Genomic DNA, 54,880 nt, shown 5'->3' with positions numbered 1-54,880 from the left:
CGAACGCTGCGAGGTGAACCGGGAGTGGGTCGCGCCGCCCCGGTCCTCGGGGCGGAAGACGGCGACGCGGTGGCAGTTCATGAAGGCGAGGGTGACGCCGAAGTGCCGCTCCAGGCTGCCGCGGATCGCGTCGCTGGCGAGGGCCCGCAGCAGCTGGCCGCGTTCCTTCTCGGAGGGCGGCGGAGTGTGGTTGTCGGCGAACTCAGCTGTCCCGTCACGGAGTTGATGAGCCAGGTCGGCGATGAGGTCGTACGCGTACGGCAGGGACGTACGGACGGTGTCCACGAAGTCCGCTTCGCGGACCGGACCGCGTTCGGCTTCGGCGAGCAGCTTCGGGGAGACGTCGAGTGACATGAGAGTGGCAGTCCTGTCGGTAGGTGGTTCGTGGTGCGCGGGTCGCCATCGGGTCGTACGTGGGGGATCAGTCGGAGGACGACTCGAGGGCGGTGGGGCCGTGCCGGAAGTCGGGGTCGATCTGTGCGGAGAGGTCGGTGCCGGTGGCCCGGTCGGCCCAGGCGGCGGCGTTGCGGAGGTGGAAGGCGACGGCGTGTTCCTGGAAGGCCGTCCAGTCCTTGGTACGGGCGTCCAGGGCCGTCCGCATGCGGCGCAGCGCGTGGATGTTGTGCGGTTCGAGGTCGCCGTGGGGTCGGCCCTGCTCCTGGGCGCGCACCCAGGAGGAGTGCCGGACGTACGTCAGGAGGTCGTCGCCGACGTGTTCCTTGAGGAAGAGCAGGTCGTCCTCGCCTGTGACCTTGTTGCCGATCACCGCGATCGGGATGCCGAACTCCTCGGCGTGGTCGCGGTACTGGCGGTAGACGGAGACGCCCTTGCGGGTGGGTTCGGCGACCAGGAAGGTCATGTCGAAGCGGGTGAACAGTCCGGAGGCGAAGGCGTCGGCACCGGCGGTCATGTCGACGACGACGTACTCGCCGGGCCCGTCGACGAGATGGTTGAGGTACAGCTCCACCGCTCCGAGTTTGGAGTGGTAGCAGGCCACGCCGAGATCGCTCTCGTCGAACTCACCGGTGACCATCAGCGGTACGCCGCCCACCCGTTGGAGGTGCGGGGTGTGCACCGGGTCGTCGCCGAGGAGGCGCAGCAGGCGTGAGCCGCGGCCCGGCGGGGTGGTCTTGATCATGGCCTCGGGCGCGGTGATGCGCGGGTTGCTGCCGCGCAGGTGGGCCTTGATCTCGCCGAGTCGCGTACTGAGGGGCGGGGCGGCGAAGGTCTCGTCGTCGCCGAGGCCGAGGGCGTGTGCCAGGTGCTGGTTGATGTCGCCGTCGATGGCGACGACGGGCGCGCCGGAGTGCGCCAGCTCGCGGGAGAAGAGGGCCGACAGCGTGGTCTTGCCGCTGCCGCCCTTTCCGACGAAGGCCGCGCGCATGTCAGCCCTCCGGGCGCAGCAGGCCGCGCTCGTACGCCTTGGCCAGTCGCTGGGGTACGAGGTGGGAGGCGCCGTCGACGGTGATCGGGACGAGTCGCGCCGTGGCGGCCTTCCACTGGGCGCGGCGGTGGCGGGTGTTGCTGCGGGACATCTTGCGTTTGGGCACGGCCATGTCGGTCTCCAAGGTAGGTGGACACGACTGACGCTATCTGAAAATGGATCTCATTTCCAAGCTGGCGCGCGGGACGCGCGGGATGCGCACGGAGCATGCGCGAGACACAGAGGGCGCGCCGACAGCCGTGCGACCAAGCGAAGTTGACAGATTGTTGACCAATTCCTAGGCGAGTGGTGACCGACGCCGCCACTATGGTCGGCCGCATGTCCTCACACCCCCCACGGACTCCGGCTCTCCCTGTCCTCCCGTATCGGAAACCGACCCGTGACCGGGACTACTGGGTCTTCGACGATGTGCTGCCCGACGTGGACGCCGTCCGGGCGCGCTGTCTCGCCAAGGACGAGTGGGCCAAGGGCTACCCGTACACCTCGGAGAGCTGGCCGGGCCTGCGGACGATGCCGGGGCTCGAACCGGGTGAACTGGCCCGTGTGGAACGGCTGGTGAAGAAGGCCACCGGCGCGAAGGAGCTGTGGGTGCAGAGCACGCCCTCCGGGGGCACGCTCAATCACAACTGCGTCCAGGTGGTAGGCAAGGACGAGGGCCAACCGCGCCCGCACACCGACTCCCGCGCGCTGTGCCGGTACGCCGCCGTGCTCTATCTCAACCCGGTCGTACCCAAGAGCTGCGGAACGAGCTTCTACCGGCAGAGCCTGCCCGGCGGCCGACTCGGCGGGAACGTGGTGGCGGCTCCGCACAACAACCTGGTCGACGCGCTCGGTACGCGCTTCGTGGCGCCGGACTCCTTCGTCGAGGACCTCGAGGTCCCGCACCGCTACAACCGGCTGCTCCTCTACCACGCCAACCTGATGCACAGCGCCACCGGCTACTGGGGCAGCACGATGGAGGACAAGCGGATGACCGCGGCCTTCTTCTGGTTGGCGTGAGCCCGCACCCCGACGCCGAGCGGCCCCGGACCTTGGGGCCCGGGGCCGCTCGGCTGTGCGGGGCGGTGGTGCTCAGTTGCCCATGAGTTCGCGTTCGATGGAGGCCAGCTCGTCGGCGCTGCCCTGGACCTTGGGGCCGGTGAACCACTTGCGGGCCGACAGCATCCACCAGGCGCCGGCGAAGCCGAGGACGGCGACGACCGCGATCGGCGCGTAGTTGAAGGACTTGGCGGTGACCGGGCTGACCTGCGGGAGCATGAAGAGAACGGTCACGCAGGCGACCCAGCCCACGGCGACGACCGCGACGGGCTTGCTCCAGCGGCCGAGGTTCCAGGGTCCGGCCGCGAAGTCGTCGCCCTGGCGCAGCCGCAGATAGATCGGGATGACGTAGGCGATGAACAGTCCGATGACCGCGATCGAGGTGACGGCGGCGTACGCGGTGGGGTTGATCAGGTAGGGCAGGCCGAGGAGGAAGGCGCCGCCCGAGGCGAGCCACACCGCGTTGGACGGCGTCCGGGTGCGGTCACTGATCCGGTGCCAGAACGCCGAGCCCGGCAGCGCGCCGTCCCGCGAGAAGGCGTAGATCATCCGGGAGTTGGCCGTCACCGAGGACATGCCGCAGAAGAACTGGGCGCCTATGACGATGAGGAGCAGCAGCTTGCCGCCGGTGTCGCCCAGGGCGTCGAGGAAGATCTGCACCGGGGGCACACCGGTGGAGCTGCCGAGCGCGCCGTCGTAGCTCTGGATCGCGAAGGTGACGCCGATCAGCAGGATCCAGCCCGCCACCAGCGAGACGAGGATGGAGTTGACGATGCCGCGCGGTCCGGAGCGGGCCGCGTCGTGGGTCTCCTCGGTCATGTGGGCCGAGGCGTCGAAGCCGGTCAGGGTGTACTGGGCGAGCAGCAGGCCCAGCAGGGAGACGTACAGGCCGGATCCCCAGCCGGTGTTGTTGACGAAGTGGCCGAAGACGAAGCCCGCCGACTGGTGGTGGGAGGGGAAGACGACCAGCGCGAGGACGACGACCGCCACCCCGATGACCTGCCACCACACGCTGATGTTGTTGAGCAGGGCGACGAGCTTGACGCCACGCACGTTGAGGAGCGCGTGGACGAGCAGGGTGATGCCGAAGAGGAGCACGGTGTGGCCGGGGGTGGCGGTGAAGCCGAACTGGAGGTCCAGGAAGGCGTTGAGGAACTGGGCCAGACCGAAGTCGATGCCCGCGGTGACGGCGACCTGGCCGAGGAAGTTGAACCAGCCCGTGAACCAGGCCCAGGCCGGGCCTCTGCTCTTGGCGAGCTTGGCCGCCCAGTAGTAGAGGCCGCCCGCGGTCGGGTAGCTGGAGCACACCTCGGCCATGCCCAGGCCGACGGTGAGGGTGAGGACACCGACGATCGGCCAGCCCCACACCATGACGGCGGGGCCGCCGGTGTTCATGCCGAAGCCGTAGAGCGTCATACAGCCGGAGAGGATGCAGATGATCGTGAACGAGACGGCGAAGTTCGAGAACGGCGACATGCTGCGCTCGAGTTCCTGCGCGTAGCCGAGCTGGTGCAGCCGGGCCTCGTCGTCGGTCATCGTGGGTGCCGCGCTGTCGTTCGGTCCGGGTGAGCCGGTCTTGTCCAGGGTGTTGTCCGAAGCCACGGGTGATCCCCTTTGTGTGCTGGGCCGGTTGGGAGGGTGTACGGCGCGGACGGCGCACCTCGCGCGAAGGGCGCGAGCGGCGCGGTGGCGGGGGTGGCGGGTGGGTGACGGTTACTGCGACGTCATGCCGCCGTCGACCGCGACGACGCTTCCGGTCATGAAGCTCGCCTCGTCGGAGGCGAGGAAGAGGGCCACGTTCGCAATCTCGCGGGGCTGCCCCGGACGCCCGATGGGCTGGAAGGAATCGATGGTGTCGTAGACGTGCTCAAGGCCGCCGAGGAGCTTGGCGTGCGCGTGGTTGATCGGCGTGTCGACCCATCCCGGGCAGATCACGTTGCAGCGGATGCCCTGCTTGACGTAGTCCAGTGCCACGCCCTTCGTGAGCATCACGCTGGCACCCTTGGAGGCAGAGTAAACAGTGAGGAAGGGCTCGCTGACCAGCCCGTTGACGCTGGAGATGTTCACAATCGAGCCGCCGCCCGCGGTGAGCATGTGCGGGATGACCGCACGGCAGCCGTAGAGCTGGCCCTTGACGTTCACATCAAGGGTCTTGTCGATGATGTCGTCGGGGACCTCGTGCAGCAGCCCCGGCAGGTTGACGCCCGCGTTGTTGACCAGGACGTCCACGCGGCCCCAGCGGGCCACGACGGCCTCGACCATCGCGTCGACCTCGGCGCTGGAGGACACGTCCACCGCGCGGCCCTCGGCCACTCCGCCGGCCGCGGTGATCTCCGCGGCCGTCTCCCGCGCGGTCTGCTCGGACAGGTCGGCGCACAGCACCTTGCCGCCCTCCTCCGCCAGCCGGTGGGCGATCGCCCGGCCGATGCCGGAGCCGGCACCGGTCACGACGCAGACCTTGTCCGCGACCCGGCCCGTGGGCGGCGCGGAGGGGGTGGTGGTCGGAGTGGCCATGGGCTCTCTTTCCGGTCGCGTGACGGGTTTTGATGCTTGGAACATTCGCCAACGACCCGTCCGGTCGAGCTGCGGGGAGCAGGCGATCACGGACCAGAGAGCGCTTCTGGTCTGTGCTTTCGCCGTGGGGGTGCCCTAATGTTGGGGCGTCCGGGCCCATAAGTCATTGGACGATCTCCCAACAATCGAGCGTTCGATCCGTGGGACCTTCCGAACGCCCGCACGATCACCGGGGGCACGAATTGATCGATCTCGACGGCAAGGTGGCCGTGGTCACCGGCGCGGCCAGCGGTATCGGACGGGCCATCACGCGCGGGTTCGTGGCGGCCGGGGCGAAGGTGCTCGCCGCCGACATCGACGAGGCGGGGGTGTGGCGTACGGCCGAACTGTGCGACGACCCCACCGCGGTCGAGCCGCTGCGCGCCGACGTCTCCGACCCCGACGACGTCGCCGCGGCCGTGGAGACGGCCGAGCGGACCTGGGGCCGCGTCACCACGATGGTCAACAACGCGGCCATCTCGATTCCCGGCAATGTGCTGGAGACCTCCGTCGAGGACTTCGACCGCATGCTCGCGGTCAACCTGCGCGGGGTCTTCCTCGGCTGCAAGTACGCGGTACCCGCGCTGCTGCGCGCGGGCGGCGGCTCGATCATCAACATGGGCTCGGTCAACAGCCTCGTCGCGGAACCCGTACTGGCCGGATACACCGCGAGCAAGGGCGGTGTCCTGATGCTGACCAAGGCGGTGGCCCGCGACTTCGCCACCTCCGGCGTGCGCTGCAACTGCATCTGCCCCGGCTGGGTCGACACGCCCATCAACCTCGCCCACGCCGAGCGGATGGGCGGAATCGAGTCGGTCCGGGACGCGCTGCCGTCCTGGCAGCCGATCGGGCGCGAAGGGCGCCCTGACGAGATCGCGGCGGTCGCGCTGTTCCTGGCCTCGGACCTGTCCGCGTTCATGACCGGGTCGGCCGTCGTCGCCGACGGCGGCATGACGGCGATCTGAGGACGGAGCGCGATGACCACCCACACGGCCGGCGGTGCGAGCGGCACGCTGGAGACACTGACCGCCGCACTCGGCAACGACGTGCTGCGCGCGGTACTGCTGCCCGAACCGTCCTTGCCCGTGGGCGGCGTACGGGTGCACGAGCCGGGCACGGCGCAGAGTCCCGGGCGCGGTGACATCGTCCTCGCCATCGGCATGGACGACGTGACGGCGGTGACCGCGCTGCTGCGCCGGCTCGGCGGAGTGGCCGCGGCGGTGGCCACGAAGTGCCGTGTCCAGGACGACGCGGACGTCCTGCGGGCCGCCGCGGACTCCGGGTGCGGCGTGCTCGTACTGGACGAGGGCATCGACTGGCTGCAGGCGGTGGCCCTGCTGCAGGGTGAGATCGCCCGGCACGCCGCCGACTCCGGTCCGGAGCCGTCTGGGGGCGTCGACCTGTTCGAACTCGCCGACATGGCGGCCGACGCGGTCGGCGGCCCCGTGACGATCGAGGACCCGCGGGGCTGGCTGCTCGCCTACTCCAGTGACCAGACCGGAGGCGATCCGGTGCGGGCGGAGACGCTGCTGAGCCGCCGTGCGCCGACCGGGTTCTCGCAGGCGCTCGCGGCGCGCGGGGTCCCACAGGAGATCGCTCGCAGCGAGGGCCCGGTCGTGGTGCGCGGGGTGGCGGAGGGCGCCGCCGACCGGCTCGCCGTGGGACTGCGCGCCGGGAGCTTCGGCCTCGGGTCGATGTGGGCGGTGGTGTCCGGGGCCGAGCGGCGGCAGGTGACGGCGTTCGCGCGGATCGCCCACCGGGTCGCGGTGCATCTGATGCGGCGCAGGACCGAGGACTACCGCACCCACCGGGTCGAGATGGAACAGCTGGCCGTCCTGCTGCACGGCGGTCCCACCGTCACCGGCTCCGGCGACTCCATCGAACTCCCGCGCGGCACCCACTGGGTCGCCGCGCTGGCCGTCGCCCCCAACGACCCCTCCGAGCGCGCCATCGCCCGCTCCCGGCTGGAACACGGGCTCGCGCTGATGCAGCGGTCCCGGGATCTGACCGTGCACGCCGGGCAGTTGTCCAACCTCTGGTACCTCGTCCTGACGGTCGGCCGTCTCCAGGAGAACTCCGCGGCGACGGTACGGGACTGGCTGCGGGACCTGCTCGACGACGGGACCGGGGACCGTATGCCCATCTACGCGGGCGTCGGTTCGGCGGCCGACGACCGCGGCGGACTGCCCAGGTCACGCAAGGAGGCCGAGCGGGCGCTGGCCGTGGCCCGCCTCGCGCCCGCGCCCGGCGCCCCGCTCGTCTTCGAGGACTGCTGGGCGCGCGCCGCCCTCATCCGGGTGCTCGACCCGACCGTGGTCGCCGACCTGGAGACGGTGACACCCCTGTGGCGTCTGCGCGAGCAGGACACGGCCCACGGCACGGACTACCTCCCCACGCTGCACGCCTGGCTGGAGCACCAGGGCAACATCCGCACCGCCGCGCAGCGGTTGCACATCCATGCGAACACCCTGCGCTACCGACTGACGAAGATCGAACAGACCGTCGGTATCAATCTCGCCGATCCCGACATCAGGCTCGTCCTCGCCCTCCAGCTCAAGGCACTCGACCCCGCCTGACCCACCCGTCCCGTACGACCTCGCCCTCCACCTCGGAGAACGCTGCCCGCTCGGGGAGAAACGCCCCCGACTTCCACCCACTATTTCCGGACATGCGTGGGCCACAGCTCAGTTACAGCTTGCTCAAGTCCTGGTGGCCGGACGGTGAGCTGGTCATGATGAGCGCATGACGTTGGCCTCGCGTGCCATGACACAACTGGCGGGCTGGCCGGACCTCGCGGAGGCCCGGCCGAGCTGCGGCACAGGGCGGGCGCTGAGTTCGGCGCAGGGCGAGATCGTGCACTTCCATTCGGATCACGATGTCGACCTGCACCTCACAGCGCGTGCCATTCACCGTTTCCAGGATCATCTCAGGGGCGCCAGCGCGGTCCGGATGGTGCCCGAATCGCGGTGGGTGACCATACGCCTCGAAGTGGACGCCGACATCGGTCTGCTCCTCACTCTGGTGAGCCTCGCTCTTCAGTCCCACCAGACATGGCCGGTTCCGGGCGACTCTCCGTCGGCGGGCTGCAACGACCTGCGCAGCATGGTGCTTCCACGCGACAGCGTCGGCTGAGACGTCACCGACGCAGGGCGGGGGCGGGCGGTGGGGCTGACCAGTCGATCAGCATCACGTCGGCACTGGCGCCGCCGGCCAGGCCGAACAGCGCCACTGTGTCACCCGGCCACAGGCGGCCTTGTTCCGCGGCGAGGGAGAGCGGGAGGGTGGCGGCTCCCATGTTCCCCGTGCGGTGGAAGGTGGGTACCACGAGGTCTGCCCGGACGCCGAGACATGCGCGGACTTCGTGGACGAAGGGGACCGATGGCTGGTGGACCCACAGGAGTCCGAGCGCGTTCGGATCGGTGTCCTGTTCCGGGCGTGGCTGAGGCTTCCACGGGCACGGCTGCGCCCATGTCCCCGCCGGTCAGGGAGCCTAGCCCGGTACGCAGCTCGTCGTGGCCGGTCAGTGACCAGCGGCTGAGCGGGCTCAAGGTCTCTCCGCATGCCACGAGAACGCGGTTGTACCGGCCGCAGCGGATGCCCGTCGCCCCGGACGATGCTGATCAACTGGGTGATCGGGGCGCTCGCCGCGTTCAGTTCAGTTTGTACTGGCGTGCGTCGTGCTGGGCCCGCCACGCCTTTTCGGCCTCCTGGTAGGCCGCCATCGCGCTCTGGTCGTGCGAGGTTCGCCAGATGGATACGGGGACGCACGGTGAAGTGCTGGGAGTAGTAGACGAACACCGGGATCCGTGATCCAAGGGCGTCCCAGGCCTGCTTGTACATGGTGTGGCGGCGGACCGCGGCACGGAGCCGGTCGAGCCAGTCATCCAGCTTCGTGGCAGTGGGCAGCGGGCAGCGGTGCGCCGGGGAGATCCACCGTCTGCTCTGGGCGGCTGTGGAGCCGCCTGTCGACCCGTTCAACCGGCCTGGGCACCGGGGGACTTCGGACTGCGAGTGCCGCTGTCGCAGCGGCGATGCGGAAGTTGTTCGCCGCGTGGCGCGATGCGATGCCGCCGGCGCACAACTGGCCAAGACGCACCTTCCGTGCGCGTCCGGGGCGCGAGTTCGTGGATTCCCACGTCACAGAGCGTATGCGCCTCCGCTTCGGGGGCACACGGCGGTGCATCGGGTGCGAAAGCCACCCAGCCGAAGACCGCCGCGAGGCGCCGACCCGTGGGAGTCCCGATGCCGACCGCCGTGCCGGAGAGAGCCGCAGGAGCGACTGGGGAAGGACCCGAAGCGGTCCGGCCGGGCCGCTCGTCCGTCGTGCCCCGCGGTACCGGCAGGACCGCCGCGCGCATCGGCGTACTGACCGTCTGCCAGGCCGCCCTGGTGGTGGGCTTCGGGCTGCTGATCACGGGCCCCGCCCGGAACGTGTGGCCGCTGACGGTCGAGGACAACGTCAACGAGGGATTCGAGCGGATCCGTACGGGCCCGCTCACCACCCTGTCGTACCTCGGCTCGGAGGCGGGCAACACCCTCACGGTGATCGCCATCACCCTGCTGAGCTGCGTTGCCCTGCTGCTCGTACCCCGGCTGCCGATGTGGCGCCAGGCGGTCTTCCTCGCCGTCGCCGTCTCGCTCCAGTCACTGGTGTTCGTGGCCGTCACCGAGTCGGTGGACCGCACCCGCCCGGACGTGCACCGCCTCGACGCCTCCCCGCCCACGTCCAGTTACCCCTCCGGCCACACCGGCGCGGCCACCGCGCTGTATGCCGGACTCGCGGTGCTCGTGCTGTCCCGGGTCCGCAGGCCGTGGCGGTGGCCGCTGGCCGGGCTGCTGTTCCTCGTACCGCTGGCCGTCGGCGTCGCCCGCCTCTACCGAGGCATGCACCACCCCACGGACGTGATCGGCGGAATGGCCAACGGCGCCCTGTCCCTGCTGATCGTCGGCCGTGCCCTGTTCACCGACAGGTCCGTGGCCGTTGTCCCCTCGCCACGGACCGGGCACACCGACGCGACCGCCGAGGTCGAGGAGCGCGAGCCCGGCAGCACCGCCGTGATCTTCAACCCCACGGTGACCGGCGAAGCGACCCGCGAGAAACTGCGGCGGATCCTCGAACAACACGGCCACCGCGCACCGGCGTTCATCGAGACCACCGCCGACGACCCCGGCACCGGCCAGGCGGCCGGTGCGGTCCGTGACGGAGCGACGCTGGTCGTGGTCTGCGGCGGCGACGGAACCGTCAGGGCGACCGCGGACGCACTGGCCGACAGCGGGGTACCGCTCGTCGTGGTGCCCTGCGGCACCGGAAACCTGCTGGCCCGCAACCTCGGCCTGCCGCTCACCCCCGCCACCGCGCTCGACGCCGCGCTGTCCGGTGCCCCGCACCGCCTCGACCTCGGCCGCATCGAGGGCGACGGCCTCGCCCCCACCCACTTCGCCGCGATGTCCGGGGCCGGGCTCGACGCCGCGATGCTGGAACACACCGACGACCGCGCCAAGTCCGCCGTCGGCTGGCCCGCCTACCTACTCGCCATCATCGGCTCGCTGAGCACGCCCCGGATGCGGCTGACAATCCGGCTCGACGACGCGCCCGTCCTGCACCGTACGGCCCGGATGGTGCTCGTCGCCAACGTCGGCACCGTACAAGGCGGTCTCACGCTCCTCCCGGCGGCCCGGCCCGACGACGGACTGCTGGATCTGCTGATCCTCGACCCGCGAGGCCCCGGTGGCTGGATGCGTGCCCTGGGCGTGCTGGTGCGCGGCCGCAGGCGGAACGCGCGGCCCACGACCGTGGACACGCTCGTCCCCGAGGGCACCGGCACGAAGGGCGTGCCGGTGGAGTTCCGCACCTTCCGGCGGGCCGAACTCACCTTCGCCGCCCCGCAGTCGCGTGAACTCGACGGCGACCCGGTGTCCCACGGCCGACGTCTCACCGCCGAGGTCAGGCCCGGCGCGCTGACCGTCCTGCTGCCCACCCGGGAGAAGTGAATGGGCACCGCCACCAAGGTCCCCGAGACCCGCGACATGACCGGCGACGAACTCTCGGCCGACGAGGCACTGGCGTCGCTGCGCCGCTACGGCCGCTGGCCCCTGCTGCGCGACTCCTTCGTCCGGTTCCGCTACGCCGACGGCTTCAGCCACTCCCGCGCGCTCGCCCTCCAGACGGTACTGGCGGTGATCCCGCTGGCCATCGCCTTCGTCGGGCTCTCCACCGCGCTGCACACGGAGAACATCGGCAGGCTCGCCGAACTGACCATCCACCGGATCGTGCAGGGGCCCAGCGCCGACGTCGTCGACGACGCACTGGACCGCAGCCGCCACAGCGCGGGCGACGGTGACCAGATCGCCCTCTGGTTCGGCCTGGTCTTCTCACTGGTCAACGTCACCACCGCGATGTGCCAGATCGAACGCGGCGCCAACCGGATCTACGGGAACGAACGGGACCGCCCCTTCCACCAGAAGTACCTGCGCGGGCTCGTGATGTCCCTCAGCGCCGGGATCCCGCTCGGCCTCGGGTTCATCGTGATGGTGGCCGGCGGCGACCTGGCCGCCGCGGCGGTGACGGTGTATCACCTCGACGGCGACGCCAGGACCGTCTGTGAGATCCTGCGCCGGCCCTTCGGCCTGCTGCTCGCCCTCCTTTCGGCCAGCGCGATCTTCCGCCGGTCCCCCCGGCGCCGACAGCCCGGCTACACCTGGCTGGCCTTCGGCGCCGCCGTGTATCTCGTGCTGTGGACGGCCCTGACCTGGCTGCTGAGCCTGTACCTGGGCATCAGCGGGTCCTTCGACACGATCTACGGCCCGCTCAGCGCCTTCATGTCACTGCTGCTCTGGGCCTACCTGACCTCCATCGCCCTCTTTCTGGGGCTCTCCTTCGCCGCACAGTTGGAGGCCGCGCGGGCGCTGCGGCCCGGTCCGATCACAGCCGACCCGGGAGTCTGAAGGGTGGTCCGCGCCACGGCCCAGCGCCTTCGTGACCGTCGCCGCCGGGCGGCCGACCGGAGATTCGGCATCCATCTGCTCGGTTCGGCCGCCGTCGCCGCCGTCGCCGCCGTCCCCTTCGGTCTGCTGCTCGTCCTGGTCGAGGGGCACTGGCAGCCGCTGCGCCGTCTCGACGTGGGCGCGGCACGGCGGTTGAACGAGACCGCCCTCGAACACCCGGCGTGGACGGACACCCTTCGTTTCCTGTCCGACCGGGTGTGGGACCCGTTCACCCTGCGGACGGTCCTCGCGCTGCTGACTGTGTGGCTGTTGTACCGCCGGGCCTGGCGACTCGCCGCCTGGTCCGCCGTGACGGCCGTGGCCGGGGGACTCGTCGGGTTGCTGGTCAAAACGGTGGTCGAGCGGGCCAGACCGGCCCTGGAGGACCCGGTCGCGCACGCACCGGGATTCTCCTTCCCCTCGGGGCACGCGATGACCGCGACCACCTCGTTCGCGGTCCTGCTGCTGGTCCTGCTGCCCATGGTGCCGCGCGCTCTGCGGGCGCTGTGCTGGTGCGCCGCGGTCGTGTCCGTGCTCGGCGTCGGCTTCACCCGGATCGCTCTCGGCGTGCACTGGTTCAGCGATGTCGTGGGCGGCTGGCTCCTGGGCCTCACCGTCGTCGCCCTCACCACCTGGGCCTTCGAGGCCTGGCGCACCGACGCGGGCCGCGGACATGCCGGGTTGAGGGAGGGACTGGAGCCCGAACTCACCGGTGCCAGGCTCCGGACACAGGGTGGTACGCAACACCCTTAGAGAGTGGGCACGTTCTGCGCACTCCGGGTCCGTGAGCGGCGTACCGAGGAAGGTGTCGAGGGCGTGGTCGTACGCCGCAGCCGCCACGTCGAGCAACTGGTGTTTCCTCGGCGGCGAGTTCGACCGGACTGGAGCCGCGGTCCGCCGGATCGCTGCGGCGTACGCACAGGCGGGTCGTGCGCGGACTTCGCCCCACCCCGCCGGTCGAACCTGCTGCGTCGCACACCTGCGCCGCGGCGGAACCGGTGCCGCCCGGCGCAACTCCTCCAGTCCCGACCGAAGTTGGAGCTGCCCTGTGTCCAGGAAGTCCCTGCCGACGCGGCTTGCCGCCACCGCCGCGCTCCTGCTCGCCGCAGGCGCGCTGTCCGCGCCCGCCGCCTCAGCCAAGCCCTCGGACGCCTCCCCCGGCGACGCCTCGTGCTGACCGTGACCACCAACCCGACCAGCACCGCCTACGACAACCGCCACGTAGACGTCACCGGCTCCGTCACCAAGGCCGACGGCACCCCGGCGCCCAACATCCCCGTCACCATTCAGGAGGTCGTCCGATTCACCACCTGGAACCCGTGGGGCGACCCGATCGACCCCAACTACTACGAGCCGAGCCGCGTGACTTGGGCAAGCCGGTCACCGACGCAAGCGGGAAGTTCACCGTCCCCGACGTCGGCATCGACCACGTGACCGGCAGCAGCCTGCTCAACGTCCAGCACGGGGTACAGATCACGGCTCTCTACGACGAGGACGGCGACCTCAACACCCCGCAGGACGGCTACTTCGCGGACACCACCGTGGCCGCCAACACCAAGTCCAGCTCCGTCAGTTACAGGTCAACAAGAAGAAGGTGAAGGCGGGCGACATCCTCACCGTCCAAGGCAAGGTCACCCTCCCCAAGGGGGTCGAGCCCGGGGGCACCGAGGTCTTCCTCCAGACCTACTGGGAGAACGAGTACCACGTGAAGACGACCACCGAGGACGACGGTTTCTTCGTGCTGTCCGTGCGCGTCTCGCGCGACGACGACACGTTCGAGCTGCGCACGGCTCCGACGGACCTCTACGTGGCGGGCGCGAACGAGCCGCTCCCGATCACCAACACCTCGCTCCCCCGCACGTAGCCCTCCACAGGAAGCGAAGTTCTTGGGTTCAGTCGATTGATCCCTCGAACGTGATCATCCGAGAAGGAAACTGACTGACGCAGATGCGGCCTTCGTCTGATCCCGTGCTCGGTCACAGAGGCACAGGAACAGCGCGAAGGCCGTGGGCGTGAGTTTCCCACTTCCGGTCGGAGTTGTACGCGTGCATGACCGGCGCCGGGCTCTGACCGGGCGTTGGGGTCCCCGAAGACGAACCCGCCCCCGTGCCACGACGGCCCGCCGCACATCATCGAAGGCACCGTCGTCCGCCTGCCGCTGCCGACGCGGAATACCGGCGAGAGCTAAGTAAGTGGCGGAACAAGGCGCCTTTTAGGACTTCGTGGGCATGCGCAGCAGGTCGGCCAGCTCGGCGTCGTAGAAGCGCTCGGGGTCGAACCCCATCCCGGTGAAGTGGCCGGCGAGTTCGAGGGACAGGACACCGTGCAGGCGGGTCCAGAAGGTCAGGGCCCGGTGGAGCGTGGCGGGCGGGGCGGGGTGGCCACCCGCCCAGTCCCGGTGGTCGGCGAGGTGGGCATCAAACGGGGTCGCCGGGTCGTCCGCGGGCAGTTCGGCGCACGCGTCGAGCAGGCCCGCCATGATCTCGGAGGCGATCGCGGTGATGTCGTCGGGCGCGTGGTAGCCGGGGACAGGGGTGCCGTAGACGAGGAAGTACCGATGGGGGTCGGCCAGGGCCCAGCCGCGCAGCGCGTACGCGAGGCCGGCCGGGTCGGCACCCTCGGTGCGGGCCGCACGGAAGGTGTCGGCGAGGCTGCGGTACGCGTCCCTGACCAACTCGGTGATCAGCTCGTCACGGCTGGCGAAGTACCGGTACAGCGCGGGCCCGCTCATACCCATGCGCTTGGCGATCGCGTTGAGGGAGAGCGCGGACGCCCCCGCCGTGGCGATCTGCTCCCAGGCATGCTCCTTGATCTCCGCACGCACCTGGGCGCGGTAGCGCTCGCGTGGCGTCGTCGCCTCTGCTCCGTCCATGACCTGCCCTCCCTCGCCGTTAGTTAGAGGTTATCACGATGGTTATTGACACTCCTCCCGAGACGAGTTACAACTTCTAACGAACCCGATAGTGAGTAACTCACGAAGGCCTCGCGGGGCACTGCGCCGGCTCCGCCGTGCATCCGGCTGTCTCACGCCACTTCCACCGTAAGAACGCAAAGGAGAACGCTCGTGTTTGAACGCTTGGCCGAACTCGCGATTCGCCGGTCCCGGCTGGTCCTCGTCATCGCCGTCGTGGCCGTGGCCCTCATGGGCGTGTTGGGAGCCGGCGCATTCGAAAAGCTCCGCGGAGGCGGCTTCGACGACCCCGCCTCCCAGTCCACCCGGGCCGCGAAGGTCATCGACGAGAAGTTCGGCGGAGAGACGAACCTGGTCCTGCTCGTCCAAGCCCCCGACGGCCGCGTCGACACCCCCGCCGCCACACAGAGCGGACAGACCCTGGTGGCCGACCTCAAGGAGGAGAAGGAGCTCACCAACGTCGTCTCGTACTGGGACACGGGCAGCCCCGACCTGCGCTCCCGGGACGGCCACGAAGCCATGGTGCTCGCCCATGTGACAGGCGACGAGACACAGCAGCGGGAAAACGCCCGGAAGATCCTCGATGCCTACACCGGAACCCACAAGGGCGCACTCACGGTCCAGGCCGGAGGCGGCGCCGCGGTGGGCAACGACCTGTCGAAACAGGTGGTCGACGATCTGGTCCTGGCCGAGGCCATCGCCATACCGCTCACCCTCGTGCTGCTCCTGTTCGTCTTCGGCAGCGTGGTCGCGGCCCTGCTGCCGTTGGCCATCGCCGTCATCGCCGTCATCGGCTCGTTCGCCCAGCTCTCCCTTCTCGGTAGCGTCACCGACGTCGCCGACACCGCGACCAACCTCACCACCGCCCTGGGCCTCGGACTGGGCATCGACTACGCCCTGCTGATGACCAGCCGCTTCCGGGAGCAGCTCGCGGCAGGGGCGAGTGTGGACGACGCCGTACGGCGCACGGTGCACACGGCCGGACGCACCGTCGCGTTCTCCGCCGCGACCGTGGCGGCGGCGCTCGCGGCGCTCCTGGTGTTCCCGCAGTACTTCCTGCGTTCGTTCGGCTTCGCCGGAGTCGGTGTCGTCGCCATCGCCGCCCTCGGCACCCTGTTCGTGATGCCGGCCCTGCTGACCGTCCTGGGTCACCGGGTCAACAGCGGGCGGCTGCCGTGGGCGAAGCCGGGGCACACCGGCGCCCGGGCACCGATGTGGGGACGGCTGGCCCGCACCGTCATGCGGCGGCCCGCGCTCACCGCGCTTCCCGTACTCGCCGTACTGCTGGCGGCGGCGAGCCCACTGCTGGGCATCACCTTCGGCACACCGGACGAGCGCGTCCTGCCCAAGGAGGCCGCCAGCCGCCAGGTCTCCACAGCACTGCGGGCGAACTTCGACGGCAGCGAGGACTCGGCCGTCAACATCGTCATCGACCAGCCCGTGAACAAGGCCCCGCTGGAGTCGTACGCGGTCGAACTGTCCGGGCTCAAGGGCGTCGTACGCGTCGAGACCAGCACGGGAACCTACGCCGAGGGACAGTCCACGGTGACGGCACCCGGCAACACCACCCTCGGCCGGCCCGACGCGCAGCGCATCAGTTTGGTGAGCGCCCTGACACCGAAGTCGGACGCGGCCCAGAACCTGGTCAAAGAGGTGAGGGCACTCGCCCCGCCCGCCGGGACACACCCCCTGGTGGGCGGAACCGACGCCGTACTGGTCGACTCCAAGGACTCCATCGGCGGCCGGCTCCCGATCGCCGTGGCCCTGGTCGCCCTCACCACCTTCGTCCTGCTCTTCCTGTTCACCGGCAGCGTCGTGCAGCCGCTGCGCGCACTGGTCCTCAACGTGATCAGCCTGGCGGCGACCCTCGGCGTCATGACCTGGATCTTCCAGGACGGCAACCTCTCCTCCCTCCTCGGCTTCACGGCGCAGCCGATGGAAATGTCGATGACGGTGCTGATGTTCTGCATCGCCTTCGGCCTTTCGATGGACTACGAGGTGTTCGTCACCAGCCGGATCAAGGAACTCCACGATCTGGGCAAGGACAACGAGACCGCCGTGGCCGACGGCCTCGGCCACACCGGACGCATCGTCAGCGCGGCGGCCTTCCTCCTCGCGGTGAGCTTCTTCGCCTTCGGCACCGCCAAGATCAGCTTCATGCAGATGTTCGGCCTGGGCAGCGGACTGGCCGTCCTCATCGACGCGCTCGCCGTACGCGGCGTACTCGTCCCCGCCGCCATGCGCCTGCTCGGCCGCTCGGCCTGGTACGCACCCGGCTTCCTTCGCAAGCTCCACGACCGGTTCGGCCTCAGCGAAGGCGGCCCCGAACCCACGGCCGCCACGGAACCCGCAACAGCAACATCGCCGTACGTGAAGGACGCGACGGGAGCCTGACCACCCAACACCGCGCCGCATTGTGCGACGGTCTCTTCCGGAACACCCCATTGCAGGGCGGTTCAGTGCCAGTCGCGTGCTCAGTCACAAGCACTCATGTGACTGAGTGTCCTGGTTGGCCGCGGTGGCCAACCAGGACACTCAGCCGGCAAGCGCTCGCCCGGTCTCGCGATGGCTGCCGGTAGGGGCTCCGACCGCTTCGGTGCCGGACGGTGACGATGACCTTGCCGACCTGGCCGTTGGCCTCCATGTGACGGTGGGCGTCAGCGATGGCGGACAGGTCGAAGGTGCGGTCGATCACGGGTGCGAGGGCGCCGGTGCGCAGGCCAGCCGTACAGGATCAGCGTGCCGTCGCGGGCCACGAGTTGGGCGAGTTGAGTCAGGCCCGGGCCGCCGATCGAGTCGAACACGATGCGGGCGCCCTCTCCGCCGGTGATGTCCTTGACGCGGTCGGCCAGGTCGTCGTGGTCGGTCGCAGGCTTCCGGCTGATCTACGGCGATCCTGTGCCCGGCTACCAGACACCCGAGGGCGGTCCCGCGCCTGAAGCCGCCAAGCGCGCATGCCTCGGCCTCACCGGACTGGCCGCCGCGGCCTGGCCGTACGCACAGACCACCCAGGGCGGCGACCACGCCTGGGAGGACTTCGCCCCAGAACTTGTGGACACCATCCGCCGGGACAACCCCCCCCCTGCCGCCCGCCGGCCTCGCCCTGGCGCTGCGCCTGTGGGGACGCATGCACGGCTTGGTCGCCCTGGAGGTCTACGGGCACCTCGGCCCGCGGAGTCTCCGACCGGATGGGCTGTATCACGCTGAAATCCGTGGCCTGATCAGGTCACTCAGGCTCCTGGCTTCACCGGGCGACTCGACGCTGAGCACGCAACTGGCCGGCTGAAGCACTCAATAGCCATCTGAGGGGCTGTGGCCGCTCCTCCCGCCAGTTGGCGGATGAGGGCTCTACTCACGCGGACACAACAACTCCCCGACCCGACCAGCAGCATGACCGCACGCTGCTGAAGATCGCCGGTGCTGCCCTGACCGCGCGCACCATGACGGTGACACCGAAGTGGTGGGGCCGGTCTACTCGACCTTGACCCAGTTGAGCGTGCGTTCCACTGCCTGCTTCCAGCCCGCGTAGCCCTCCGCTCGTTGGTCCTCGGACCACTGGGGCTCCCAGCGTTTCGACTCCTGCCAGTGGGTGCGCAGTTCGTCGGTGTCCTGCCAGAAGCCGGTGGCCAGCCCTGCCGCGTAGGCGGCGCCGAGCGCGGTGGTCTCGGCGACGACCGGGCGGCTGACCGGTACGCCGAGGACGTCGGCCTGGATCTGCATGCACAGGTCGTTGGCGGTGACACCGCCGTCGACCTTGAGCACGTCGAGGTGGACTCCGGAGTCCTGCTCCATGGCCTCGACGACGTCGCGGCTCTGGTAGCAGATGGCTTCCAGGGTCGCCCGGGCGAGGTGGCCGTTGTCGTTGTACCGGGCGAGGCCGACGATCGCGCCCCGGGCGTCGGAACGCCAGTACGGGGCGAACAGGCCCGAGAACGCCGGGACGAAGTACATGCCGCCGTTGTCCTCGACGGTGCGGGCCAGGGTCTCGCTCTCGGGCGCGCTACTGATGATCTTCATCTGGTCGCGCAGCCATTGCACCGCGGACCCGGTGACCGCGATGGAGCCCTCCAGGGCGTAGACCGCCGGGCTGTCGCCGAACTGGTACGCCACGGTGGTGAGAAGGCCGTGCTGTGAGCGGACCGGTTCCGTGCCGGTGTTGAGCACCAGGAAGTTGCCGGTGCCGTAGGTGTTCTTGGCCTCGCCGGGCGCGTAGCAGACCTGTCCGACGGTGGCCGCCTGTTGGTCGCCGAGCACCCCGCTGATGGGGATGGCGGCGCTCAGTGGCCGGGATGTGCGCGTCATGCCGAACGCCTCGCGATGGGAGGAGGGGTTGATGGTGGGCAGCATCTCCCGGGGGATGTGGAAGAAGCCCAGCAGTTCGTCGTCCCAGTCGAGGGTTTCCAGGTCCATCAGCATGGTGCGGCTGGCGTTGGTCACGTCGGTCGCGTGGATGCCGCCGTCGGGGCCGCCGGTCAGGTTCCACAGGACCCAGCAGTCCGTGTTGCCGAAGAGAGCGTGTCCCAGCTCGGCCGCCTCGCGGACGCCGTCGACGTTCTCCAGGATCCACTGGATCTTGCCGCCGGAGAAGTAGGTCGCCGGCGGCAAGCCCGCCTTGTGGCGGATGACGTCTCCCTGGCCCGAGCGTTCCAGGGCCGCGGCGATGGAGTCGGTGCGGGTGTCCTGCCAGACGATGGCGTTGTAGTAGGGGCGGCCGTTGCGCGGGTCCCATACAACCGTGGTCTCCCGCTGGTTGGTGATCCCGATCGCGGCCAGGTCGGTCGGGGACAGGTTCCCGTGCCGCAGGGCGTTCTGCATCACGGAGTTGGTGCGCTCCCAGATCTCCACCGGGTCGTGCTCGACCCACCCGGAGCGCGGAAGGATCTGGGCGTGCTCCAGCTGGTGCTTCGCCACCTCGTTGCCCGCATGATCGAAGATCATGAATCGGGTGCTGGTGGTCCCCTGGTCCACCGCGCCGACGAAGTCAGCCATGGGTGCCACCTTTTCGTAGGTGTCAGTCCTTGGGAGCGGGGATGCGGCCCGGGGGCTCCGGCTCCGCTGTCGGCAGGAACCGGCCGACGAAGAACTTGTACAGGGCCGCGCCGACCAGACCGCCGACCAGGGGACCGAGGATCGGCACCCAGAAGTAGAAGTTCCCGTACTGATCTCGCCATGCTCCGCCGTACCCCGTGAGGAAGCTGGCCAGACGGGGACCGAAGTCACGTGCCGGATTGATCGCGTAGCCGGCGTTGGTACCCCAGGCCATGCCGATGCCCACGACGACCAGGCCGATGATGAACGGGCCCAGGTTGGCGCCGGGAGGTGTGTTGAGCAGGTCCGTGATGGCCAGGATCAACAGCAGCAGGATGGCGGTGCCCATGACCTGGTCGCGAAACGCGCCCCACTCGTAGACCGGCAGGTTCGTGTTGCCGTTAGCGGGGAGCGTGGAGAACACGATCTGCGTCTTGAAGGTGTGACCGGGGTCGGCCTTCGCCAGCGCCTCGGTGTAGTTCCACCGCACGAGGAGGGCCGCAACGAAGGCGCCGGCCGTCTGCGCCAGCGCGTAGGGCGCCACCTTGCTCCACGGGAAGCCCTTGAACGCGGCCAGGGCGACGGTCACCGCAGGGTTGAGATGCGCGCCGCTCAGCCGTGCCGCGACGTAGACACCCATGGTGACGCCGATGCCCCACGCCCAGGAGATGCTGTCGTGGTTTCCGAGGCCACCCGGTGGAGTCGTGAGCGCTCCGCCGGCTACCACCTGGGCCACCACGCCGCAACCGAAGAGGATGAGAATCATGGTGCCCGCGAATTCGGCCGACATCTCGCCTATCAACCCCGACCTGCTAAACCGCTCACTCATGGAAGCCCGCTTCCCGCCGGCTCAGGACCGGCCGTCGACTGCCCGAGTCCGCACGGCATCAGCATAGGGCGATCAAGAAATAACCGCACAAACAGTGAAATGTCATGCACTCCGACCTGGTCACACATGGGGACACCCCTTCAGGGCCGGCCGTCCCGGCACGCTCTCGTTCCCGAACATCACACACGGGCTGTACGACAAGGGCGCTCACAGCCACGCAATGAGTCATAACTCTACGTAGTGATGATAACAGGACAAATCGATATCGCCAGTGGAATGCTTTCCCGCGGACTGCGATCCTCTGTGACTGCGCCGGACGGTCCGCCGTCGACACAACTGGCCTTCCCTGGCCTGGTCCTGCCCTCGCCCTCGCCCTCGTCCTCGTCCTCGTCCTCGTCCTCGTCCTGCATGATTGCGCTGCCCGTGCCAGGCACCGTCAGACACCCCGGTCCGGTGGCGGCTCGGTGTCGTCCCCAGGAGGTTTCACGCTCGTCACGCCAGTTGTTGACGGTCGGCCAGGAGCGGCCGGACGGCTGTCGGACGATCGGTGAGGCCCTGGCGAGGGTCCGCAGCGGCGCCGTCATCAGCGTGCTTCCCGGGACGTACGCGGAGAACCTGACCATCACCATCCCGGTCACCATCGTGGCGCAACAGGCCCGCGGCACCGTCGGGACAGCCCCCCGCCGGGGCAGCGCGGTCGTCCTCAAGGCGGACGCCGTGATGCTCGACGACCTCGTGCTGCGCGGCCGGGACGACGAGCTGTCGGTCGTCGACGCCCCGCGCGGGGAGGTCGCCATGGACGGCTGCGAGGTCACGGGCGCGGCCTGGGCCGGGCTGCTCGCCCGCGGCAGCGGCTCGTCGGCCATGCGGGACTGCCGGATCAGCAATCCGGGCGGCGCCGGGGTCGTCGTCACCTCCGCGGTGGACAGCTCCATCGAGTCCTGCGCCCTCGAACATCTCGGTACCTCCGGGGTGGTGATCGGCGAGGGCGGCCGGGTCACGGTACGCGGCTGCACCATCCGCGACGCCCGCGGCAAGTGGAGCAGCCGCTGAACGAGTTGTCGGCATGGGCGTCTCCCACGGTGACGGGGCTCCCCGTCAGGTGACCGCACCGAGCATGGCGCTGACGCCGGCGATGATCGCTCCGCCGATCGCGATGGAGACGAACGAGCGGAGGAAGCCAGTGCCGAAGAAGCGCCACCGGATCCAGGCCAGGCTCACCAGTTCGAGAGTGATCGTGGCCAGCTCCACGGCGAGGGCTGCGTGGTACTGCGGTATCAGGAAGGGCAGGGTGTGCAGCACTCCGCCGAGAAAGGTGCCTGCCCCGGTGATGGCTCCGCGCAGATAGGGATTGCCGCGGCCGGTCAGGTCTCCGGTGTCGGACAGGCCTTCGGAGAAGGCCATGCTGACACCGGCGCCGATGGCGGTGGCCAGCCCGGCGAAGAACGCGTAGCGCGGCTGGTGCGTGGCGAACGCGACGGCGAAGATCGGTGCCAGCGTGGACAGCGAACCGTCGATCAGTCCGGTCATGGCGGGTTGCGCACGCTGTAGGAGAAACGAACGCCGGTCTTGGTGCTCGGACGGCCGCAACAGCGTCGTGGTCATGGAATGGGTCTCCTTGCCGATCATGGCTCTTGAGGGCGCCGGAGCAGGGAGGAACGTCGGGGCGACGCAGCCGTTCGGCGGACCGTGAGGCCTGCCGGGCCTGGCAGACAGGGCCCGCCCCCGACGTCCCGCCAACGGGTCGCTCCCCGCCGTGGCGCGGTCGTGTTTCGACGGTGGCAGACGCTGAGGGCCCCTGGTAGCGGCCGTAAACTTGAGGGGATACAACCCCGGCTTGCAGCTGGGAGGACGGTGCCATGGCGCTCAGCACGCATGTCCCCGACCTGGCCGCGCTGGAGTTGCTGCTCGGCGTCGCCCAGGAGGGCAGCCTCAACAGCGCGGCCAGGGCGGCGGGGGTGAGCCAGCAGGCGGTTTCGGCGCGGATCAGGGCGATGGAGGCCCAGACCGGCGTGACGCTGGTGCACCGTAGTCCGCGCGGGTCCAGGCTGACCACGGAAGGCGTCATGATCGCCGAGTGGGCCGCCCGGCTGCTGGAGGCCGCGGCCGAGGTGGACGCCGGGATCGCCGCCCTGCGGGCGGACCGGCGCGCCCGGCTGCGGGTCAGCGCCAGCCTGACCATCGCCGAGCAGCTCCTGCCGGGCTGGCTGGCCTCCTTCCGCGCGGCAGGACGAGTGGGCGATGCCGCCCCGGAGATCGTCCTGACAGCGATCAATACGGCCACGGTCATCACCCACGTCACCGAGGGCACCGCTGACATCGGATTCACCGAGGGCCCACAGCGGCCGGCCGGGCTCCACGGCAGGGTCGTCGGACACGACCGGCTCGCGGTGGTCGTCGCTCCGGACCACCCCTGGGCCGGCCGCCGCCGACCCGTCGGCGCCGCCGAGCTGGCCGCCACTCCGCTGGTGAGCCGCGAGGCAGGTTCCGGCACCTGGGAGACCCTGGCCGCCGCGCTGGCCGCCGCGCTCGGCCCCGGCTCCTCCCGAGCCGGCCCGGCGCAATGGCTGCCCACCACCTCGGCGGTCCGTGCGGCCGCGCTGGTCGGCTCGGCACCGGCGGTCATCAGCGAACTGGCCGTCGAGGACGACCTGACCACGGGTCGGCTCGTCAGGGTTCAGACGCCTGAACTCGACCTGAGCAGGACCTTGCGCGTCATCTGGGACGGTGCCACCAGCCCGCCCAGCGGTGTGGCACGGGATCTGATCACCCACATCCTCACCCACCGCGATCAACGACGCGGCAGCAGGCAGACGCGCCGTCCAGCCCAGTGACCGCGCGGGTCCACCCACTGATGGCGTCGGCCCGGCGCATGTGACGACGGAGTGCGCGTACGGGTCCCTGCCCCGCCTGCTCGGCCTCCCAGGCCGGCCCCAGCGGACGTCACGGGGCCCGCTGCGCCCCGCACCGGCCTCCACCAGCCACAACGCCAGGTTGTATCCCGGCAAGCAGACGGCCCCTACCGGCCGGTCCCCGCGGATGTGAACGTCGACAAGGAAGGCCCCAGCCATCAAGGGCTCCGGCCATCCGAGGAGGACGACATGAAGACGGTGACACTGGGAGCGACCGGCCTGAAGGTGACCCCCTTGGCCTACGGCACCTGGCAGTTCGGCGGGGACTGGGGGCCCGTGGACGAGGGCGCGGCGCGCGAGGCGATCGGCTCCGCCAGGTCGATGGGCATCAACTTCTTCGACACCGCACAGGCCTACGGGTTCGGCCGGTCCGAGCGACTGCTCGGGGCGGCTCTGGCCCACGACCTGCGCTCGGCGCGTGATTCGGTGGTGATCGCCACCAAGGGCGGACTGCGCATGGACGGCGATCGGCTGGTCCGCGACGCCGGCCCGGCATGGCTGCGCAAGGGTGTCGAGGCCAGCCTGGAAGCACTGGGCACCGACCACATCGACCTGTATCAGGTGCACTGGCCCGACCCGGGCACCCCCATCCCGGACACGGCCGCCGCGCTCGCCGAACTGGTACGGGAAGGCCTGATCCGCCACGTGGGTGTCTCCAACTACAGCCCCGCGCAGATCGCCGAGTTCGCCACGGTGCTGCCGGTGGCGACCGTCCAGCCGCCCTACCACCTCTTCCGCCGCGACATCGAAGCCGACCTGCTGCCCTATGCCGTCGCGCACCGCATCGGGGTGCTGGCCTACGGGCCGCTGGCCCACGGGCTGCTCGGTGGAGCCCTCACCGAGGGCACCAGGTTCGATCCCGGTGACTGGCGCGCCGACCATCCGGCCTTCACCGGTCCCGGCTTCGCCCGCAATCTCGACGTCGTCGCGGCCCTGCGCGCCTTCGCCGCCAATCGCGGCGTATCGGTCGCGACGCTGGCGGTGGCCTGGGTGCTGGCCCACCCTGCCGTCCAGGTCGCCATCGTCGGCGCCCGCACCCCGGCCCACCTGACGCAGAACCTCGGCGCCCTGGACCTGACCCTCACCCGGTCCGACCTGGCCGAGATCGATCGCATCATGACCGCCGCGGTACCGGTCGGCGGTCCCACCCCGGAAGGCATGGCATGACCACCCCCCAGACCCCCGCACAGCACAGCACCCCGGTCCGCCAGAGCGGCGGCCACCGCCCGAAGACACCAGTGATCGCGTTCCTGGGCACCGGGCGGATGGGCGGCCCGATGGCCGCCAACCTGGCCCACGGCGGCTTCGAGCTGCGGGTGTGGAACCGGACCACCAGCCGCACCGCAGACCTCGCCCGGCATGGAGTGTTCGTCGCGCGCAGCCCGGCCGAAGCCGTCGAGGGCGCCGGAATCGTCATCAGCATGATGGCCGACGGGCCCGCCACCGAGCGGGCCGCGACCGGCCCGGACGGGTTCCTGGCCCGGGTTCCCGGGCTGATCTGGGTGCAGATGGCCACCATTGGAGCCAGCTGGTCGGCGAGACTCGCGGTCATGGCCGCCCGGCAGGGAGTGACGTTCGTGGACGCTCCGGTTTCCGGCAGTCAAGGGCCGGCCCAGGAGGGGCAACTGGTCATCCTGGCCAGCGGGCCCGATCGGGTACAGGACGTCCTCGCGCCCGTGTTCGGCGCGCTGGGCCGGGCCACCCTCTGGCTGGGGCCGGCCGGCGACGGCACCAAGGCGAAACTGGTGTTGAACAGCTGGCTCGTCAACCTCGTGGAAGCGACCGCGGAAACCCTGTCCTTCGCCGGCCACCTGGGCTTGGACCCCGCCTCGATCGTGGAACTGCTGCGGTCGACCCCGCTCGGAAGCCCGTACGCGGTGCAAAAGGCCACCACCATGCTGGCCGGCAACTTCACCCCCACGTTCGCGCTCAAACACGCCCTCAAGGACGCCGAACTCGCGGTGCAGGCCGCGCACTCCAGTGGCACTCGACTCGCGCTCACAGAAGCGCTACTCCCCCGCTGGCGGCAGACCGCCCTCCTGCACGCCGACAACGACCTGTCCGCGGTCTACATCACAGCCTGATCGAGCCGGCGCAGCGAAAGGACGCACGGCGATGAAGACGCACGCCTGTCCCACGGGCCCAACCACGCGGTACGCGGCACCGAGGCAGCCCCCTGACACCGTCACCACGGTGGCGGACCAGGAGCACCCCGGCACCGCCGCTGCCCCGACGGCCGAGCACGGACGGCTGGGGCTGGCGCTCATCCTGGTCGCCGCCTTCATGGTGGTGCTGGACTTCAGCATCGTGAACGTCGCGCTGTCGTCGATCCAGCGTGAGCTCGGCGTTTCGGCCGCCACGGTGCAGTGGGTGGTCACGGGCTACGCCATCGCCTTCGGCGGCCTGCTGATCCTCGGCGGCCGGGCGGGTGATCTCTACGGTCGCCGACGCCTGTTCCTCGCCGGGATCGCCGTGTTCACCGCCGCGTCACTGGCCGGCGGACTCGCCCGCGACCCGGTACTGCTGATCGCCTCCCGCGTGGTGCAGGGGAGCGGGGCCGCGATGGTCGCGCCCGCCGCACTGTCACTCATCACCACGGGCTTCCCCGAAGGCCCGCGTCGGACCAGGGCGCTGGGCCTGTACGGCGCCACGGCGTCGGTCGGCTTCGTCGCCGGCCAAGTGCTCGGCGGCGTACTGGTGGAGTTCCTCAGCTGGCGCTCGGTGTTCCTGGTGAACGTTCCTGTGGGGCTTGCCGCCCTGCTGCTCGCCCCCCGTACCCTGCGGGAGTCGCGATCGCCGCGTACGGGGCGGCATCTGGACACTTCGGGTGCGCTGCTCATCACCCTCGCTGTGGGCGCCCTGGTCTTCGCCGTCTCCCGCGGCGGCGGCGCCGGCATCGGCTCGGCCGACGTGCTGGTCCCGCTCGCACTGTCCGCCCTGGCCGCGGCAGCCTTCGCAGCGAACGAACACCACCGTGCCGACCCGCTCATGCAGCCGGCTCTGCTGCGTCTTCACGGGCTGCGCAACGCCGGTGCCCTCATGCTGCTGCTCGGCCTGTGGAACGGCGGCGAGATGCTCGTACTTTCCGTGTACCTCCAGCAAGTCCTGCACATGTCCCCGCTAGCGGCCGGGCTGACCATCGCCCCACAGGGAATCGTCGGGCTCGCGACCGGCCTGCTCGGCGCCCGGTTGGCACGGCACCTCGGCATACAAAAGGTGCTGGTGGTGACCGGAGCCGCCGCCACCATCGGCTTCGCGGCCCTGACCCGGCTCCCGGGGAGCGGTGGATCCCACCTGCCGCTCGCGGCGGTGACGCTGGTCGGCTGCGGCACGGCCGGCATGGCGTTCGGCAGCATGGTCACCGCCAGCGCCGGTGTCGCCGACCGCGACCAGGGCCTGGTCGGCGGAGTGATCAACACGAGCCGGCAGCTGGGCGCCGCGATCGGAGCGGCGCTGCTTCCCGCGGTCGCCGACGCGGTCGACCGCACGCGGCACGCCTCCACGGCGGTCGGTGACCGAGCGGCCATGCTCGCCGGGCTGGCGGCGGCCGGCCTTGCCACGCTGGTGGCGACGAACGCCTGGCGTCGATCGCGCCACGACGGCGTCGCGCGATGCGCACCACGAGCTTGATCCGCTCCCGGCCGGGGACGGGACCGGGCGCGGGCAAGAGGCCCCGGATCAGGTCTTCTTGACCTGGTCGTAGCGGCCGAGGAAGCAGGGGGTGCCGTTCTGCAGACGGTAGAGGAAGAGGCTGTTGACCCAGTGGAACTCGTCGGTCAACGCGTCGAACGCGATGGTCTTGGCGAACCCCTTGTAGGTGGACGCGCGGAGCCTGCGCACCATGGCACCCCGCTCGACCTCGACGTTGCCCAGCTCGCGCAGACCCTGGGCGACAAAGAGCAGCGCGTCGTACGCCTCCAGCGCGAAGCGCTCGACGGCGCGCACCCCGAAGCGCTTCTTGTACGCCGCCACAAAACGCGCCGCGGCGGGCAGCGCGGCCGGGTCGACGTAGGTCGCGCTGATCACCCAGCCCTCGGCCGCCGGGCCCGCCTCCGTGAGGAACGCGGTCTCCAGGACCGGTTCCGGAGCCATGCGCGTGCCCTGGAATCGGGCCTGTTCCAACGCGCGGGCCAATCGGGCGGCCCGGTGCGGTGAGACCCCGCCGTACACCACGGCCTCCGCGTCGGCGGCGAGCACGGCGGCGGCGACCGGGCCGAAGTCCTCGCTGTCCGCGGGGACGACATGGGTGGTGGTCGTGCCGTTGGAGGGCGGGAACATGGTCAGGTCCTTGACGATCTGCCAGCTGATGCGGCCCGCCGCCCTGTCGTCGATGAGGGCGGTCCTGCGGCTCTTCTCGGTGTGGGTGAGGTAGTGGATGAACGGCGTCGACAGAGCGTACTCGTCAGGCCTGAGCTGGAAGAACGCGCGGGTGGAGATCTTGGAGTACACATCGGTGGCGGAGGAGACGCTCACGATGGGCAGCAGCGCCTTCTCGTAGCGGGCGACGGCGGCCTCGGCCGTGGCGGTGCCGGTCGGGCCGATGACCGCGTACACGTCGTGGTCCGCGACGAACCTTCCGGCCACCTCCTCGGCCCGCTTCGCCTCCCCGGCGTCGTCGAGGACCTTCAGCGCCACATCGAAGGTCCGTCCCTCACGGGAGCGGGGGTTGAAGTCCTCCACGGCCAGATCTGCTCGGCCGTCGGGCGGTCCGCCGGGTCCTTCGCCAGGCACAAGTGCAGCAGCGTCAGCAGCTCGGTGCCCGCTGTGTCTTCCTCGGCTTCCTCGTTGTCCTCGGCGTTCTCCTCGGCTTCGATGCCGGCCAGGTCGGGTTCGTCGTGGACCGTTCGGTAGAGCAGGGCGTCCGCCGTGCCGGTGCCGAACGGTGGTCGGCCGCTCGCCGCGTACGCCAGCAGGCAGCCCAGCGAGAAGATGTCGCCGGCCGGGCCCAGTGCCGCGCCGCGGGCCTCGGCCTGCTCGGGTGAGAGGAAACCGGGGGTTCCGACGACCAGGTCGGTGGAGGTGATCGCGGTCTCGTCGGTCGCGCGGGCGATCCCGAAGTCGATGAAGCGCGGGCCGTCCACGGCGAGCAGGACGTTGGCGGGCTTGACGTCGCGGTGGACAAGACCGGCCGCGTGCACCTCGCGCAGTGCGGCGGCGAGCATCCGGGCCAGCACGCGCATGCTCCGGACAGGCAGCGGACCGTGGCGGGCGGCCGCCTCCTCCAGCGAGGGGCCGGGCACGAAGGCGGTGGCCAGCCAGGGTGCCGCCGCGTCCGGGTCGGCGCCGGTGACCGGCACCGCCCAGGGGCTGGTCACCCGGCGGGCCGCCTCGACCTCGCGGCGGAACCGGGCGCGGAAGTCCGGCTCGTCCGCGTACTCGGCCTGGATGACCTTGACGGCGGCCAGTGTCCCCGCCTCCGTACGGCCGAGGTAGACCACGCCCATGCCGCCCGCGCCGAGGCGGGCCAGCAGCCGGTGTCCGCCGATCGTGGCGGGGTCGGTGGGGAGCAGACGCCCGCTCATCCCGGCCCCTCCAGTTCGCTCTCGGTGAGACTCAGCATCTGCCCCACTCCCTGCTGCAGCGCGGCATCGACCTCTTTCCCCGACCGGCCCTTGGAACCCCTGCCTAGACGGCCACGGTGACCTGGCCCAGACGGCTCTGCATCCAGTAGTAGTAATAGGGGCCGCCGAGTTCGTCGCTGTAGTACTGGCCGCCCTCGGTGAGTGTGTCCTCGGCGGTGGAATTGCCCAGCAGACCGAAGGCCGACCCCTGGGAGAGCAGTCCGGTGATCCGCTCGCCCTGGCGGAGCTGCTGGTCGGGGCAGCGCAGCGCCTCTTCGAGGTTCTCGGCCATCTCCCGGTCGGCGTCCTTCGCGGAGCGGTGCACGGTGACGACGGCGGCGACGCGGATCGGGCCCTTGCCGTCCTGCGTGGGCAGTTCGCTGTAGCGGGTGAGGGTGGTGAGTACCGTCGCGGGCAGTGGATCGCGCTGCCAGACGCAGTTCGCGTCGAGCACGGGCCAGAAGCCGGGGTCGCTCTCGTACGGATCGCGCTTCACGAAGCCGGGGCCCCAGTTGACGGGGGCCGCCGCGACGGCGCGGGCCAGGCGTTCGGCCTCTGCGCGGGTCTTCGGCGCGCGGCCGGGATCGGGGGTGAGTCCAGGCCTGTGGCGCTGGGGCTCGGAGCCGGGCTGGAGCGTGTGCCGCTGCTCGCGGTCGCGTTCTTGGAACCGGGGGGCTCGGCGGCCTCGCCACCGCCCGCTCCCGAACAGCCCGCCAATATCAGCCCGGTTAACAGCCCGGTGGTCAAGGTGCCGCAGCGCAGGCGCACCCGTCTCCGGTACTCCATCGCCGTCCCCCATCCGCACACCCGTTCCCTGCAGGGAGCGTAGCGACTAGGCCGCGAGGGGACTACGACTGTGTCCGTGCGCTCGAATTACGGAGTCCTTTTCGGTCAGCCGCCGGCGTCGGCCGGTTCGGGCCCGCCCCGAACACTGCGCGTACGAAGATTTTGCGATCGCGCGAGGATCGCATGAACCGCTTCCCACCTGCATGAAGTCCCCTTTGTCCGTATGCACGGCCGGCCGGTAACTCCGCGTTCACCGAGCTTCCCTTCCTCACCGTTCTACGCGCGTGCTGTCATGCACGTGCCCACCGACCCCCGGGTGGGCATCAACTCGACTAGGAGCCACGCATGTTGTGGAAGGTCCTCGGCCGCGCGGGTGTCACGCTGGCCGCCGGCGCCGCCGTGCTCGCCACCGCCGTCCCCGCGAACGCCGCAAGCTACTCCGCGTTCGCCTTCTCGCAGAGCAGCAGCCAGCCGACCATCTACGACTTCATCGACTCGGCCACCAGCTCCCTCGACATGACCATGTACGAGCTGGAGGACACCACCGCCGTCAACGACCTCATAGCCCTGGAGAACAAGGGCGTCACGGTACGGGTGATCCTGGACGGCGCGCACAAGTCCGCCAACCAGTCGGCGTACAACGCCCTGACGAGCGCGGGCGCGGGCGTGGTCTGGTCCTCGTCCACCTTCGTCTACACCCACCAGAAGACCGTCACGGTGGACGGCGCCAAGTCGCTGATCCTCACCGGCAACCTCACCTCCCAGTACTACCCGACCGGCCGTGACTACGGCGTGTTCGACGACGACAGCCGCGATGTCGCCTCGATCGAGAAGGTCTTCAACGCGGACTACACGGGCAGCGCGATCACCCCGACCGACGGCGATCATCTGCTCTGGTCCCCCACCGACTCCCGCAACCGCCTGCTGTCCCTGATCAACGGCGCCACCACGACGCTCGACGTCGAGGAACTGGAACTCAGCGACAGCTCGGTGGTCAACGCCATCGTGGCCAGGGCGCAGGCGGGCGTCGCCGTACGGCTGGTCCTGGAGAGCCCCTCCAGCTACTCCAGCGAGGTGTCCGCGATCAAGGCGGCCGGTGGCACCGTCGTCGGATACTCCGACCCCAACGGCTTCTACATCCACGCCAAGGCGATGGTCGCCGACTACGGCCTGTCCACCCAGAAGGTGGAAGCGGGTTCCATGAACATCAGCAGCAACTCGCTGAGCAACAACCGGGAACTGGGCATCATCCTCACGGGCACCGGCGTGGCCCAAGCCGTTGCCACCACCATCGAGACCACCTTCAACAGCGACTACTCGGGCGGCACCACCGCCTAGAACCCGCCGGGAGAGCGCTGGTCGCAGCGACGCGTCGCGTACTGCGACCAGCAGGGCCGCAGCTCGCCGTCGTATGCGGCGCAGACGCCCACGGCCGCCGCGATGACGCCGAGCTGCACCGGTGGCTGCTGTACAGCCAGACGTAGCGCCGAAGGCCACCGCGGCCACGTACTCTCGACCGATGGACAAGATCGATGTACGGCTGGAGGCGGACGCCACACCGTCAGCCCCCGCTCTCATACTGCGTCCCTGGAGCCCGACAGACGCTGCCGACCTGGCTGAGCTGGATCAGGATGACGCCCTGCGCCGATGGGCGAGCTCAAACGTGAACGACGAGGCGAGCGCGGCACGGTGGATTCAGGACCAGCAGCGGGGATGGGAGGCGGGAGACCGCTTCGGATTTGCCATCATGGAATCCCAAGCCGCGGGCGTAGAGGGACAGTTGGCGGGTCACGTGATCCTCAAGAACGTCACCCCGGGCGCTTCGTCCGCCGAGGTCGGCTACTGGACCGCTGCGCATGCGCGCGGCCGGGGAGTGGCGCCCCGAGCACTGCGGGCGCTGACGTACTGGGCCTTCACCGCCTTCCCCGATGGCGGACCGAAGCGCCTTGAACTCTTGCACCAAGTGGACAACACGGCGTCATGCCGCGTCGCGCAGAAGAGCGGGTACGAACTGATCACGCACCTGCCCGCGGCACCGCCCGCCTACCCCCTCGCCGGTCACCTGCACGTACGGGAGCGCGATCGCTGACCCAGCAGGGCAGCCACCCTCGCACTGCTGATGACGGCTCCCCCATGGGGAGAACAGCCGGTCAAAGACGTGTCGCTACGCGGATCAGGTCGGCGACCGCGCGAAGTCGGCTCTGCGACGGCCAGGCGATCACCGTTGTCACGGGCGGAGCATCCAGGACCGGCACGGCGGCGAGATCCCGGCGCAGGTCGGTGCCGGCGGACTCGGGCGTGATCACGGTGGTACGGCCGAGCGCGATCAGCTGGAAGAGCTGTGTCAGGTTCCATACCTCTGCCCCTGGTCCCTCCGGGTAGTTGCCGCCAGGACCGGGCCAGCGTGCCATCGGGAGTTCCGGCAGTGCGGTGACCTCGGCCATCCGGATCTGAGAGCGGCCGGCAAGTGAGTGCGAGCTGGGCAGGATCGCCACCTGTCCCTCGGTGTAGAGGGTTTCGGTGTCGAGTCCGACCGTCGAATCGAAGGGCAAGTGCAGCAGAGCCACGTCGGCCTGCCCGTCCTGCAGCAGTTTCTGATGCTGATGCGCCTCACAGAGCAGCAGATCGACGGTGGCCGCGCCGGGCTCCGTACGGTAGGCATCGAGCAGTTTGGCCAACAACTCGCCGGCGGTGCCGGACTTGACGGCGAGGACGAGGCGGGGACGCCTTTGCGCAGCCTGCTGGGTACGCCGCTCAGCCGCGGCTACCGCGCTGAGGATCGCACGCCCCTCGGACAGCAGCACGGCCCCGGCTTCGGTGAGCGTGACCTTGCGGCTGGTGCGCTCCAGCAGCGTGACCCCGAGCTGTCGTTCGAGCCGGGAGATCGTGCGGGACAGGGGCGGTTGAGCCATCTCCAGACGCTGAGCGGCCTTCCCGAAGTGCAGTTCCTCGGCGATGGCGACGAAGTACCGCAACTCGCGTATCTCCATCCGTTCACACTAACTCCGGCGCACGGTCGATCGATGTCGCTCAGGTATCGCTGCATGACCGAGATGGTGTTGGTGCCTGGTCGAAGCGCAGCCATGCTCGCTGTCATGAGTGAGAAGACGATCGCGCTGGTCACCGGCGCGAACAAGGGAATCGGGTACGAGATCGCGGCCGGGCTGGGCGCATTGGGCTGGAGCGTCGGTGTCGGCGCTCGGGACGGGCAGCGCGGGAAGGACGCCGTGGCGAAACTGCGCGCGACGGGTGCCGACGCGTTCGGCGTTCCCCTGGACGTGACGGACGACGAAAGCGTGACCGCCGCGGCGCAGTTGATCGAGGAGCGCGCGGGACGCCTTGACGTGCTGGTCAACAACGCAGGCGTTGCGGGCGGTTGGCCGGAGGAGCCCACAACGATCGACCTCGAGACCGCGCGGCGGCTGGTGGAGACCAACGTCATCGGAGTCATCCGGGTCACCAACGCGATGCTGCCGTTGCTGCGCCACTCGGCGCACCCGCGGATCGTCAACCAGTCCAGCCATGTCGGCTCTCTGGCTCTGCAGACCACGCCCGGTGTCGACCTCGGAGGCATCAGCGGGGCGTACGCGCCGACGAAGACCTACCTCAACGCCGTCACCATCCAGTACGCCAAGGAGTTGAGCGACACCAACATCTTGATCAACAACGCCTGCCCCGGGTACGTGGCCACCGACCTCAATGGGTTCAGCGGTACTCAGACCCCTGGGCAGGGCGCGGTGATCGCCATCCGGTTGGCGGCTCTGCCCGACGACGGCCCTACCGGCCAGCTGTTCGACGACAAGGGAGTCGTACCGTGGTGATCCTCTGATGTGTTGTCCACGGCCTCCGGATCACCAGCGTGGAAGTCGCAGCGCGTACTCGGGATGGAATCGCCGCATGTAGCCGGTGTCGTCGCGGCCGCGCAGGCCCGAGTCGAGGTAGCGGCGGTGGAGGCGCTCCAGGGCGTCGTGGTCCAGTTCGACGCCGAGGCCGGGACCGGTGGGGACCTGGACCGCACCGTCCCGCAGCTCCAGCGGGCCGGGGACGATCACGTCGTCCGCGGAGTTCCACGGGTAGTGGGTGTCGCAGGAGTGGTCGAGGTTCGGGAGGGCCGCGGCCACGTGGGTCATCACGGCGAGGCTGATGCCGAGGTGGGAGTTGGAGTGCATCGAGAGTCCGATGCCGAACGCCTCGCAGACGGCGGCGAGTTCACGGGTGCGGCGCAACCCGCCCCAGTAGTGGTGATCGGTGAGGAGGACCGTGATCGCGTTCTGTTCCACGGCCGGGCGCAGGTGTTCCCAGGCGATCACGCACATGTTGGTGGCGGGGGTGGAGGTGGGGTCCTCCAAGTACTCGACCACGCCCTCCAGTTCGCGTGCCACGTACCGCGAGGTCTCCACGGTCCAGGCCGTGTTGGGGTCCAGGCGGAGCGGGCTGCCGGGGAAGGCCTCGGCGAGGGCCGAGGGCCTCGCCCCAGCCGTCGCCGATCGCCGGGCGGCCGTCGAGTGCCGGGTGTTCGGCCCATTTGTAGAAGAGGTACGCGGCGAAGGGCACGGAGTCGCGGACCCTGCCGCCCCAGCAGATCGCTGACGGGGCGTCCGGTGAGCCTGCCCTGCGCGTCGAGACAGGCCACCTCCACGGCGGAGGTGATCCTGCCACGCGCGTGGGAGCCGGGCACGGTGGGCAGCAGGGTGGCGTCGATGGCGGCGACGGCCGTGGTGTCGAAGACGTCCATGCCGACGATCACCTTCCCGGCGGCCGGCAGACGTTCGAGCCGGTCAGCGCCGCCGGGGGTCTCGCCCAGGCCCACGGTGCCGTCCTCCGGGACGAGTCGCAGGACACAGCACAGCGCGAGGGGCTCGTGCACTCCGCTGGAGTTGAGGAGCGGCGGATCGCTGAAGGCGATTTCATGTCCGTGAGCTCGCTTCATCAATCTGAATCACGCAACAGGCCCCGGCGCTCACGTACTCGGTGAGTGCCGGGGCCCGTCGAAGAGTCGTCGCGATCCGATGCTTCAGATGTCAGACGACAGATTTCAGATTTCAGATTTCAAAAACACCCGTCAGACGCCCGACGACAGACGTCACGAGCTGGTGCGCGTCGAGCGTCGACGCCGGGTGACGACGGTGATCGCTCCACCGGCCACGACCAGGGCCGCGGCGCCGGCGGCGATCGGCAGGGTGTTGCCACCGCCCGTCTCCGCGAGGTCGCCGGGCGGCGTCGACTGGCCGCCGTTCGGCGAGGGAGCCGGCGGCGTGGTCGAGTCGGAGGCCGACGGGGTGGCCGGCGTCGTCTCCGGGGTCGACGGCTCGTCGGGCGTCGTCGGGGTCGGGCTGCCGGGGGTCTCCGCGGGCGGCGTGGAGGCCGGCGGAGTCGAGGCCGGAGGCGTGGTCTCGGGCGTGCTCGGCGGCTGCGCCGTGCAGTCCTTCTTGCCGCCGTTCCACGCCATGATCAGCTTGTCCTTGATGACCGCCCGGTCCGGCCCCTTGGGCAGGTCGCCGTGCTCGAAGCCGTCGTTGGCGTCGAACTTGCCGTCGAACTTCACGGCGCCGCGGTAGAGGTCGATCTGCGCGTAACAGCCGGCGTCGGGCACCGCGATGTCGAGGGAGTCGGTCTCGCCCGGCTTGACCTTGACGCTGTCGAAGTCGTGGAAGACCTGCTCACCGGAGGTCTTGAAGGTGGCCCCGTGGGTGCGGTACGCCGCGAGGGAAGCGGTGCAGGACCCGGCGTCGCCCGCCGCGCGCACCTTGATGTGCACCTTGCCGTCTTCGGTGGGCTTCAGGTTCTGGTCGTCGACGCGGACCCAGTCGTAGAAGTTCGTCCCGTCCAGGGAGAACTCGCAGCGATCCGCCGCGGTCACCGTACCGGCGCCCTGGCCGGGCTTGTAGGCGCTGTTGCCGCTGTCCCAGCCGTCTCCGCCGGGGGTGCCCGTGGCCCAGGCGCTGGTGGTGGCCGCGGAGAGGGCGAGGGCCGCCGCGCCCGTCCCCAGCAGGCAGCGAAGGGTGACACGTCTCGCTATGGACATGCAGATCCCATCTTGATGATCCAAGACCCGGTCGTCGGCGGCAGGGCAGCACAAAGCAGCCGGGGGCCGCACCGGGGATGAGTGGTCGAAGAAACACTGGGCCCATTGGTCACATGGGCCACAGCTCGACCACATAGTCGATCACCCTGCAGGGGCTGTCAACCTCCTTGAAAACACAATGAGTTCACGTGCCGCCACATTTCCGACGCACAGGGAATCAGCGATTCCGCGACGGCTCGACGGCGGCCGGTCCGCAGTCGCCCGCGTCAGGCCGAGCGCCGACGCCGACGCCGACGGGGCATGCGATCGACCAGCACCTTCACCGGGGGGCACTCAGTTCCCTCGATCATGTGCACTGAGTGCCACACGTTCCGCGCGATGCTAGGTTCCGTCCATGAGCGAGGAACCCCGTGGCGGCGACACCGCGGACACGACGACGGCGAAGCCGCCCATGCGGGACGCGCTGGTCGCGGCGGCCTTCCAGCTGTTCCTGGAGCGCGGGTACGAGCAGACCACGGTCGACGACATCGTCACGCTCGCCGGTGTCGGCCGGCGGTCCTTCTTCCGCTACTTCCCCTCCAAGGAGGACGTGGTCTTCCCGGACCACGAGCGCTGCCTGACCGACATGACGGCGTTCCTGGGCGCCGGCACCGGCGAGGAGGAGCCGGTACGCAGGGTGTGTGACGCCGCCCGGCTGGTGCTGCGCATGTACGCCGAGAACCCGACCTTCTCCGTGCAGCGCTACCGCCTCACCAAGAAGGTCCCCGGCCTGCGCGCGTACGAGCTGTCGGTCGTCTGGCGTTACGAGCGCGCGCTCGCGGAGTATCTGCGCGGCCGCTTCGCCGGCCGCCCCGACGGCACCCTGCAGGCCGACGTCATCGCCGCGGCGGTGGTCGCCGCGCACAACAACGCCCTGCGCTCCTGGCTGCGTTCGGACGGACAGAGCGATCCCGACACGGCCGTGGACCACGCGCTGGGATACGTACAGGCCTCGTTCGGCGGCTCCCCCGGAGACGGTGGCGCGCCGCGCGAGGAGCAGGAGGACGTGGTCGTCGTGATCTCCCGGCGCGGGGCACCGATGTGGCGCGTCGTACGAGAGATCGAGTCCGCGCTCGGCCGGGAGTGAACGGCGAATCACACCCGCTTCCTCATATGAGGGTACCGAGTGCCTTTACGAGTGGCACTCAGTGCCATACTCTGTGGCTCGTGCGCGGCGTTCCGGGCACCTCAGACTCCGGCCCAGTGCAGGGACAGGGAGATGACATCGTGTACCCCTCAGGAATCGCCCTTCATCCGGGCGTCGGACCCGCGACGGACATACTCGGCAGCGACTCCGCGCCGAACGGGACGTCGACCTCGGATGCTCTCCTCTTCCAGCGGTGCCGCTGGTGCGGGACGGCGATGTACCACCGACTTCTCTGCCCGGTCTGCGCGGGCAGCGACCTGCGAACGGAGACGAGCGCGGGGGCCGGCGTCGTACGCCACTCCACCATCGTCCACCGCAACACCCCGGCGGCTCGGAACGTCTCCCTCATCGAGATGGCGGAGGGGTTCACCGTGCGTGGCCGGGTGATGGGCGCGCCCGCCGACGTCCACAGCGGCGACCGGGTCCAACTCTCCACCGCCCAGGACCCGGTGCGCAGCCAACCGGTGTTCCAACTCATCGACGGTCCCTATCGCGGCTGGAGTTGACATGGGGTGGCTGGGCGAATCGGCGCGCGCCGCCGGTTCGCCCAGCCACCGGGAGAGAACCCTCAGCCGTACGTGATGTCGGACGTCGCGTACTTGCAGTAGGTGCTGTCGGGGCCGGTCCCGTTCGTGGTCGGTTCGGCCCCCGTGTTGTTGCCGATGTACTTCTGGCAGGGAATGATCTTCTTGCTGGAATCCCCGACGATCTTGATGGCCTTGAGGGTCGCGCTGTCGCCGTAGTTGGTGTTGATGCCGACGAGCTTGCTTCCCTTGTAGGTGGCCTCGATCCCGTTGAGGTTGACGGCCCGCTTGTACTGCGTCTTGCAGTTGCCGCACGAGCGGACGAACGTGCCGAAGGTCTGCACCGCGAAGTTCGAGACGTTCAGCGTTCCGGCGCCGTTGAACTGGAACACCTTGTCGCTGGCTTCCTTCGCGCCGCCGCCCGAGACGGTGTAGACGTTGGACGACGAGGAGCCCAGGAACGTCGCCGCGTCCTCGCCGACGTCCTCCCACCAGACGTTCTGCAGCGTGCAGCTGCCCAGGCAGTGGATGCCGTCCGCGGCGGGGGCGCCGATGATGACGTTCTTCAGAACGGTGCCGGCGGCCAGCTCCAGGATCGGCCCCTGGTCCTCGTCCTGGCTGCCGGAGCCCAGGTCACCGGTGCCGTAGAGCCGCTTCATCCCGTAGTCCTTGGTACCGGAGACCGAGATGGTGGCGGAGACGGCCTGACTGCCGTTCGCGGTGGGCCAGGTGGCGGCACTCGCCGGAGACAGGCCACCCTCTGCCATGATCATGACAGCGGACAGGCCGACTGCGGCCAGGGAGCCGGTGAGGGCGCGCCGTCGGGCGCGCGGGCGTGCTGATGAGGTCATGTCCGTTTCCTCCTTCTGAACGAACGGGGGGGCGGTCAGAGCTTTCCGGCGCCCGCGCCGGACGTCACCGAGGCGACGACACTCGAGGCGGGCTCGGCGGTGTAGGTGTAGGGCGGGGTGGTGAAGGTGCCCACCTGCGAGATCTCGGTGGCGGCTCCCCCGAGGTCGTTGCCGCGCAGGTTGGCGTATCCGTCGACGTCGCTGTCACGGTTGGTCGTGACGGCGACCGTCGTGGTGCGGAAGACGTTGTTCTCGACGAGCATCTCGGCGCCCATGCGGGAGTGCACGGCGGTGTCGGCCCCGACGACGTAGTTGTCGTAGAAGTGGCCGGTGCCGAAGCGCAGGCTGGGGATGCGGGAGTTGACGTTGTCGAACCAGTTGTGGTGGTACGTCACCCTCAGATGCCCGGTGTCCTCGCTCGCGTTGTTGTCGCTGTGGCCGACGAGCGAGCCCTTGTAGTGGTCCTTGAAGGTGTTCCAGGACACGGTGACGTGGTCGGAGCCGTGATTGATGTCGAGCAGACCGTCGTAGTAGTCCTTCCCGTGGTCACGGTCGGACGAGAAGGCGTTGTGGTCGATCCACACCTTCGTCGACGCCTGCACGGTGATGCCGTCGGCCGGCTTGAGCGGCTTGCTGATGTTCAGGTTGCGGACGACGACGTTGGTCACCTTCTTCAGCCGCAGTCCGCCGCCGGTGAAGCCGGACGCCGAACCCACGCCGAGAACGGTGGTGTTGGAGCCGATGTCGACCTGGCCACCGAGCGTGATCAGACCGTTCACGCGCACCACCTTGGCCATGTCGCCGGTGACGGCCGCCTTGAACGCGTCGAGGGTCGAGACCGTGACGGCGACTACTCCCCCGCCGCCGGTGGTCCCGGCACCGAAGCCGACCGGCGAGGTGTCGGCGGCCGAGGCGGACGACGGGAGGACGAGAGCGGTGGTGACGGCCAGTGCGGCAGCGGCAGCCGTGGCCAGGGCCAGTCTGCGCGTGCGTGTCCGTGGGGGGCGAGTACGCATGCGGGTGCGTCCCTTCGGGAGTGCCGTTTGTCATATACGCAAACGATGTGCACCATGGCGAACAACATGAGGCACCCATGGCACCTACAGCGAGAATCATCAGTGCCAGGGAGTGCGCACATTCCCAGGTGATGCGGCTCGGAGATCTGATGTCTCGCATTTGAGATGCCAGGCGCGGGTCAGGCTGCTGAACGGGAAACGTAAGGGGCAAGCGCTTTCTAGTCAACGCTTCGCGCAGAACACATCCGGTCAACTCCCTTGCCCCGCCAGGTCGGTGGACACAAGGAAGCCGGGCCCGATCCGCGGAGGGATCGGGCCCGGCGAGGTTGTTCGGCCGCGTCGCGACGGATGGCGCGTCAGCTGAGGCCGAGGTCGGAGAGGGCGGTGGTCCAGTCGTTGATGATGGCGTCCTGGGCGTCGGAGAGCGAGACCGTACCCGCACAGACGGCCTTCTTGAGCTTGTTCTCGACGGTGTCCTTGTTGGCCGCGGTCTTGGTGCCGTACTGCGGCTCGGGCCAGAGGTTGAGCTCACTCTTCGGGGCGCCGCCGAGCTCCAGGGGCACGAAGTGGTCTTCCTCGTAGTCCGAGGTGCTCGTGTCGGTGTAGCCGTACTCGACGATCTGCTTCTTCTTCAGGGCGGTGGTGTACGAGCTGGAGGGCCGTACGGTCGCGGTCCAACCGGAGACACAGATCGTGGAGTCGATGGTGGACTGGGTGACGTCCGGGTTGAGGTCGCCGGGCTGGCAGCTGGGGTCCGGCAGGGGGAGGTACGCCTGGCTGCACGTCGCGGCGTGGGCGCTGCCGGTGGCGACGGTGAGGCCGGCGGCGGCGAGGGCGAGGGCGGACAGGGAGGTGACGAGGGGGCGGGATATGCGCGACATCGTGGGGGTCTCCCGATGTGGTGCCCGGCAGGAGTTTCCGGGCGGTCGTGCGCATGACAGCACCAGGAGCGTCTATGCGGGTAGACCCTTTGACCGGACCGGGAGACGCTTGATTGAAGGTTTGTCCGTGGCCTGACAGCATCGGACGAAGTCATGGCCTCGGCTTGGTTGTTCAACGCGGAACGACCGAACGGCGGGCCCCGCCACTCCGGACGCCTCCCGACCGAGGAGGCGTGTGGCGGCAGGCGTCGAAGTTCGGCACCGTGCGGATGGCGGGACCATGGCCTGGGCGGTCGGCACCGGCCGGCCTCACACGGTCGGGGCAACCCGCCTCACATTCGAGGAGGCTGTCTCGTCATAGAGGTATGAACTCGAAAATCAGGTACGCCAGTCTCGGCCTCCTGGCCGTGACCGGGCTGTACACAGGCGCCTGGGCCTACTGCTCCCCGACGAGCTGGTACGCGAATTTCCCCGGCCTCGGACTGAGCTGGCTGCCCCAGCTGGGCCCCTACAACGAACACCTCGCCAAGGACGCCGGAGCCATGTTCCTGGCCCTGGCCGTCCTGACCGTCATCGCCCTGCGCTCCGTACACAACACCCGGCTGGTCCAGACGACAGGTGCCGTGTGGTTGCTCTTCAACGTGCTGCACTTCAGCTACCACGTCCAGCACCTCGACATGTACAACACACGTGACCAGATCCTCAACGTAGTCTTCCTCGCCGCACTCATCCTGCTCGCGGCCCTGTTGCTGCTCCCCGCCCTCCCCGCACGACAGGACCGCACACGATGACCCACAACGGCGACAACGGCGACACAGGCAGCGTGAGCGCGAAGGAGGAGCCCGGCATGCGGGTGGCGGTGGCAGGCGGAACCGGACTGGTGGGACGGCATGTGGTCGAGGAGCTGACGGCGGCCGGGCACCACCCGGTGGTACTGGCCCGATCCACGGGCGTGGACCTCGTGACCGGCACCGGACTCGACGGGGCCCTGGCCGGCGTGGACGCGGTCGTCGACGTCACCAACGTGACGACCACGAGCGGCAAGAAAGCCATCGCGTTCTTCGACCGCGTCGCCCACACCCTCCAGGACGCCGGTGAACAGGCTGGGGTTCGCCACCACGTCCTGCTGTCGATCGTCGGGATCGACCGGGTCGGCCTCGGCTACTACCAGGGAAAACTGCGCCAGGAAAGCGTGCTCAAGAGCGGGCGGACGCCGTGGACGGTGCTGCGCGCCACCCAGTTCCACGAGTTCGCCCGGCAGACCCTCGACCGCGTCCCTGGACCACTCGCGGTGGTACCCCGGATGCGGACCCAGCCCGTCGCCGCCCGTGAGGTCGCCCACCACCTCGTACAGCTCACCTCCGCCCCGGCGCAGGGCATGGCGCCCGAACTGGCCGGCCCCCGTGTCGAACAGCTCGTCGACATGACGGGCCGGCTGCTGCGGGCCCGCCACCAGCACCGGCTGCTGCTGCCCGTGAAAATGCCCGGTGCCACCGGCACGGCCATGACCGGCGGCGGCCTGCTTCCCGCCGGCCCCGGCCCCCGCGGCAGCCAGACCTTCGACGAATGGCTCACCCTCCGCACCCCTCACCACGCCCGCCAGGGAGGATGACGACCCCGTGTCCACACCCCCGGGACCCGCCCAGGACCCCACCCTCGGCACGCTCATGGCCGAACGCCGCCGCCTGCTCAACATCGGCTACCGCATGCTCGGGTCCCTGCAGGACGCTGAGGACGTGGTCCAGGAGACCTACGCCCGCTGGTACAGCCTGCCCGAGGAGGAACAGCAGGCGATCGGCGCACCGTTGGCCTGGCTGACGCGGGTCGCCTCCCGGATCTGCCTCGACCACCTCACCTCGGCCCGCGTCCGCCGCGAGCACTACACCGGTGAGTGGCTGCCCGAGCCCGTCCGGCACAGTGCCACGTGGACCAGCACCGGCGATGAGGGCGGGGCCGATCCGGCCGACCGGATCACCCTCGACGAGTCGGTCAGCATGGGCATGCTGGTGGTCCTGGACTCGTTCACTCCCGCGGAGCGCGTGGCCTTCGTCCTCCACGACATCTTCGGCATGCCGTTCACCGAGATCGCCGACACCGTGGGCCGCACCCCCGCCGCCTGCCGCCAGCTCGCCTCCTCCGCCCGCCGGCGCATCGCCGACCGACGTCCCGGCAGCAGCACCGCACAAGAGCACCGGGAGATCGTCACCGCGTTCCGCCACGCCTGCCAGACCGGCGACCTCGACACGCTTGTCGCGCTCCTCGACCCCGCCGTCGAGTCACGCAGCGACGGAGGCGGCAGGGTCCGCGCCGCCCTGCGCCCGGTCATCGGCCGGGACAAGGTCGCCCGCCTCTTCCTCGGCCTCATGCGCAACGAACCCGGAGTCGAACTCGTCGAGGAGGACGTCAACGGCACCCCCGGCGTCAGCGTCCGCATCGCCGGTACCACGATCGCCGTCGTGGCCCTGGACATCCACGACGGTCTGGTCACCGACGTGTGGATGGTCATCAACCCCGACAAGCTCCATGCCTGGACCGGCTACGAAACCCCCTGAGGAGTGGAGCCGTGCGGCCGGATGGTCCCCCTCGCGTGGGTCTACCGCGGCTCGAAACTCGGCTCGACGCCTGTCAGGTCGCGGCTGATGTCCCACAGCCGAGCCGCGACCCGGGCGTCGGCGAAGTGGTCCCGGACAGGTTCGAGCCGCGGCTCGCCGCGCAGGCCGAAGACCGTCGGCCCCCACAACTGCCCTCCTCCCACCCCGGGGTCGAGGACGGCCCGCACCGCAGGCCACGCACCGGCCTCCTTGCCCTGAACGAGGAGGCCGGCAGGCAGGCCGCGCAGCCGTTCACCGGCACCGCGCACGTGCACCGGCGGTCGGGAAGGGGTCAGGGAGTCCAGTGCGCCGCCGGGATGAGCCACCACACTCAGCACCGGGCTGCCGGCCGCCCGCAGACGGCGGTCGAGCTCGAATCCGAAGGTCATCTGCGCCAGCTTCGAACGCCCGTAGGTGCGCTTCGGCCGGTAGTCCCTGCCGGACTGCGGATCGTCCAGGTCCAGCCGCTCGGACCGCGCCGCGAAACTGCCGACCGTCACGACGCGGGCCGCCGGTGCGGCCGACAGCAGCGGCGCCAGCCACCGGGTCAGCGCGAAGTGCCCGAGGTGATTGGTCCCGAACATCAGCTCGTTGCCGTCCCCGGTCCACCGTCGCGGCGGCTCGTCCAGCGCCACGCCGGCGTTGCAGACCACCGCGTCGAGGCACTCCGTCTCCAGCGAGTCCACCGAGCTCCTGAGCGATGCCAGATCGGCGAGGTCCAACCGGAGACTGCGCAGCCGCGCACCGCGGACGCGGGACCGGATCGACCCCATGGCGGCTTCGGCCTTCGCCGGATCCCGGCTGCCCAGGACGACGGTGGCCCCGGTCCCGGCGAGCTGCTCGGCGACGAAGTACCCGATGCCCGCGTTGCCGCCGGTGATCAGGAAGGTGCTGCCGTCGGCGCGCGGCAGTCGACGGACGTCCCATGGCCGGGTACGAGACATGGACGACATGAGGCAGGCTCCTGGTGCTGGGTACGACGGGACGGCTCCAAGGTCGCAACAGCGGCTGACAGATCACCTACAGGTCACCGACAACCCCGACAGGCCCCCGACAACCCCACCCACCGGACAACCAGGCATGCGTTCCGCTTGCGAGCGTGGGTGGCGGATTCGCCGCGTACGCCGACACCGCGCGCGCCTTCGGCTGTCTGCGCCCGGACGGCACCTTCGACCAGGGGCCGAAGTTCTACATGAACTTCCCGCCCGTACAGGTGAGTTGTCCGGACACGGACAGGAGCACGGACAGGAGGGGGTGAGGGCCCGGCGGTGGCCGGGCCCTCACCCGCTCCTCACGTGGTCAGGGAGATGCGAATCCCGACCGTGCCGTCCGTGCCCCGCCGCAGACGGCTGCCGAAGAGGGTGAGACGGCCGAGGATGCCGTACTTGCCGGCGATCAGCCGGCGGTAGCGCGCGGTGGCGGCCGGGTCGAGGATCTCCGCCGTGGCGGGGACCTGCTCGCCGGTCGGATTGCCGCGCACGTCGCACGGACCCACCAGGACGTCGGCCCGGTTGCGGATCCGCTTCACCTTCCAGGAGTCCGCGCTGGTCCAGGCGCCGAGCGCCGCACCGTCCCGGACCACCCACACGGGCGTCGCCACCCCCGTACCGTTCTTGCGGTAGCTCGTGATCAGCAGGAACTTGCTTGAAGCGAGCGCGTCCAGTTTCGTCTCGTCCATGCGGGGAGTCTAAGCAGTCACGGCCGGGAGTCCACGCCGCCCGTTCAGGACAGCTGGCCGTTGTAGTCCGGCAGCTTGAACGTGCGCTCGGCGTGGCCGCCGACGAGGTCGGAGTCGTTGTTGCCGACGTTGGCGATGATCGTGTAGCCCCGCGACTCGATCTCCGCGCGCTTGCTGGTCTTGTAGGCGCTGACCTCGTCGAACAGATCGGGCAGGTCGCGCGTGTAGAGACCGGAGACGGGGTAGCCGACGGTCGTCAGGTTCCACTGCGTCAAGGAGGAGATGATGCCCGGACGTGCGCTGATGAAGAAGATGTCGACGCCGCGGGAGCGCGCGTAGCGGGCGAGGTCGAGCGAGGGCTTGACCGCCGGGGTCGGCAGTTCGTACCACGGGTGGAAGTCCGTCTCCAGCGTGGTGTTGTCGATGTCGAAGACGAGGGCCAGCTTCTGCCCGGCGGCGTTCGCGGTGCGCTGCTCGACGTAGGGCCGTGCCTGGTCGATGACCGCCTTGACGTCGCTCTGCCAAGTGGCGTAGTCGACCGCGGCCGTCGTCGCCGTCGCGCTCACCGCCGTCTGGGCCGGAGCCGCGGCGGCGGTCCCCGCGGCGGTGACCGTCCCCCCGATGCCCAGCGCCACGACCGCCGAGACCGCGCCGATCCGGCGCCCCACACCGCGTCCTGTCATGCTCGTCCCCTTTTCATGTCGGAGCGGCGAGGTGCCTCGACCGTCGCCGCTGGACAGATGATCGTGCCTAAGGATGTACAAGAAGGGAAGACGAAGTTACTGATCGGTAGAAGAACTCGTGGCCGCCGCCCTCCCCTCCGACGCGGGGTGGCACTTGGTGTCATCCCGTGTGAGCCTGGGCTCGCGGGTGGCGGGCCGCGATGTCTGGCACACGGAGAGAGGTAGCTGGGATGGACGCACCGAACATCGTGATCGTCGGCGGCGGGTTCGCCGGCGTCGAGTGCGCACGCGGACTCGAGCACGCCCTTCAGCCGGGTGACGCCCGGATCACCCTGGTCAGCCCCACCGACTACCAGCTCTATCTGCCGCTGCTGCCGCACGTCGCCGCCGGTGTCGTCACCCCGCAGTCCGTGGCCCCCTCGCTCCGCCGGATCCTGCGCCGTACGACGTTCCTGCCGGGCGGGGTGATCGGCGTGGATCCCGCGTCCAAGAGGTGCGTCGTACGCAAGATCACGGGGGAGTTCGTCGATCTGTCGTACGACTACTTGCTGCTCACTCCGGGCAGCGTGACCCGCACCTTCGACATCCCCGGTCTCCTCGACGAGGCGCGCGGGATGAAGACGCTCGCCCAGGCGGTGTATCTGCGTGACCATGTGATCGCCCAACTCGACCTGGCCGCGGCCACGTCGGACGAGGACGAGCGGGCGGCGCGACTGCAGTTCGTCGTGGTCGGCGGCGGATACGCGGGCGCCGAGACCGCGGCCTGCCTGCAGCGCCTGACCACCGCCGCGTCGAAGCGCTACCACCCGCGCCTGGATCCCGGGCTCATCAAGTGGCACCTGGTGGACGTCGCCCCCAAGCTGCTCCCGGAGCTCGGTGACAAGCTCGGGGCGAGTGCGCTGCGTCTGCTGAGCGAGCGCGGTGTGGAGATCTCCCTCAAAACGACCGTCGCCTCGGCCACGGAGGGCAAGATCACCCTCACGGACGGCCGGGTGCTGCCGTCACGGACACTGGTGTGGACGGCCGGTGTCGCGGCGAGTCCGCTGGTCGACTCGCTGGGCGCGGAGACCGTACGCGGCCGGGTCCTCACCGAGGCGGACTTCAAGGTGCCGGGCCTGGACGGGGTGTTCGCGCTGGGCGACGCGGCCGCCGTGCCCGACCTGGCCAGGGCCGACGGTTCCTACTGTCCGCCGACCGCCCAGCACGCCGCCCGGCAGGGCCGGCACGCGGCGAAGAATCTGGCGGCGCTGCTGCGGGGGCAGCCCATGACGCCGTACAAGCACAAGGACCTCGGCCTGGTCGTCGACCTCGGCGGCCACGACGCGGTGTCCAAGCCGCTCGGTATCGCTCTCAAGGGCGTGCCCGCACAGGTCGTGGCCCGCGGATACCACCTGTACGCGCTGCGCACGGGCTCGGCCCGGTTCCGTACGGCCGCCAACTGGTTCCTCAACGCGGTCGCGGGCGACGACTTCGTGCGCACCGGGTTCCTCGCCGACCGGAAGGGGACCCTGCGGGAATTCGAGCACACCGACAGGTACCTGACGCCGGAGGAGGTCGCCGCCCGCCTGAGCCGTTAGGGCCTGTCCGGCGGATCACGCCGCGGACGCGGGGCTGTTCAGGAGGGCGAGGTAACGGCGGGCGAAGAGGTAGGCGTCACCCGGCCAGCGAGCCGAGAGATAGCGGCCGTCCTCGACGACGAACGCGTCCGTGTCGTCGGTGGCGGTGCCACGCCGGGTCAGGGTGCGGGGGCCGCGTACGAACTGCGTTCCCGGGTCGGCGAGGGCCGCCCTGACCTCGTCCTCGACGTACGCGGGATAGGTGCGGTAGTAGCGGCCGAGGCGCCAGGCGGTGGTGAAGTAGGCCGTGCGTTCCATGTATCTGGGCAGGCAGGTCGTGCGCCGTTCGGCCAGGACGCTCCGGCCGGTGGTGAGGTCGCGGGCGCGGGCGAGCACCAGGACGCCGTGGCAGATCGCGCCGACGGGCCGCCCGAGCGCCCAGAAGCGGGCGATCTGCTGGTGAAGCGCCGTCGAGCCGAGGTACTGCCGCATGCCGGGTGCGTGTCCGCCGGGCAGCAACAGGCCGTCGTACTCCTCGATGTCGACCTCGGCCCAGGAGACGGTGGTGGTGAACTCCGGTGACTTCGTGAGCTGCTCGTAGAACCGCCGGGGTTCCTCGGCGGCACCCAGTTGTCCGAAGAGCACCCCCGTCAGCAGCCGTGGGTCCGCCTCCGGCCGGGTGCTCGCGCGTTCGGTGGCGAGCACCACCTCGTGCCCCGCATCGGTGAGGATCCGCCAGGGAACGGCCACTTCGGTGACGTCGAAGTCGCGGTCGGGGACCGGCATCAGCACACGCATGCGCCCATCATGGCAGGCCCCGGGGTTGCCGCCGGTACGGCTGACAGGAGAGTGGCAACTTCCCTTTTCCGATGGCTTGTTGACGCCTACATTGCCGGTCGACACGTCATCGCAGGAAATGCCAGGAGCTGATTCCGTGCCCGAGAACCCGGCCGCCTCGGAACTCCCCGCCGAGGGGGTGCTCAGCCGGATCATCACGACCCGCCCGCACACGGCCCGGATCTGGAACTACTGGCTCGGCGGCGGCGACTACTACGAGGTCGACCGGGCGGCCGGGGAGCGGATCCGCCAACTACACCCGGGCATCGGCGACTACGCGCGGGCGGACCGGCTGTTCCTGGGACGCGCCGTACGCCATCTGGTCACCGAGTGCGGAACACGCCAGTTCCTCGACATAGGCACCGGCCTGCCGACCGCGGACAACACGCACGAGGTGGCGCAGCGGCTCGCACCGGACGCCCGGATCGTCTACGTCGACAACGACCCGCTGGTCCTGGCGCACGCCCGCGCCCTGCTCACCAGTGCCCCCGAGGGCCGCACCGACCATCTCGACGAGGACCTCCGCAATGTGGACGCCATCCTCGAACGCGCCGCGAGGACACTGGACCTGAGCGAGCCGGTCGGGCTGATGCTGCTCGGGGTCGTCATCTTCATCGGCGACGACGCGGAGGCGTACGACATCGTGCGCCGGCTGCTGGAGGGGCTGCCCTCGGGGAGCCATCTGGTCCTCTCGCACACGATCACCAGCCCGGCGATGCCTGACGTGGACGCCGCCGTCTCCTACTGGAACCAGCACGGCACTCCCTGGATCACCCAGCGCACCCCCGAGGCGGTCGCCCGGTTCTTCGACGGTCTCGATCTCCTGGAGCCCGGTGTCGTCTCCTGTTCGCGCTGGCGTCCGCAGCCGACGGACGGGGACGAACCGGCGGAAGTGGCCATGTTCGGCGGGGTGGGCCACAAACCCTGAACCGGAGAACGGCCGGGGGTGAACGCGAGGGCACGGGCGCACGTATGGAAGGAGGGCTCACGACCGGAGCCCCGGCGGCGTCGACGCCGCACCGTACGGCTTCGGGAGCCCATGCATGAGGCACGCACGACGACGGATCGTCCGACGAGGGACGCGACTCGCGGCCGTCGGCGGGGTCCTCTGCGGAGGGTTGATGGTGACGCACGCCATGGCGAGCGAGCCGTCCGCCGCGTCACGTGCCCCCCAGAGCGCCACCCTGGCCGCCGCGGGCAAGGGCGCGGGTCTGGTGTCGACCCTCGGCACCTCGCGTACGGCGGGCAGTTGGATCGCCGCCGACGGGCGCCCCGTGGTCGCGGTGACCGACTCGGCCGCGGCGGCCGAGGTGCAGAAGGCGGGCGCCCGCCCCAAGGTCGTGAGCCACAGCATGGAGGACCTCAAGTCCGTGACGAAGGCGCTGAAGGCGGCGCCACGGGTCGCGGGCACCGCCTGGGCCATGGACTACGTCCACAACGAGGTGGTGGTGCAGGCCGACCGCACCGTGTCCGCCTCCGACTGGTCCCGGATGAAGAAGCTCGCCGCGAGCATGGGCAGTTCGGTCCGCATGGAGCGGACCGAGGGCACGTTCACCACACGGCTCAACGCCGCCCTGCCGATGTTCTCGACCGGCGGCCGCTGTTCGGCGGGCTACAACGTGACCAACGGGCGCAACGAGTTCATCCTGACGGCCGGGCACTGCGGGCCGGCCGGGTCCGTCTGGTTCGGGGACAACCAGGGCGCCAAGCAACTGGGGCAGACGGTCACCACGGCGTTCCCCGGCAGCGACTTCTCCCTCATCCAGTACAACAACGGCGAGAACGACACCGGGAACAACGTCGTGTCGATCGGGGGCGGCAAGGGCGTCCAGATCATCGGCGCCGCCGATCCGACGGTCGGCCAGCGGGTCTTCCGCAGCGGCAGCACCAGTGGACTCCACGACGGTGAGGTGAAGGCGCTCAACGCGACGGTCAACTACCCCGAGGGCACCGTGACCGGTCTGATCGAGACCAATGTGTGCGCCGAACCGGGCGACAGCGGCGGTCCGTTGTTCTCGGAGGGCATCGCACTCGGCGTGACCTCGGGGGGCAACGGGGACTGCACCGCGGGCGGTACGACGTTCTTCCAGCCGATCACCAAGGCGCTCACGGCGCTCGGGGTGAAACTGACCGGACCGGGGGCGGCCGCCCAGGGCGCGGCGGGAGCCACCGCCCAGTCCTCCCCCGCCCCCGCGTCCTCGCAGGGTGCGGCCGTCGTGCCGGGATCCGCCGCGCCCGGCTCGGTCCAGGCGGTCGGGTCAGGCGCCTCCGAGCCGCTCCTCACCCGCCTCACGGACCCGCAGAACATCGGTCCGGGGCTGCTGGTCATCGCTGGCAGCATCATCGCGCTGGTCGCCACGCGGTACATCCGTACGGAACAGGATCGCAACCGCTACCGGCGGCAGTACTCGCAGAGTTGGGGCTGAGGCCGGGACGGCGGACGAGGGGACGGGGCGGAGACTCCCAACGAGGAGTCACGCCCCGTTCGTCACGGGCCCGCGGGGCGGCCGAGCGGGTTCACGCCGCCTGTATGGGCGACTGGGGGGCGGCTTCCGCCCACTCCAGGACGAGCCGCTGGTACTCCCGCCGCTCCTCCATGCTCAGCGTCCCACCGGCCCGGAACCACAGGGCCCGGATCTCCTCGTTGACATCGGCGGCGGACCGCACGGAGTCGGTTTCAGGAGTGGTGGACATGGTGTGAAGCATACGGGCCTTGGCGTGAAGGCGTTGTGAGTAAAGGTGCGCCTTACGACAATACGGACCGTGAACCTGATCACTCGTCCGACGTGGGATCACCCCCCGCACCTGCTCACCGTCCCTCTCCCGTCCCCAGCACCAGCACCTGAATGGCCAGCACCGCGGCCCCGCGCGCCCAGTCGTGGAAGTCGGAGACCTTCGTCTCCAGATCGACCGGATCGGCCTGCGGGTGGCGGTGTGTGAGGATCGTCTCCTCGACGACCGGGCCCGCCACGTCGACGAGTCCGACGCCTTCTCCGGCGAGCAGGACCTTCTGCGGCATGGCGAAGTTGGCGATCTGTGCGACGAGGGTGCCGAGCGCGCGGGCCGCCTCGTCGAGGACGCGGGCCGGCAGCGGGTCACCCGCCGCGGCACGGGCGAGGATCTCCTCGTAGGTCAGGTCCTCGCCGGTGGCGGCACTGACCTGGTAGCGGATGCTGGGGATGGTCAGCAGGGAGATGGCGCTGCCGCGTTCCCCTTCGGGGGTGAGGGGGCCGTACGGGTTCACGATCCAGCGGCGGCCCACGCCCCGCCCGTCCTCGACGGAGGCGACCCGGCTGCCGCCGAGGACGAGGCCGTAGCCGATCCCGGCGCCGATGGTGAGGACCACGAAGCGGTCGAGTCCACGGCCGGCGCCGAACCAGGTCTCGGCCTCCACGAGGGCGGCGACGTCGTTCTCGACGACCACCGGCAACCCGGTGCGCGATGCGACGAGTTCGGCCAGCGGGACGTCCGTCCAGCCGAGGAAGGCCGACTCGGCGACGACCGATCGTTTCTCGACACGGCCGCCGACGCCGATGCCGATTCCGGCCGGCGCGGGAAAGGAACGGGTGAGTTCCTCGGTCATCTCCGCCAGCAGGTCGGCGACTTCGGCCGGGGTGTGGGTGGTGAGCGGGCGGTCGTGACGCGCCACGATGTCGCTGCGCAGGGTGGTGACGACGCCGTAGACCATGTCCTCGGTGATCTTGAATCCGATGAAGGAGCGGGACTCGGCGACGATGTCCAGGGGCTGTGAGGGACGCCCCTGCCGTACCTCCGCGCTCTCCCCCTCACCCGACTCGGCGGCCTCGATCAGCAGGCCGGACTCGATCAGCGGTTTGGTCAGCCGGGTGAGGCTGCCCGCCGACAGGTTCAGGCGGCGCGCGATCTCGCTGCGCGACAGCGGCCCGTGCACGAGCACCTCGATCGCCACCGCCCGCTCACCCGGACTCAGGGGCAGCCAGCCGGCGGCGGCACGTGTGGTCATGAGGGTCGAACTCCCACAAGATTTTATTTCGCCTCGGAATTAATGACATCACTCTATGGCGCGACAGTTCGCCGGAAAAGATACGCACAGGACTCTTGACGCCTTGATTGTTCCGCATCAAAAGTAAATGAGTCCAGGACGAGCCCGACCCGTGAAGTCTCCACCAGTGAAGGATGTTGCTCAGATGACGTTCTCTCTCGGCATCGTCGGCGCCGGCCAGTTCTCCGGCCAGTTCGCGAAGCTGTTTCTCGCCCACCCCGGCGTCGCCGATGTCCACGTCACCGATCTGCTCCCCGAGCGGGCGGAGGAACTGGCGGCCACCGAAGGGCTGTCGGGCACCTTCCCCTCGTACGAGGCGATGCTGGAGTCGAAGGCGGTGGACGCCGTCGCGATCTTCACCCAGCGCTGGACCCACGGGCCGCTGGTGCTCCAGGGACTCCGGGCGGGCAAGCACGTCTACTCCACGGTGCCGATGGCCATCACCCGGGACGAGATCGCCGCGATCATCGACGCGGTACGGGAGACCGGACTGACGTACATGATGGGCGAGACCAGCCAGTACAACCCGGCGACGGTCCACGCCCGCAACCAGATCGCCGAGGGCGCCTTCGGGCGGCTGTTCTACGCCGAGGGCGACTACGTCCACGACATGGATCTCGGGTTCTACGAGGCGTACCAGTACAGCGGCGGCGAGAACTGGAAGGCGACCGCCAGCTATCCCCCACTCCTGTACCCGACGCACTCGGTGGGCGGGGTGCTCGGCGCCTGGCGGACGCACGCGGTGAGCGTGTCGGCCATCGGAGTGCGCGACGAGCGCGGGGACGGAGTGTTCGACAAGGAGGTCAGCCAGTTCGGCAATGACTTCTCCAACGCCACGGCGCTGTTCGAGGTGGCGGGCGGCGGCTCGTTCCGTACGAACGAGTTCCGGCGGGTCGGATATCCCTCGCACATCCGGGAGTCCCGCTTCCGGTTCTTCGGGACCGACGCCAGCATGGAACAGCTCGCCACGGTGAGCTTCTGGCAGGACAAGAAGGGGGTGCGGGACATCACGGAGCTGCTCGAGCCCAAGCCGACGCTGGCGCCGGACGATCCCTCGCTCCGGCACATCGCGCCGGCTCTGCGGGCCGCGTTCACGTCCGGGTCGGCGCCCGTGCACGACCGGGCGCGACTCCCCCGGGAGTTCGACCACCTGCACAACGGGCACGAGGGCAGCCACCACTTCCTGGTGGACGACTTCGTGACCGCGGTCGACACCCGGACGCTGCCGTCGGTGAACGCGTGGGTCGCGGCCCGCTACACCCTGCCGGGCATCGTCGCGCACGAGTCCGCGCGGCAGGGCGGGGTCAGGCTGGAGATCCCGGACTTCGGGGACGCGCCCGGGGCGTGAGGTCCCCGGGCGGGGCCGGGTGCCGTCAGGTGCCCGGCTTGCGGCCGTACACGAAGACGTCGTCGCCGTTCTTCAGCAGCGACCAGTACTTCTTGGCGGTGGTCGTGGTCATGTTGACGCAGCCGTGCGAGCCGGGCGGGTTCCACATGCTCAGGCCGACCGAGTGGAAGGCCTGGCCGCCGTCGAAGAACTGGCTGTAGGGCATGGGCACGTTGTAGATGGTCGAGACGTGGTCGATGTCCCGCCAGTAGATCTTCTTCAGACCGGTGCGGGTCTCGTACCCGTCGCGTCCCGTGCGGACCGGAACCGGACCGTAGACGAGCCTGCTGCCGTCCTGGATCCAGCTGAGCTGGAGCGTCAGGTTGACGCAGGCGATGCGGCCCTTGTTGACGGGACACTTGCCGTCCTTGTTGGGCTTGTTGCCGACGGCCTTCTGCTTGTTCATCAGGTCCATCACGCCCCAGGTGACGGACCCGGCGTAGCCCGCGTTCGGGGTGATGCCGTGCTTGGTCTGGAAGGCCTGGATCGCCTTGCAGTCGGCGGTGGACTGCCGGCCGTCGACCGGTCGGCCGAGGAACTTCTCCACCTGCTTCTGGTACGGGCCGGTCTGTGTCGTGCAGCTCGCGGCCTGCGCGGGCGCCGTGCCCAGCGCGAGCGTCAGCGGCGCGACCAGTCCGGTGATCCCCAGAGCGACGGCTCCCCGTCTGCGTATGTCCCCCATGTCAGGCCCTTCTGTCTGCGTGTTCCCGGGTGTTTCCCTCGTTCTCCGCCTGCTAGACCCGCGTCGGGGCGCAGGCGTTGTACGGCTGTCCGGTCTGCGACGAAACGGTGACATCGGGAGCAGTCCAGTTACCTCGGATTGGACCAGGCTCCGGGTGCGGAGCCCGGCCTACGCTGCCGCCATGCACCGCGCACTCGCCGACGATCTCTCCCGGCTTCCCGAGCTCCTGCAGTCCGCCCGTGACTTCGCCGCCGGGGAGGTGGACGGACTCGACGGGCGTCCCGTCGCCCACCCCGGCAAGGTGCCCGATCCCGAGCCACTGCCGGCCGAGGGGCGCGGCGCGCAGGGCACACTGAGCCGGTTCGCCGAGCGCTGGGCGCCCGGATTCTCCGGTTCCGCGGGCCCGCGCTACCTCGGTTTCGTCACCGGCGGCGCGACGCCCGCCTCGCTCACCGGGGACTGGCTGACCGGCGCGTACGACCAGAACGTGTCCGGTGGCGCCGGATCGTCGGCGAGCGCGCTGGAGCGGGAGACGGTGGGCTGGCTGCGCGAGCTGTTCGGACTGGGCGAGGCGCACAGCGGGGCGTTCGTGACCGGCGCGACCGTCTCGAACACGGTCGGTCTGGCGATCGCGCGGGAGTGGCTCGGCGAGCGGCTGGGGGTGTCCGTGTCACGGGAGGGCGCCGCCGCGCTCGGACCGGTCGACGTCCTGTCCGGCTCCCCGCACTCCAGCGTCACCAAGGCGCTGTCGGTGCTCGGCATCGGCCGGGACCGGCTGCGCACGGTGCCGGTGCTGCCCGGGAACCGTGAGGCCGTCGACGTCGAGCGGCTGGCCGCCGCCCTCGAGGCGCTCGGCGGGCGCCCGGCGGTCGTCGTGGCGAACGCCGGAACCGTGAACACCGTCGACTTCGACGAT

At 69.9% G+C, this 54,880-nt stretch carries 58 protein-coding genes and 3 pseudogenes (2 of these 61 running past the window's edge); 32 read left to right on the top strand and 29 right to left on the bottom strand.

Features of this window, described 5'->3' with window-relative positions:
• The 3 genes from KVT44_RS35200 to rpmF all read right to left on the bottom strand — a co-directional run.
• Positions 1-354, bottom strand: partial view of an SCO5389 family protein gene (locus KVT44_RS35200; protein ID WP_060898206.1) — the 5' portion only. Its footprint begins 39 nt before the window's first position; only the first 354 of its 393 coding nucleotides appear in the window; the start codon lies at positions 352-354; the stop codon falls past the left edge of the window.
• A 67-nt stretch (positions 355-421) separates the two neighbouring features.
• Positions 422-1,384, bottom strand: a complete 963-nt coding sequence (locus KVT44_RS35195; protein WP_217571412.1) for an ATP-binding protein — start codon at positions 1,382-1,384, stop codon at positions 422-424.
• 1 nt (position 1,385) lies between these two features.
• Complete coding sequence (gene rpmF / locus KVT44_RS35190) at positions 1,386-1,556, bottom strand: 50S ribosomal protein L32 (RefSeq protein ID WP_060898204.1); 171 nt, start codon at positions 1,554-1,556, stop codon at positions 1,386-1,388.
• Positions 1,557-1,762: 206 nt separating this feature from the next.
• Here rpmF and KVT44_RS35185 point away from each other — a divergent pair, with 206 nt between their 5' ends.
• Positions 1,763-2,443 (top strand): DUF6445 family protein, encoded by a 681-nt coding sequence (locus KVT44_RS35185; protein ID WP_217571410.1) that lies wholly within the window; start codon positions 1,763-1,765, stop codon positions 2,441-2,443.
• 72 nt (positions 2,444-2,515) lie between these two features.
• Here the strand turns inward: KVT44_RS35185 and KVT44_RS35180 are convergent, their stop codons facing one another.
• The gene (locus KVT44_RS35180) at positions 2,516-4,018 is read right to left on the bottom strand and encodes an amino acid permease (RefSeq protein ID WP_254650341.1); all 1,503 of its coding nucleotides are present in this window, start codon (positions 4,016-4,018) and stop codon (positions 2,516-2,518) included.
• Between the two features lie 177 nt (positions 4,019-4,195).
• Complete coding sequence (locus KVT44_RS35175) at positions 4,196-4,996, bottom strand: SDR family NAD(P)-dependent oxidoreductase (protein ID WP_217571408.1); 801 nt, start codon at positions 4,994-4,996, stop codon at positions 4,196-4,198.
• Positions 4,997-5,196: 200 nt separating this feature from the next.
• Between KVT44_RS35175 and KVT44_RS35170 the strand changes: the two genes are divergently transcribed.
• The 3 genes from KVT44_RS35170 (at position 5,197) to KVT44_RS35160 (ending at position 8,167) form a co-directional block, all read left to right on the top strand.
• Positions 5,197-6,000, top strand: a complete 804-nt coding sequence (locus tag KVT44_RS35170; protein ID WP_308314196.1) for an SDR family oxidoreductase — start codon at positions 5,197-5,199, stop codon at positions 5,998-6,000.
• Between the two features lie 12 nt (positions 6,001-6,012).
• Positions 6,013-7,611: a CdaR family transcriptional regulator gene (locus KVT44_RS35165; RefSeq protein ID WP_217571404.1), complete on the top strand. Its 1,599-nt coding sequence runs from the start codon at positions 6,013-6,015 to the stop codon at positions 7,609-7,611.
• 166 nt (positions 7,612-7,777) lie between these two features.
• On the top strand, positions 7,778-8,167 hold the full coding sequence (locus KVT44_RS35160; RefSeq protein ID WP_099918976.1) for a luciferase family protein: 390 nt from the start codon (positions 7,778-7,780) through the stop codon (positions 8,165-8,167).
• Positions 8,168-8,171: 4 nt separating this feature from the next.
• On the opposite strand, the pseudogene KVT44_RS35155 reads toward KVT44_RS35160, so the two are convergent.
• Positions 8,172-8,447, bottom strand: a pseudogene (locus KVT44_RS35155) (3-oxoacyl-[acyl-carrier-protein] synthase III C-terminal domain-containing protein); the annotation flags it as partial.
• Between the two features lie 830 nt (positions 8,448-9,277).
• On the opposite strand from KVT44_RS35155, the gene KVT44_RS35150 reads away from it, so the two are divergent.
• From KVT44_RS35150 to KVT44_RS58620, 7 genes are all read left to right on the top strand, one after another.
• On the top strand, positions 9,278-11,026 hold the full coding sequence (locus KVT44_RS35150) for a diacylglycerol kinase family protein (RefSeq protein WP_217571402.1): 1,749 nt from the start codon (positions 9,278-9,280) through the stop codon (positions 11,024-11,026).
• On the top strand, positions 11,027-11,980 hold the full coding sequence (locus tag KVT44_RS35145) for a YihY/virulence factor BrkB family protein (RefSeq protein ID WP_217571400.1): 954 nt from the start codon (positions 11,027-11,029) through the stop codon (positions 11,978-11,980).
• Between the two features lie 3 nt (positions 11,981-11,983).
• The gene (locus tag KVT44_RS35140) at positions 11,984-12,772 is read left to right on the top strand and encodes a phosphatase PAP2 family protein (RefSeq protein WP_217571392.1); all 789 of its coding nucleotides are present in this window, start codon (positions 11,984-11,986) and stop codon (positions 12,770-12,772) included.
• 295 nt (positions 12,773-13,067) lie between these two features.
• Positions 13,068-13,196: a hypothetical protein gene (locus KVT44_RS60180; protein WP_302832145.1), complete on the top strand. Its 129-nt coding sequence runs from the start codon at positions 13,068-13,070 to the stop codon at positions 13,194-13,196.
• Positions 13,197-13,198: 2 nt separating this feature from the next.
• Positions 13,199-13,453, top strand: coding sequence for a hypothetical protein (locus KVT44_RS58630; RefSeq protein WP_254650311.1), 255 nt, complete (start codon positions 13,199-13,201; stop codon positions 13,451-13,453).
• Positions 13,450-13,617 carry a hypothetical protein gene (locus KVT44_RS58625; RefSeq protein ID WP_254650310.1) on the top strand — a complete coding sequence of 56 codons (168 nt, stop codon included), beginning with the start codon at positions 13,450-13,452 and terminating at the stop codon, positions 13,615-13,617. Before KVT44_RS58630 ends, KVT44_RS58625 begins: the two co-directional genes overlap by 4 nt.
• A complete protein-coding gene (locus KVT44_RS58620) occupies positions 13,614-13,883 on the top strand; it encodes a hypothetical protein (protein WP_254650309.1) in 270 nt (89 codons plus the stop codon). The genes KVT44_RS58625 and KVT44_RS58620 overlap by 4 nt, the downstream gene beginning before the upstream one ends.
• A 348-nt stretch (positions 13,884-14,231) precedes the next feature.
• On the opposite strand, the gene KVT44_RS35130 is transcribed toward KVT44_RS58620, so the two are convergent.
• A complete protein-coding gene (locus tag KVT44_RS35130) occupies positions 14,232-14,891 on the bottom strand; it encodes a TetR/AcrR family transcriptional regulator (protein ID WP_217571390.1) in 660 nt (219 codons plus the stop codon).
• A 192-nt stretch (positions 14,892-15,083) separates the two neighbouring features.
• On the opposite strand from KVT44_RS35130, the gene KVT44_RS35125 reads away from it, so the two are divergent.
• Positions 15,084-17,324 carry an MMPL family transporter gene (locus tag KVT44_RS35125; RefSeq protein WP_217571388.1) on the top strand — a complete coding sequence of 747 codons (2,241 nt, stop codon included), beginning with the start codon at positions 15,084-15,086 and terminating at the stop codon, positions 17,322-17,324.
• Between the two features lie 94 nt (positions 17,325-17,418).
• On the opposite strand, the gene KVT44_RS61140 is transcribed toward KVT44_RS35125, so the two are convergent.
• On the bottom strand, positions 17,419-17,625 hold the full coding sequence (locus tag KVT44_RS61140; protein WP_364558947.1) for a zinc-binding dehydrogenase: 207 nt from the start codon (positions 17,623-17,625) through the stop codon (positions 17,419-17,421).
• A complete protein-coding gene (locus KVT44_RS61135; protein WP_368857598.1) occupies positions 17,588-17,734 on the bottom strand; it encodes a hypothetical protein in 147 nt (48 codons plus the stop codon). The genes KVT44_RS61140 and KVT44_RS61135 overlap by 38 nt, the downstream gene beginning before the upstream one ends.
• A 245-nt stretch (positions 17,735-17,979) precedes the next feature.
• Between KVT44_RS61135 and KVT44_RS61130 the strand changes: the two genes are divergently transcribed.
• Positions 17,980-18,216 (top strand): TetR-like C-terminal domain-containing protein, encoded by a 237-nt coding sequence (locus tag KVT44_RS61130; protein ID WP_368857597.1) that lies wholly within the window; start codon positions 17,980-17,982, stop codon positions 18,214-18,216.
• Positions 18,217-18,401: 185 nt separating this feature from the next.
• Here the strand turns inward: KVT44_RS61130 and glpK are convergent, their stop codons facing one another.
• Together glpK and KVT44_RS35105 are read right to left on the bottom strand one after the other, a co-directional pair.
• Positions 18,402-19,919: a glycerol kinase GlpK gene (gene glpK / locus KVT44_RS35110; RefSeq protein ID WP_217571386.1), complete on the bottom strand. Its 1,518-nt coding sequence runs from the start codon at positions 19,917-19,919 to the stop codon at positions 18,402-18,404.
• 22 nt (positions 19,920-19,941) lie between these two features.
• Positions 19,942-20,787 (bottom strand): MIP/aquaporin family protein, encoded by an 846-nt coding sequence (locus tag KVT44_RS35105; RefSeq protein WP_099918988.1) that lies wholly within the window; start codon positions 20,785-20,787, stop codon positions 19,942-19,944.
• A 501-nt stretch (positions 20,788-21,288) separates the two neighbouring features.
• Here KVT44_RS35105 and KVT44_RS35100 point away from each other — a divergent pair.
• Positions 21,289-21,822 (top strand): annotated as a pseudogene (locus KVT44_RS35100) (right-handed parallel beta-helix repeat-containing protein); the annotation flags it as partial.
• A 63-nt stretch (positions 21,823-21,885) separates the two neighbouring features.
• On the opposite strand, the gene KVT44_RS35095 reads toward KVT44_RS35100, so the two are convergent.
• Positions 21,886-22,392 carry a hypothetical protein gene (locus tag KVT44_RS35095; protein ID WP_217571382.1) on the bottom strand — a complete coding sequence of 169 codons (507 nt, stop codon included), beginning with the start codon at positions 22,390-22,392 and terminating at the stop codon, positions 21,886-21,888.
• 254 nt (positions 22,393-22,646) lie between these two features.
• Between KVT44_RS35095 and KVT44_RS35090 the strand changes: the two genes are divergently transcribed.
• The 4 genes from KVT44_RS35090 to KVT44_RS35075 all read left to right on the top strand — a co-directional run bounded on the left by KVT44_RS35090 (position 22,647) and on the right by KVT44_RS35075 (position 27,329).
• The gene (locus tag KVT44_RS35090) at positions 22,647-23,621 is read left to right on the top strand and encodes a LysR family transcriptional regulator (protein ID WP_190171149.1); all 975 of its coding nucleotides are present in this window, start codon (positions 22,647-22,649) and stop codon (positions 23,619-23,621) included.
• A gap of 267 nt (positions 23,622-23,888) precedes the next feature.
• Positions 23,889-24,866 carry an aldo/keto reductase gene (locus KVT44_RS35085; protein ID WP_217571380.1) on the top strand — a complete coding sequence of 326 codons (978 nt, stop codon included), beginning with the start codon at positions 23,889-23,891 and terminating at the stop codon, positions 24,864-24,866.
• Positions 24,863-25,783 (top strand): NAD(P)-dependent oxidoreductase, encoded by a 921-nt coding sequence (locus KVT44_RS35080; protein WP_217571379.1) that lies wholly within the window; start codon positions 24,863-24,865, stop codon positions 25,781-25,783. Before KVT44_RS35085 ends, KVT44_RS35080 begins: the two co-directional genes overlap by 4 nt.
• 31 nt (positions 25,784-25,814) lie before the next feature.
• Positions 25,815-27,329, top strand: coding sequence for an MFS transporter (locus KVT44_RS35075; protein ID WP_217571378.1), 1,515 nt, complete (start codon positions 25,815-25,817; stop codon positions 27,327-27,329).
• Positions 27,330-27,377: 48 nt separating this feature from the next.
• Here KVT44_RS35075 and KVT44_RS58615 read toward each other — a convergent pair whose 3' ends face one another.
• The 3 genes from KVT44_RS58615 to KVT44_RS35065 all read right to left on the bottom strand — a co-directional run bounded on the left by KVT44_RS58615 (position 27,378) and on the right by KVT44_RS35065 (position 30,059).
• A complete protein-coding gene (locus KVT44_RS58615) occupies positions 27,378-28,379 on the bottom strand; it encodes an ABC transporter substrate-binding protein (RefSeq protein WP_308314195.1) in 1,002 nt (333 codons plus the stop codon).
• The gene (locus KVT44_RS58610) at positions 28,325-29,221 is read right to left on the bottom strand and encodes a serine/threonine-protein kinase (RefSeq protein ID WP_254650308.1); all 897 of its coding nucleotides are present in this window, start codon (positions 29,219-29,221) and stop codon (positions 28,325-28,327) included. The genes KVT44_RS58615 and KVT44_RS58610 overlap by 55 nt, the downstream gene beginning before the upstream one ends.
• Before the next feature lie 103 nt (positions 29,222-29,324).
• Positions 29,325-30,059: a hypothetical protein gene (locus KVT44_RS35065; protein ID WP_254650307.1), complete on the bottom strand. Its 735-nt coding sequence runs from the start codon at positions 30,057-30,059 to the stop codon at positions 29,325-29,327.
• Between the two features lie 332 nt (positions 30,060-30,391).
• Between KVT44_RS35065 and KVT44_RS35060 the strand changes: the two genes are divergently transcribed.
• Positions 30,392-31,384, top strand: a complete 993-nt coding sequence (locus KVT44_RS35060) for a phospholipase D-like domain-containing protein (RefSeq protein ID WP_190171144.1) — start codon at positions 30,392-30,394, stop codon at positions 31,382-31,384.
• On the opposite strand, the gene KVT44_RS60175 is transcribed toward KVT44_RS35060, so the two are convergent.
• Positions 31,381-31,503, bottom strand: coding sequence for a hypothetical protein (locus KVT44_RS60175; protein ID WP_302832144.1), 123 nt, complete (start codon positions 31,501-31,503; stop codon positions 31,381-31,383). The genes KVT44_RS35060 and KVT44_RS60175 overlap by 4 nt on opposite strands.
• Positions 31,504-31,565: 62 nt before the next feature.
• Here KVT44_RS60175 and KVT44_RS35055 point away from each other — a divergent pair, with 62 nt between their 5' ends.
• Positions 31,566-32,135, top strand: coding sequence for a GNAT family N-acetyltransferase (locus KVT44_RS35055; protein WP_217571377.1), 570 nt, complete (start codon positions 31,566-31,568; stop codon positions 32,133-32,135).
• A gap of 61 nt (positions 32,136-32,196) precedes the next feature.
• On the opposite strand, the gene KVT44_RS35050 is transcribed toward KVT44_RS35055, so the two are convergent.
• The gene (locus tag KVT44_RS35050) at positions 32,197-33,036 is read right to left on the bottom strand and encodes a LysR family transcriptional regulator (RefSeq protein ID WP_217571376.1); all 840 of its coding nucleotides are present in this window, start codon (positions 33,034-33,036) and stop codon (positions 32,197-32,199) included.
• Between the two features lie 93 nt (positions 33,037-33,129).
• Here KVT44_RS35050 and KVT44_RS35045 point away from each other — a divergent pair, with 93 nt between their 5' ends.
• Complete coding sequence (locus tag KVT44_RS35045; protein ID WP_217571375.1) at positions 33,130-33,867, top strand: SDR family oxidoreductase; 738 nt, start codon at positions 33,130-33,132, stop codon at positions 33,865-33,867.
• A gap of 30 nt (positions 33,868-33,897) precedes the next feature.
• Here the strand turns inward: KVT44_RS35045 and KVT44_RS35040 are convergent.
• Together KVT44_RS35040 and KVT44_RS35035 are read right to left on the bottom strand one after the other, a co-directional pair.
• Positions 33,898-34,976: pseudogene (locus KVT44_RS35040) on the bottom strand (enolase C-terminal domain-like protein).
• A gap of 153 nt (positions 34,977-35,129) precedes the next feature.
• Positions 35,130-36,071, bottom strand: coding sequence for an LAETG motif-containing sortase-dependent surface protein (locus KVT44_RS35035; protein WP_190171141.1), 942 nt, complete (start codon positions 36,069-36,071; stop codon positions 35,130-35,132).
• Between the two features lie 451 nt (positions 36,072-36,522).
• Between KVT44_RS35035 and KVT44_RS35030 the strand changes: the two genes are divergently transcribed.
• Together KVT44_RS35030 and KVT44_RS58605 are read left to right on the top strand one after the other, a co-directional pair.
• Positions 36,523-37,197 carry a TetR family transcriptional regulator gene (locus tag KVT44_RS35030; protein WP_217571452.1) on the top strand — a complete coding sequence of 225 codons (675 nt, stop codon included), beginning with the start codon at positions 36,523-36,525 and terminating at the stop codon, positions 37,195-37,197.
• A 191-nt stretch (positions 37,198-37,388) separates the two neighbouring features.
• A complete protein-coding gene (locus KVT44_RS58605; protein ID WP_067362528.1) occupies positions 37,389-37,763 on the top strand; it encodes a Zn-ribbon domain-containing OB-fold protein in 375 nt (124 codons plus the stop codon).
• Between the two features lie 62 nt (positions 37,764-37,825).
• On the opposite strand, the gene KVT44_RS35020 is transcribed toward KVT44_RS58605, so the two are convergent.
• From KVT44_RS35020 to KVT44_RS35010, 3 genes are all read right to left on the bottom strand, one after another.
• A complete protein-coding gene (locus KVT44_RS35020) occupies positions 37,826-38,632 on the bottom strand; it encodes a pectate lyase (RefSeq protein WP_217571373.1) in 807 nt (268 codons plus the stop codon).
• Positions 38,633-38,667: 35 nt separating this feature from the next.
• Entirely contained in the window at positions 38,668-39,648 is a 981-nt protein-coding gene (locus tag KVT44_RS35015; RefSeq protein WP_217571372.1) for a polysaccharide lyase family 1 protein, read from the bottom strand.
• A 356-nt stretch (positions 39,649-40,004) separates the two neighbouring features.
• Complete coding sequence (locus tag KVT44_RS35010) at positions 40,005-40,529, bottom strand: hypothetical protein (protein ID WP_099919004.1); 525 nt, start codon at positions 40,527-40,529, stop codon at positions 40,005-40,007.
• 365 nt (positions 40,530-40,894) lie between these two features.
• On the opposite strand from KVT44_RS35010, the gene KVT44_RS35005 reads away from it, so the two are divergent.
• Genes KVT44_RS35005 through sigJ form a run of 3 tightly spaced genes read left to right on the top strand, consistent with a single transcriptional unit; the run spans position 40,895 to position 43,081 of the window.
• On the top strand, positions 40,895-41,320 hold the full coding sequence (locus KVT44_RS35005) for a hypothetical protein (protein ID WP_190171137.1): 426 nt from the start codon (positions 40,895-40,897) through the stop codon (positions 41,318-41,320).
• Positions 41,317-42,141: an SDR family oxidoreductase gene (locus tag KVT44_RS35000; RefSeq protein ID WP_254650306.1), complete on the top strand. Its 825-nt coding sequence runs from the start codon at positions 41,317-41,319 to the stop codon at positions 42,139-42,141. The genes KVT44_RS35005 and KVT44_RS35000 overlap by 4 nt, the downstream gene beginning before the upstream one ends.
• A gap of 7 nt (positions 42,142-42,148) precedes the next feature.
• Positions 42,149-43,081 carry an RNA polymerase sigma factor SigJ gene (gene sigJ, locus KVT44_RS34995; RefSeq protein WP_308314194.1) on the top strand — a complete coding sequence of 311 codons (933 nt, stop codon included), beginning with the start codon at positions 42,149-42,151 and terminating at the stop codon, positions 43,079-43,081.
• Positions 43,082-43,122: 41 nt separating this feature from the next.
• Here sigJ and KVT44_RS34990 read toward each other — a convergent pair whose 3' ends face one another.
• Positions 43,123-44,073, bottom strand: a complete 951-nt coding sequence (locus KVT44_RS34990) for an SDR family NAD(P)-dependent oxidoreductase (protein ID WP_217571370.1) — start codon at positions 44,071-44,073, stop codon at positions 43,123-43,125.
• Positions 44,074-44,219: 146 nt separating this feature from the next.
• Here KVT44_RS34990 and KVT44_RS34985 point away from each other — a divergent pair, with 146 nt between their 5' ends.
• Positions 44,220-44,378, top strand: a complete 159-nt coding sequence (locus KVT44_RS34985) for a hypothetical protein (protein ID WP_190171135.1) — start codon at positions 44,220-44,222, stop codon at positions 44,376-44,378.
• A gap of 33 nt (positions 44,379-44,411) precedes the next feature.
• Here KVT44_RS34985 and KVT44_RS34980 read toward each other — a convergent pair whose 3' ends face one another.
• Positions 44,412-44,798: a PPOX class F420-dependent oxidoreductase gene (locus tag KVT44_RS34980; protein WP_099919007.1), complete on the bottom strand. Its 387-nt coding sequence runs from the start codon at positions 44,796-44,798 to the stop codon at positions 44,412-44,414.
• A 44-nt stretch (positions 44,799-44,842) separates the two neighbouring features.
• The gene (locus tag KVT44_RS34975; protein WP_217571368.1) at positions 44,843-45,481 is read right to left on the bottom strand and encodes an HAD family acid phosphatase; all 639 of its coding nucleotides are present in this window, start codon (positions 45,479-45,481) and stop codon (positions 44,843-44,845) included.
• A 230-nt stretch (positions 45,482-45,711) separates the two neighbouring features.
• On the opposite strand from KVT44_RS34975, the gene KVT44_RS34970 reads away from it, so the two are divergent.
• Positions 45,712-47,058 (top strand): NAD(P)/FAD-dependent oxidoreductase, encoded by a 1,347-nt coding sequence (locus tag KVT44_RS34970; RefSeq protein ID WP_217571366.1) that lies wholly within the window; start codon positions 45,712-45,714, stop codon positions 47,056-47,058.
• Positions 47,059-47,073: 15 nt separating this feature from the next.
• On the opposite strand, the gene KVT44_RS34965 is transcribed toward KVT44_RS34970, so the two are convergent.
• Entirely contained in the window at positions 47,074-47,835 is a 762-nt protein-coding gene (locus KVT44_RS34965; RefSeq protein WP_217571364.1) for a type 1 glutamine amidotransferase domain-containing protein, read from the bottom strand.
• Positions 47,836-47,971: 136 nt separating this feature from the next.
• Between KVT44_RS34965 and KVT44_RS34960 the strand changes: the two genes are divergently transcribed.
• Complete coding sequence (locus KVT44_RS34960) at positions 47,972-48,802, top strand: SAM-dependent methyltransferase (protein WP_190171131.1); 831 nt, start codon at positions 47,972-47,974, stop codon at positions 48,800-48,802.
• A 115-nt stretch (positions 48,803-48,917) separates the two neighbouring features.
• Complete coding sequence (locus KVT44_RS34955) at positions 48,918-50,300, top strand: S1 family peptidase (RefSeq protein ID WP_190171130.1); 1,383 nt, start codon at positions 48,918-48,920, stop codon at positions 50,298-50,300.
• Positions 50,301-50,391: 91 nt separating this feature from the next.
• On the opposite strand, the gene KVT44_RS34950 is transcribed toward KVT44_RS34955, so the two are convergent.
• Positions 50,392-50,580, bottom strand: a complete 189-nt coding sequence (locus tag KVT44_RS34950; RefSeq protein WP_095850844.1) for a hypothetical protein — start codon at positions 50,578-50,580, stop codon at positions 50,392-50,394.
• Positions 50,581-50,683: 103 nt separating this feature from the next.
• Positions 50,684-51,856 (bottom strand): ROK family transcriptional regulator, encoded by a 1,173-nt coding sequence (locus KVT44_RS34945; RefSeq protein WP_217571362.1) that lies wholly within the window; start codon positions 51,854-51,856, stop codon positions 50,684-50,686.
• 184 nt (positions 51,857-52,040) lie between these two features.
• Here KVT44_RS34945 and KVT44_RS34940 point away from each other — a divergent pair, with 184 nt between their 5' ends.
• Positions 52,041-53,243 carry a Gfo/Idh/MocA family protein gene (locus KVT44_RS34940; RefSeq protein WP_217571360.1) on the top strand — a complete coding sequence of 401 codons (1,203 nt, stop codon included), beginning with the start codon at positions 52,041-52,043 and terminating at the stop codon, positions 53,241-53,243.
• Positions 53,244-53,268: 25 nt separating this feature from the next.
• Here KVT44_RS34940 and KVT44_RS34935 read toward each other — a convergent pair whose 3' ends face one another.
• Complete coding sequence (locus tag KVT44_RS34935; RefSeq protein ID WP_099919015.1) at positions 53,269-53,964, bottom strand: L,D-transpeptidase; 696 nt, start codon at positions 53,962-53,964, stop codon at positions 53,269-53,271.
• A gap of 181 nt (positions 53,965-54,145) precedes the next feature.
• Between KVT44_RS34935 and KVT44_RS34930 the strand changes: the two genes are divergently transcribed.
• On the top strand, positions 54,146-54,880 hold the 5' portion of the coding sequence (locus KVT44_RS34930; RefSeq protein WP_217571358.1) for a pyridoxal-dependent decarboxylase. The gene runs 684 nt beyond the window's last position; only the first 735 of its 1,419 coding nucleotides appear in the window; its start codon is at positions 54,146-54,148; the stop codon falls past the right edge of the window.

The sequence above is a fragment of the Streptomyces sp. GbtcB7 genome, from assembly GCF_019091445.1.
GTDB lineage: Bacteria > Actinomycetota > Actinomycetes > Streptomycetales > Streptomycetaceae > Streptomyces > Streptomyces mirabilis.
Note: the sequence above shows the minus strand (reverse complement) of the source record. Positions and strands in the feature narration are given on the sequence as shown.

Coding starts and splice junctions, on each gene's coding strand:
- KVT44_RS35055 (WP_217571377.1), top strand. CDS start 31,566: ATGGACAAGATCGATGTACGGCTGGAGGCGGACGCCACACCGTCAGCC.
- KVT44_RS34945 (WP_217571362.1), bottom strand. CDS start 51,856: ATGACCACACGTGCCGCCGCCGGCTGGCTGCCCCTGAGTCCGGGTGAG.
- KVT44_RS35035 (WP_190171141.1), bottom strand. CDS start 36,071: ATGTCCATAGCGAGACGTGTCACCCTTCGCTGCCTGCTGGGGACGGGC.
- KVT44_RS35180 (WP_254650341.1), bottom strand. CDS start 4,018: ATGACCGACGACGAGGCCCGGCTGCACCAGCTCGGCTACGCGCAGGAA.
- KVT44_RS34965 (WP_217571364.1), bottom strand. CDS start 47,835: ATGCGTGTGCTGATGCCGGTCCCCGACCGCGACTTCGACGTCACCGAA.
- KVT44_RS35020 (WP_217571373.1), bottom strand. CDS start 38,632: ATGACCTCATCAGCACGCCCGCGCGCCCGACGGCGCGCCCTCACCGGC.
- KVT44_RS35195 (WP_217571412.1), bottom strand. CDS start 1,384: ATGCGCGCGGCCTTCGTCGGAAAGGGCGGCAGCGGCAAGACCACGCTG.
- KVT44_RS35005 (WP_190171137.1), top strand. CDS start 40,895: ATGAACTCGAAAATCAGGTACGCCAGTCTCGGCCTCCTGGCCGTGACC.
- KVT44_RS35000 (WP_254650306.1), top strand. CDS start 41,317: ATGACCCACAACGGCGACAACGGCGACACAGGCAGCGTGAGCGCGAAG.
- KVT44_RS35175 (WP_217571408.1), bottom strand. CDS start 4,996: ATGGCCACTCCGACCACCACCCCCTCCGCGCCGCCCACGGGCCGGGTC.
- KVT44_RS35045 (WP_217571375.1), top strand. CDS start 33,130: ATGCTCGCTGTCATGAGTGAGAAGACGATCGCGCTGGTCACCGGCGCG.
- KVT44_RS35130 (WP_217571390.1), bottom strand. CDS start 14,891: ATGGACGGAGCAGAGGCGACGACGCCACGCGAGCGCTACCGCGCCCAG.
- KVT44_RS34980 (WP_099919007.1), bottom strand. CDS start 44,798: ATGGACGAGACGAAACTGGACGCGCTCGCTTCAAGCAAGTTCCTGCTG.
- rpmF (WP_060898204.1), bottom strand. CDS start 1,556: ATGGCCGTGCCCAAACGCAAGATGTCCCGCAGCAACACCCGCCACCGC.
- KVT44_RS35160 (WP_099918976.1), top strand. CDS start 7,778: ATGACGTTGGCCTCGCGTGCCATGACACAACTGGCGGGCTGGCCGGAC.
- KVT44_RS34940 (WP_217571360.1), top strand. CDS start 52,041: ATGACGTTCTCTCTCGGCATCGTCGGCGCCGGCCAGTTCTCCGGCCAG.
- KVT44_RS35075 (WP_217571378.1), top strand. CDS start 25,815: ATGAAGACGCACGCCTGTCCCACGGGCCCAACCACGCGGTACGCGGCA.
- KVT44_RS35105 (WP_099918988.1), bottom strand. CDS start 20,787: ATGAGTGAGCGGTTTAGCAGGTCGGGGTTGATAGGCGAGATGTCGGCC.
- KVT44_RS35015 (WP_217571372.1), bottom strand. CDS start 39,648: ATGCGTACTCGCCCCCCACGGACACGCACGCGCAGACTGGCCCTGGCC.
- KVT44_RS35150 (WP_217571402.1), top strand. CDS start 9,278: ATGCCGACCGCCGTGCCGGAGAGAGCCGCAGGAGCGACTGGGGAAGGA.
- KVT44_RS35145 (WP_217571400.1), top strand. CDS start 11,027: ATGGGCACCGCCACCAAGGTCCCCGAGACCCGCGACATGACCGGCGAC.
- KVT44_RS58610 (WP_254650308.1), bottom strand. CDS start 29,221: ATGAGCGGGCGTCTGCTCCCCACCGACCCCGCCACGATCGGCGGACAC.
- KVT44_RS35060 (WP_190171144.1), top strand. CDS start 30,392: ATGTTGTGGAAGGTCCTCGGCCGCGCGGGTGTCACGCTGGCCGCCGGC.
- KVT44_RS34990 (WP_217571370.1), bottom strand. CDS start 44,073: ATGTCGTCCATGTCTCGTACCCGGCCATGGGACGTCCGTCGACTGCCG.
- KVT44_RS35185 (WP_217571410.1), top strand. CDS start 1,763: ATGTCCTCACACCCCCCACGGACTCCGGCTCTCCCTGTCCTCCCGTAT.
- KVT44_RS35090 (WP_190171149.1), top strand. CDS start 22,647: ATGGCGCTCAGCACGCATGTCCCCGACCTGGCCGCGCTGGAGTTGCTG.
- KVT44_RS35085 (WP_217571380.1), top strand. CDS start 23,889: ATGAAGACGGTGACACTGGGAGCGACCGGCCTGAAGGTGACCCCCTTG.
- KVT44_RS35050 (WP_217571376.1), bottom strand. CDS start 33,036: ATGGAGATACGCGAGTTGCGGTACTTCGTCGCCATCGCCGAGGAACTG.
- KVT44_RS35010 (WP_099919004.1), bottom strand. CDS start 40,529: ATGTCGCGCATATCCCGCCCCCTCGTCACCTCCCTGTCCGCCCTCGCC.
- KVT44_RS34950 (WP_095850844.1), bottom strand. CDS start 50,580: ATGCTTCACACCATGTCCACCACTCCTGAAACCGACTCCGTGCGGTCC.
- KVT44_RS35030 (WP_217571452.1), top strand. CDS start 36,523: ATGCGGGACGCGCTGGTCGCGGCGGCCTTCCAGCTGTTCCTGGAGCGC.
- KVT44_RS35165 (WP_217571404.1), top strand. CDS start 6,013: ATGACCACCCACACGGCCGGCGGTGCGAGCGGCACGCTGGAGACACTG.
- glpK (WP_217571386.1), bottom strand. CDS start 19,919: ATGGCTGACTTCGTCGGCGCGGTGGACCAGGGGACCACCAGCACCCGA.
- KVT44_RS35065 (WP_254650307.1), bottom strand. CDS start 30,059: ATGGGGGACGGCGATGGAGTACCGGAGACGGGTGCGCCTGCGCTGCGG.
- KVT44_RS34955 (WP_190171130.1), top strand. CDS start 48,918: ATGAGGCACGCACGACGACGGATCGTCCGACGAGGGACGCGACTCGCG.
- KVT44_RS34970 (WP_217571366.1), top strand. CDS start 45,712: ATGGACGCACCGAACATCGTGATCGTCGGCGGCGGGTTCGCCGGCGTC.
- KVT44_RS34935 (WP_099919015.1), bottom strand. CDS start 53,964: ATGGGGGACATACGCAGACGGGGAGCCGTCGCTCTGGGGATCACCGGA.
- KVT44_RS35080 (WP_217571379.1), top strand. CDS start 24,863: ATGACCACCCCCCAGACCCCCGCACAGCACAGCACCCCGGTCCGCCAG.
- KVT44_RS35095 (WP_217571382.1), bottom strand. CDS start 22,392: ATGACCACGACGCTGTTGCGGCCGTCCGAGCACCAAGACCGGCGTTCG.
- KVT44_RS34975 (WP_217571368.1), bottom strand. CDS start 45,481: ATGACAGGACGCGGTGTGGGGCGCCGGATCGGCGCGGTCTCGGCGGTC.